34 protein-coding genes and 1 riboswitch (1 of these 35 running past the window's edge) are annotated in these 41,589 nt (G+C 64.5%); of the genes, 16 read left to right on the forward strand and 18 right to left on the reverse strand.

The genetic code is table 11. The features are described 5' to 3' along the window. Positions 1 to 1,011, reverse strand: the 5' portion of a protein-coding gene (locus tag U5760_RS28760) for an MFS transporter (RefSeq protein WP_322015709.1). It extends 222 nt beyond the left edge of the window; only the first 1,011 of its 1,233 coding nucleotides appear in the window; it begins with the start codon at positions 1,009 to 1,011; its stop codon lies off the left edge, out of view. Beyond that, positions 1,008 to 1,544, reverse strand: coding sequence for a MarR family winged helix-turn-helix transcriptional regulator (locus U5760_RS28765; protein WP_322015710.1), 537 nt, complete (start codon positions 1,542 to 1,544; stop codon positions 1,008 to 1,010). Before U5760_RS28765 ends, U5760_RS28760 begins: the two co-directional genes overlap by 4 nt. Before the next feature lie 240 nt (positions 1,545 to 1,784). Then, a riboswitch (cobalamin riboswitch) is annotated at positions 1,785 to 1,981 on the forward strand. 88 nt (positions 1,982 to 2,069) lie between these two features. On the opposite strand from U5760_RS28765, the gene U5760_RS28770 reads away from it, so the two are divergent. Further along, positions 2,070 to 3,122, forward strand: a complete 1,053-nt coding sequence (locus tag U5760_RS28770) for a HoxN/HupN/NixA family nickel/cobalt transporter (protein ID WP_322015711.1) — start codon at positions 2,070 to 2,072, stop codon at positions 3,120 to 3,122. A gap of 268 nt (positions 3,123 to 3,390) precedes the next feature. On the opposite strand, the gene U5760_RS28775 is transcribed toward U5760_RS28770, so the two are convergent. From U5760_RS28775 to U5760_RS28785, 3 genes are all read right to left on the reverse strand, one after another. Continuing rightward, a complete protein-coding gene (locus U5760_RS28775) occupies positions 3,391 to 3,546 on the reverse strand; it encodes a hypothetical protein (protein WP_169742675.1) in 156 nt (51 codons plus the stop codon). Positions 3,547 to 3,639: 93 nt separating this feature from the next. Next, complete coding sequence (locus tag U5760_RS28780) at positions 3,640 to 3,906, reverse strand: DUF4148 domain-containing protein (RefSeq protein WP_322015712.1); 267 nt, start codon at positions 3,904 to 3,906, stop codon at positions 3,640 to 3,642. A 290-nt stretch (positions 3,907 to 4,196) separates the two neighbouring features. Further along, positions 4,197 to 5,063, reverse strand: coding sequence for an AraC family transcriptional regulator (locus U5760_RS28785; RefSeq protein WP_322015713.1), 867 nt, complete (start codon positions 5,061 to 5,063; stop codon positions 4,197 to 4,199). A 202-nt stretch (positions 5,064 to 5,265) separates the two neighbouring features. Here U5760_RS28785 and U5760_RS28790 point away from each other — a divergent pair, with 202 nt between their 5' ends. Next, complete coding sequence (locus U5760_RS28790; protein WP_322015714.1) at positions 5,266 to 6,159, forward strand: NAD(P)H-binding protein; 894 nt, start codon at positions 5,266 to 5,268, stop codon at positions 6,157 to 6,159. Between the two features lie 242 nt (positions 6,160 to 6,401). Next, a complete protein-coding gene (locus U5760_RS28795; RefSeq protein ID WP_322015715.1) occupies positions 6,402 to 7,130 on the forward strand; it encodes a DeoR/GlpR family DNA-binding transcription regulator in 729 nt (242 codons plus the stop codon). A gap of 76 nt (positions 7,131 to 7,206) precedes the next feature. Here U5760_RS28795 and U5760_RS28800 read toward each other — a convergent pair whose 3' ends face one another. From U5760_RS28800 to deoC, 8 genes are all read right to left on the reverse strand, one after another. After that, positions 7,207 to 8,244 carry an ABC transporter permease gene (locus tag U5760_RS28800; RefSeq protein WP_415914196.1) on the reverse strand — a complete coding sequence of 346 codons (1,038 nt, stop codon included), beginning with the start codon at positions 8,242 to 8,244 and terminating at the stop codon, positions 7,207 to 7,209. 34 nt (positions 8,245 to 8,278) lie between these two features. Then, positions 8,279 to 9,799 carry a sugar ABC transporter ATP-binding protein gene (locus U5760_RS28805; protein ID WP_322015717.1) on the reverse strand — a complete coding sequence of 507 codons (1,521 nt, stop codon included), beginning with the start codon at positions 9,797 to 9,799 and terminating at the stop codon, positions 8,279 to 8,281. Between the two features lie 85 nt (positions 9,800 to 9,884). After that, positions 9,885 to 10,889, reverse strand: coding sequence for an autoinducer 2 ABC transporter substrate-binding protein (locus U5760_RS28810; RefSeq protein WP_322015718.1), 1,005 nt, complete (start codon positions 10,887 to 10,889; stop codon positions 9,885 to 9,887). Between the two features lie 94 nt (positions 10,890 to 10,983). Next, the gene (locus U5760_RS28815; RefSeq protein ID WP_322015719.1) at positions 10,984 to 12,021 is read right to left on the reverse strand and encodes an ABC transporter permease; all 1,038 of its coding nucleotides are present in this window, start codon (positions 12,019 to 12,021) and stop codon (positions 10,984 to 10,986) included. Between the two features lie 34 nt (positions 12,022 to 12,055). After that, on the reverse strand, positions 12,056 to 12,994 hold the full coding sequence (gene rbsK / locus U5760_RS28820) for a ribokinase (protein WP_322015720.1): 939 nt from the start codon (positions 12,992 to 12,994) through the stop codon (positions 12,056 to 12,058). Further along, positions 12,991 to 13,470: an RbsD/FucU family protein gene (locus U5760_RS28825; RefSeq protein WP_322015721.1), complete on the reverse strand. Its 480-nt coding sequence runs from the start codon at positions 13,468 to 13,470 to the stop codon at positions 12,991 to 12,993. The genes rbsK and U5760_RS28825 overlap by 4 nt, the downstream gene beginning before the upstream one ends. 99 nt (positions 13,471 to 13,569) lie before the next feature. Further along, the gene (locus U5760_RS28830) at positions 13,570 to 15,951 is read right to left on the reverse strand and encodes an aldehyde dehydrogenase family protein (RefSeq protein WP_322015722.1); all 2,382 of its coding nucleotides are present in this window, start codon (positions 15,949 to 15,951) and stop codon (positions 13,570 to 13,572) included. Positions 15,952 to 15,964: 13 nt separating this feature from the next. Beyond that, the gene (gene deoC, locus U5760_RS28835) at positions 15,965 to 16,984 is read right to left on the reverse strand and encodes a deoxyribose-phosphate aldolase (RefSeq protein WP_322015723.1); all 1,020 of its coding nucleotides are present in this window, start codon (positions 16,982 to 16,984) and stop codon (positions 15,965 to 15,967) included. 480 nt (positions 16,985 to 17,464) lie between these two features. Between deoC and U5760_RS28840 the strand changes: the two genes are divergently transcribed. From U5760_RS28840 to U5760_RS28880, 9 genes are all read left to right on the forward strand, one after another. Beyond that, the gene (locus U5760_RS28840) at positions 17,465 to 18,736 is read left to right on the forward strand and encodes a porin (protein WP_322015724.1); all 1,272 of its coding nucleotides are present in this window, start codon (positions 17,465 to 17,467) and stop codon (positions 18,734 to 18,736) included. Positions 18,737 to 18,983: 247 nt separating this feature from the next. Then, the gene (locus U5760_RS28845) at positions 18,984 to 20,150 is read left to right on the forward strand and encodes a porin (protein ID WP_322015725.1); all 1,167 of its coding nucleotides are present in this window, start codon (positions 18,984 to 18,986) and stop codon (positions 20,148 to 20,150) included. A 347-nt stretch (positions 20,151 to 20,497) separates the two neighbouring features. Continuing rightward, positions 20,498 to 20,875, forward strand: a complete 378-nt coding sequence (locus U5760_RS28850) for a hypothetical protein (protein WP_322015726.1) — start codon at positions 20,498 to 20,500, stop codon at positions 20,873 to 20,875. Between the two features lie 122 nt (positions 20,876 to 20,997). Then, positions 20,998 to 21,927, forward strand: a complete 930-nt coding sequence (locus U5760_RS28855; RefSeq protein ID WP_322015727.1) for a LysR family transcriptional regulator — start codon at positions 20,998 to 21,000, stop codon at positions 21,925 to 21,927. 45 nt (positions 21,928 to 21,972) lie between these two features. Beyond that, positions 21,973 to 22,647, forward strand: coding sequence for a response regulator transcription factor (locus U5760_RS28860; protein WP_322015728.1), 675 nt, complete (start codon positions 21,973 to 21,975; stop codon positions 22,645 to 22,647). Positions 22,648 to 22,843: 196 nt separating this feature from the next. Then, positions 22,844 to 26,146 carry an efflux RND transporter permease subunit gene (locus tag U5760_RS28865; RefSeq protein WP_322015729.1) on the forward strand — a complete coding sequence of 1,101 codons (3,303 nt, stop codon included), beginning with the start codon at positions 22,844 to 22,846 and terminating at the stop codon, positions 26,144 to 26,146. After that, positions 26,139 to 27,341 (forward strand): efflux RND transporter periplasmic adaptor subunit, encoded by a 1,203-nt coding sequence (locus U5760_RS28870; RefSeq protein WP_322015730.1) that lies wholly within the window; start codon positions 26,139 to 26,141, stop codon positions 27,339 to 27,341. Before U5760_RS28865 ends, U5760_RS28870 begins: the two co-directional genes overlap by 8 nt. Further along, entirely contained in the window at positions 27,334 to 28,788 is a 1,455-nt protein-coding gene (locus U5760_RS28875; RefSeq protein WP_322015731.1) for an efflux transporter outer membrane subunit, read from the forward strand. Before U5760_RS28870 ends, U5760_RS28875 begins: the two co-directional genes overlap by 8 nt. Positions 28,789 to 29,001: 213 nt before the next feature. Next, positions 29,002 to 29,277, forward strand: a complete 276-nt coding sequence (locus U5760_RS28880) for a DUF4148 domain-containing protein (protein ID WP_322015732.1) — start codon at positions 29,002 to 29,004, stop codon at positions 29,275 to 29,277. 176 nt (positions 29,278 to 29,453) lie between these two features. Here U5760_RS28880 and U5760_RS28885 read toward each other — a convergent pair whose 3' ends face one another. The 5 genes from U5760_RS28885 to U5760_RS28905 form a co-directional block, all read right to left on the reverse strand. Next, positions 29,454 to 30,155 (reverse strand): response regulator transcription factor, encoded by a 702-nt coding sequence (locus tag U5760_RS28885; protein WP_322015734.1) that lies wholly within the window; start codon positions 30,153 to 30,155, stop codon positions 29,454 to 29,456. 21 nt (positions 30,156 to 30,176) lie between these two features. Beyond that, positions 30,177 to 31,610 (reverse strand): HAMP domain-containing sensor histidine kinase, encoded by a 1,434-nt coding sequence (locus U5760_RS28890; protein WP_322015735.1) that lies wholly within the window; start codon positions 31,608 to 31,610, stop codon positions 30,177 to 30,179. A 6-nt stretch (positions 31,611 to 31,616) separates the two neighbouring features. Beyond that, a complete protein-coding gene (locus tag U5760_RS28895) occupies positions 31,617 to 32,291 on the reverse strand; it encodes a response regulator transcription factor (protein WP_322015746.1) in 675 nt (224 codons plus the stop codon). 165 nt (positions 32,292 to 32,456) lie between these two features. Then, on the reverse strand, positions 32,457 to 33,161 hold the full coding sequence (locus U5760_RS28900; protein ID WP_322015736.1) for a response regulator transcription factor: 705 nt from the start codon (positions 33,159 to 33,161) through the stop codon (positions 32,457 to 32,459). Positions 33,162 to 33,174: 13 nt separating this feature from the next. Continuing rightward, complete coding sequence (locus U5760_RS28905; RefSeq protein WP_322015737.1) at positions 33,175 to 34,683, reverse strand: HAMP domain-containing sensor histidine kinase; 1,509 nt, start codon at positions 34,681 to 34,683, stop codon at positions 33,175 to 33,177. 448 nt (positions 34,684 to 35,131) lie between these two features. Between U5760_RS28905 and U5760_RS28910 the strand changes: the two genes are divergently transcribed. The 4 genes from U5760_RS28910 (at position 35,132) to U5760_RS28925 (ending at position 40,978) form a co-directional block, all read left to right on the forward strand. After that, entirely contained in the window at positions 35,132 to 35,404 is a 273-nt protein-coding gene (locus U5760_RS28910; protein WP_322015738.1) for a DUF4148 domain-containing protein, read from the forward strand. A 1,562-nt stretch (positions 35,405 to 36,966) separates the two neighbouring features. Beyond that, a complete protein-coding gene (locus tag U5760_RS28915; RefSeq protein WP_322015739.1) occupies positions 36,967 to 38,343 on the forward strand; it encodes a replication initiation protein in 1,377 nt (458 codons plus the stop codon). 918 nt (positions 38,344 to 39,261) lie between these two features. Then, complete coding sequence (gene parA / locus U5760_RS28920; RefSeq protein ID WP_322015740.1) at positions 39,262 to 39,948, forward strand: ParA family partition ATPase; 687 nt, start codon at positions 39,262 to 39,264, stop codon at positions 39,946 to 39,948. Then, the gene (locus U5760_RS28925) at positions 39,938 to 40,978 is read left to right on the forward strand and encodes a ParB/RepB/Spo0J family partition protein (protein WP_322015741.1); all 1,041 of its coding nucleotides are present in this window, start codon (positions 39,938 to 39,940) and stop codon (positions 40,976 to 40,978) included. Before parA ends, U5760_RS28925 begins: the two co-directional genes overlap by 11 nt. The last annotated feature ends 611 nt before the right edge of the window (positions 40,979 to 41,589 follow it).

Below are 41,589 nucleotides of genomic sequence, written 5' to 3' on the forward strand. Positions count from 1 at the left end.
CATACGGCGGTCGATCTGGGCGCGCGGCGCCGCGGCAACGGTGATGCAGGCGAGCGTGAGAAACGCGTTGCTGGCGACGCCCAGCACGAGCATGGCCGGCACGGCAAACGCGAAGCGGCCGCCCGCCAGGGCGAGCGCCACGGCCGCCGCCGCACCCGCCACGCCACACGCGGTGGTGGCCGCGAGCACGCCGCAGCGGTCGGCGGCCCAGCCGACCGGATACTGGCCGAGCGCGCCACCCAGGCCCAGACACACGAGCAGCAGCGCGCATTGGGCCGAGCCGAAACCGTTGCCTTCGCAGAACTTGGCCATGAGGCCATATAAAGCGCCATCGCCGAGGCCCGCCACCGCTGCGGCAAGGAGTCCGAGCCGCAATGCGATATCGGCAGCGCCAGGCAACGCGGACGAAGCCGATTCGGCATCCCGCAGCGGCAGCGGTGCGACGGCTAGCGGCGCGCGCAGCGAGGCCACGAAAAGCGGCAGCCCGGCCAGCGCGGTCACAAACGCGCCGATCCAGAGCGCGGCTGCACCGCGTGCTCCGTCGAGCAGGGCCACGGCCGGCCCGAGCAAGCCCGCAATCGCAATGAGCGTCTCGTGCGCGCCGACGAAGCGGCCGCTCATCTCCTCGGGCACGAGGCGAAACAGCCAGGTCTCGTTCGCGATCCATCGCACGCCCACACCAAAGCCCAGCAGAAAACCCGGCGCGAGCACAAGCGGCCAGCGCCATGCCGCGAGCGCGGCGAAGGCGGCCACGCTTGCGGCCAGACCGCCGAACACCGCGAGGCGCGCGCCGAGCCCGCGCGCGAGTACCGGCGCGGCCAGAATGCCCGCGAGCATGCCGGCCCACTGCACCGAAGCGAAGCTGCCGAGCTGCGTGATACCGAGGCCGCGCTGCGCAAGCCATTGCGGCACCACGGCAAACCCCACGCCGAACTGACCAAGCTGCGCCAGGAGCGACACGGCATTGAGCGCGACGATGGAGCGCCAGGGCAGGCGCGCGGGCGCGTTCATTTCGCGCGTCCCGCCGGCATGGGCAAACCTTCCGAGCGGCATTCGACCGGGCAACCGGCAGCCAGGCACGGCGCTTCGTCGCAGAGCCGGCACAACTGCATGGCGTGCGCGGGGTCCCGCGTTTCGCTCCAGAGCATCTTGAGCAGCAGCGCATCCAGCTGCTGGCGCTCGCGCGCGTTCAGATGGCGCGTTAGCCGTTCGAGAATGGCATTGCGGTTCGCCAGCGTGCGGTCCACGACGCGCCGCCCGGCGGCAGTGAGCGTGAGCGACACGGCGCGCCGGTCGGCACCGGGCACTTTCTTCACGAGATCCGCCTCGACGAGTCCCGCGACGGCGCGCACCGTCGCGGGATGCGAGAGACCGACGGCCGTGCGCAGCTCTTCGATCGTGCAGCCCGGGTACATGTGAACGGCGTTGAGAATCGAGCGGGCCGTGAGGCCGGCGGCATCGGTTTCTTCCTCGCCGGCGGCCTGCAGATCGTCCACGATCAGGAGCGCGAGCACGCCCAGCAGGTTTTCCAGACGCTCCGTCATGTCGAGTCCTATATGTGCACGATGCACATATGCAGATTGCACATATTTACGTACGATGTCAAGCGGCCGTTCTTTGCCGCCGCCTCGCAATGCAAGCCCATGCGGACGTCGCCATCTCCCTGCCTTCGATTACCCTCCAGATTCTTTCATTTTCCTTCGAATCCCATCCTTCGAAGCCCGTTGCGTCGACAGTTTGATGCGCTAACGGACGAAACAGTTGACGTCGCAAAGCACGGCCCCTTACGCTTGCGCGCTGATGGTTCCCGGCGACGGGATCAAAAGGGAACGCAGTACAGGCGCCAGCGCCTCGAGTCTGCGGCTGCCCCCGCAACTGTGAGCGGCGAGTCCATGCCAGAAGGGCCACTGGGAAACCGGGAAGGCCGGCAATGGGCGTCGACCCGCGAGCCAGGAGACCTGCCATCGAACGGCGTCGACGCATACGCATCGGGCGGGGTGTCCCGGTGAAGGTTCAGGTTCTGCTGCCTGAGCCGGTTTGCTGAGACGAACGCCACTGGAGGCAGAACCATGCTCAGCGCTTTAAAACACGTTTTCAACGACAGTTCCTCCGATGTCCGCGGCAAGGTCATCGGCATTTACGTTTTTCTCATCGCCATCAACCTGGGCGCCTGGGCCTGGGCGCTCGTTGCCTTCCACAATCGTCCGGTTCTGCTCGGCACCGCGTTGCTGGCCTACGGCTTCGGTCTGCGCCATGCGGTGGATGCCGACCATATCGCCGCGATCGACAACGTCACGCGCAAGCTGATGCAAGAGGGCAAGCACCCCGTGGGGGTCGGCTTCTTCTTTTCCATCGGCCATTCGCTGGTGCTGCTCATCGGTACCGTCGTCATCGCCGCTACGGTGATGAGCCTGCAAAGCGGCTTCGACTCGTTCAACAATGTCGCGGGCATCATCGGCACGCTGGTGTCGGGCGCCTTCCTGCTGGTGATGGCGATTCTGAACCTGGTGGTGGCGCGGGATGTGTACCGGACCTATCGCCACGTGCGTCGCGGCGGCGACTACGATGACGACAGCCTCAACATCCTGCTCAACAACCGCGGCCTGATTGCCCGTTTGCTGAGGCCGCTCTTCCGGCTCGTCAGCCAGAGCTGGCACATGCTGCCGGTGGGGTTCCTGTTCGGACTGGGATTCGACACGGTGACCGAGGTCAGCCTGCTCACCGTCGCCGCGACGGAAGCCAGCAAGGGATTGCCGATCTGGTCGATTCTCGCGTTTCCGGCACTGTTCTCCGCGGGCATGTCGCTGATCGACACGACCGACGGCATTCTCATGCTCGGCGCCTATGGCTGGGCCTTCGTGAAGCCGATCCGCAAGCTCTATTACAACCTCACCATCACGATCGTCTCGGCCGCCGTGGCGATCCTGATCGGCGGGATCGAAACGCTGGGACTGATCGCAGGAGAACTGAACCTGCAAGGCTGGTTCTGGGACCGCATGAACGATCTCAACAACAATTTCGGTCTGCTTGGCTACGGCATCATCGGGATTTTTGCGGCGGCCTGGATCGTCTCGTTCATCATCTACCGCGTCAAGAAGCTCGACGAGGTGGAGCTCGGCTAGGCAGGCATCGTCACGCGTTGCCCGGCTCGCGCAACGCGCGCAAAACGAGGCCGCTCGCCTCGATGAATCAGCCCGTCCACACTGTCCTTTCCGATCAGGGAGAAGTTGCAGACCGCCATGTCGGCGCGGCAGTCCAGCTTGCCGCGTGCGACATCCTCACAGGCGGGCAGACGGCAGTCGTCGAGCCCGGCTCTGCGCGTCGACACCCGTCACCGCGATGCCGTACCGCGCGAGCGCCAGAGAACCAGGGGCACACCCGGGACAACGCTCAGGAGCCGAAGAACGGCACGCAGAAGTCAGGCGGGCCGACACAGTCGCCGGGGCCATTGGGCTGCGGATGCAGGCTCGCGCAGCCGGACACCGCGGCCACCGCGACGGCGCATACGGCCGCGCGCAAGATATAGGAAACGATACGTGATTTCATGAGATTGAAACTCGGGTAAATCGGCCGCCTGGCGGATTCCGTCGCGGCTCGCGGCCGCATTTTTCCGCAACGGATGCAAAAAAACTTGGCCGCTCAGTGGTGGGCGTACACGGTCTGGTTGAGCGTCTGCAACTGGCCGTCGCGTTCGGCCTGCACGAGCTGGTGGTAGACCTGCGCGCGCGTGAGCGAGCCATTGGTGGAATCTGCCTGCGCGGAGGACGTATCCGCCGCCTGCTGTGCCACGTAGGCCTGCGCGTTCGTCTGCGCATTGACGGGCGGATTGGCGACGCCCTGCGCGTGAGCCAGTGCCGATACCGACAACAAGAGCGCGACACCCGCGCCATTCCAGAGTGATTTCATGTGCCTCTCCTTTGCGGCCAGCCGGCCGAGCCTTGGTCCATCCGGCCGCCTCGCGGCACCGGTTCGAATTGCGTTGCAACTCGTGAGGCAAGGATAGAGGGGCGTGTTTCGCGTGAAATCCGCAGGAAAATGAAGAAACGTTTAAGGTGCGCTCGTCCGATGAGGGGAAACGAGCCGCGGCGTAGCCGGCGGGGAGAGATCAGGTGGGATGCGGCGCGCAAATGGCGCCGCCGGAGTGGCAAAAAATGACGACAGCGGATGGCGGCGTAATGATGCTCGCCCGATACGCACTACTTCGCAGCCCTCACGATATCGCGAGGCGCCACACCGAGCACGCGGTTCATCCAGTGCGCCATGTGGCTTTGATGCGCGAATCCGGCTTCGAGCGCAATCTGGCTCATGCTCAACCGCCCTTCGATCAGCAGATCCCGCGCACGCTCCACCCGTCGGCGCACGACGTACTGATGCACGGGCAGACCCAGTGTTTCGCGAAAAAGCACCTTGAAATGCGGCACGCTCAAATCGACGAGCGCGGCCAGCTCGCCTAACGAGAGCCGTTCGTCGAGGCGCGCTTCGATGTAATCGGTCACCCGCGCCGCCGCGCGCGGCGCGAGCGTGACACGTCGCCGGCCGGCAGGCGGCACGCCGTCGAGCAATCGCACCACGATGGCCGTGCCGATGCTTTCGGCGAAGAGCGGATCCGACGCTTCGCCGGCTTCGAGTTCGGCCTGAAGCGTAGCGGCGAGATATTGCAGGCGGGCATCGCGTACCTGCAAACGCGGCGCGATGTCTGCGCGCGCCTGCCGGTTCTCCAGCCGTTCGGCAACCGCGCGGACGAAGGGGTCTTCGAACCATACGCGCAGGATCGTGCAATCGGCATCGTCGGTCCACTCGCCGTCGAGTCCGGCCGGCACGACATCGGCATCGCCGGGCGCCTGCAGGCGCGCTACGCGCCGGCCATCGCACGTGCAGTTGGCCCGCACCGGCGCGCCGATGTGCACGCCGATCCGGTGATGATCCGCCGCAGGAATACGATGCCGCCCCGCTGAAATCGCCAGCAGTTCCGCGCCGAAGCCTTGCCAGCCCAGGCCGGCACTCGACTGGAGGCTCGTGCGCGCTCCGGCTTGCCGGTTCGAATTCCCGCTCGCTGCGTTCATTGCCGTTCCTCTGCTACGTCGCGCCACGCCTGCGGCCAGTCTAGTGAGCCGCCGTGCCGGTCGCAACGGCGTTCGGGGCCGAAGATCCAGGTAGAACCCTCCACCCGCCCCATCCTTTCCCGCGCATTTTCATCCTTTTCTGCGCGCCCTGCCGATCCCGCGTTTTTATGATGATCCTCACTCCACTCACGAGGATCGACTCATGTTTGTCATATTCGGAGCAGCAGGCAACGCCGGGTGCGCCAGCGCCACGGCGCTACGCAAGGCAGGACACCCCGTGCGCGCCGTCGTGCGCCGCGCCGAGCAGGGCACCGACCTCGCGAAACTGGGATGCGAGATCGCACTCGCCGACTTGACCGACCCCGCGTCGGTGGCCGCGGCAATCGAAGGCGCCCATGCGGTGCAGATGCTATGCCCCGTGCCCGTGGGCGACGCCCGTCCCAGCGTCACGATGCGCAGGATGATCGACGTGGCCGCCGCCGCACTGCGCGCCAATCCCCCTTCGATCCTGCTCGCCATCTCGGACTATGGCGCCGAACTGCCGATCAACACCGGCATCACGAGCCTCTTTCACTACCTCGAACGACGGCTCGCCGACGTCGCCCGGCACGTGATATTCCTTCGTTCGGCCGAGCACATGCACAACTGGGCGCGCGTCCTGCCGGTCGCGCTGGCAAGCGGCGTGCTGCCGAGTTTCCACGACCCGCTCACCCGCCGCATTCCTGCCGTGGCGGCGCAGGACGTGGGCGAAGCGGCCGCCGCACTGCTGCTCGATGCCCCGGGCGCCGAAGCGGTGCGGGTGGTCAGCATCGAAGGTCCGCGGCGCATCAGCGTGAACGACATCGCCGCCACGCTGCGCGAGGTCAGCGGGACTGAAGTCGCCGCACGTGTCCTGCCGCGCGAATCCTGGACGCCCACGCTGCTGCGCGCGGGACTCGGCGAAAATCACGCGCATCTCATCACCGATCTTTACGACGTGTACAACACCGGCAAGATCGATGTCGAAAGCGGCCGCAGCGAACGACGCTTCGGCAAGACGGAGTTAAGCGAAGTGTTCGCCGCGCTGCTCTCGAAGTTCGAACGCGCACCCCGATAAACTCAATGGCCCCTTTTTCAAGGGGCCGCAACATCACCGCCTGGCCCCGCAGTTATCTTCCCGATCCCTCTCCCCTCCCGATCCCGCCCCACGTTTTTGCCGCTATTTGCACGCGATAGACGTTGCACGCGACTATCGGCAAGCTCGCACGCTTGTTATAATTCGTTCAATCGTACGAAACAAATCTAACTTTCGCGGTGCCATGCCAGTTGCATCGGCGAGGCACGGCGCTCCACATCGACATGGCCAAATCCGACCGGCTGCAGGCGCTTGCCGACGCGCTCGCCAAACACAACGTCATGCATCTGCGGGATGCGGCCACGCTGCTTGGCGTTTCCGAAATGACCGTGCGGCGCGATATCGGCGCCAATCCCGAGCGCTTCACCTATCTCGGCGGCTATATCGTCAGCGCGTCGGATGTCCCCAATGCCGTGGGCTACTCGCTGGAGTCCGAAAAGGACCATTTCGCCCAGGCGAAGGCGCAGGCGTCCGCCCATGCGGCACGGCACGTTGCGGAAAACGACACCATCTTCATCGATTGCGGCACAACGCTTGCCGCGCTCGCGCGCCTCATCCCCTCGCATCTGCAGATCACGGCCGTGTGCTATTCGCTGAACGTGGCGGAAGTGCTGCGGCGTATGCCCAACGTGCGCATGATCCTGCTGGGTGGGGTCTATGTGCCCTCGTCGGATTCGTTCTCGGGCGAAGAAAGCCTCGAGATGCTGCGGCGCATGGGCATCAACAAGGCCTTCATTTCGGCGGGCGGCATCGACGCCGCGCGCGGCGTGACCTGCTGGAATTTTCACGAGGTGGCGATCAAGCAGGCGGCCATGGCGAGCGCCGTGGAGCGCCACCTGGTCGTGGATGCAAGCAAGTTCGGCGTGGTGAAGGCGTGGCGCTTCTCGCAGACGAACGACTTCGATTCGATCATCACCGAGAAAGGCGAAGAGCCGCGCAAGCGCAGCGCCTGAGCGGTCTCCCTAACACCCTTCGTTCAGGACGAACGGCCGGCGTTCCTCCCCGCCGGCCGCGCGAACCGCCGCATGTTCAACCGCCGCGGCGGCGCAGCGCGAACAGCGTCCCGGCCACGAGAATGAACGCGCCGATGATCACCTTCTGCCAGGTGCTCGGCACGCCCACGAGAATCAGCACGTTGTTGATGAGCGTGACGAGCGCAACGCCCAGCAGCGTACCGACCACAGTGCCGCTGCCGCCCGTGATGCGCGCGCCGCCCAGGATGACGGCTGCGATCACGTCGAGTTCGGAGCCGACCAGGTCGAACGGATTGGCGAGCCGGCTGTTCGACACGTGCAGGATGCCCGCCACGCCCGCAAGAAAGCCCGTATAACCGAACACGAAGAGCCGGATCGCGCGCAGGTTGAAGCCCAGCCGCTCCGCAATCGCCGTGCTGCCGCCCATGGCGTAGACGCCGCGCCCCATCATCGTGCGATTCAATAGCCACCAGGTCAGCACGGCGCCCGCCACGAGCGCGAGCACCGACATCGGCAGCACCGCGTCGAGTCCGTCCGCCGTGCGATAGGCCAGAAGCGAAATGCGGCCGAAATGATCCATGCTGTGCGGGATGTTCATGAAGAACGTGGTGCCCACGAAGGTCAGCAGGATGCCGCGAAACAGGTACTGCGTGCCGATCGTCACGATGAGCGACGGCGCCTGCAGCCGGTGCACGAGCAAGCCGTTGACCATGCCGAGCAGAATGCCGCCCACGGCACCGGTAAGCAGGATCAGCGCGAACGGCGCATCGGGCCACCACGCGAACACGGCTTTGGTGATCGCGTACATGGTAAGCGCGCCGATGGCCGTGAACGACACGTCGATGCCGCCCGAGGCCAGCACGACGAGCGTGCCGAGCGCGAAGAGCGACGTGGTCGTGGCCGAGTGCAACAGGTCGAACAGCGTGGCCCACTGCAAGAAGCGCGGGTTGATCGAAGCGACGATCACACACGTGATCACGATCAGCGCGGCGGTGAACCACTCGGGGTTGCGCGCGAGCTTCGCGCGCCAGTTGAGCAGCGGTGCCTCGCGTGCCACTTCGGCGGTGTTGGAAGAGCTCATGGTCTGATTCATGCTCATGCTGGTTCCTGCCTGGATAACGCGGATTTCAGGCGGCTTCGGCGAGAAGCGCGCGATAGAGCTCGGCTTCGGTCAAGCCTTCGGCGCGGTGTTCTTCCGCCACGCGCCCCTTGCGCATCATCAGTACGCGGTCGCAGTTCTGCAGCAGCTCGGGCAGGTCGTCGCTCACGAGCAGGATGCCGATGCCGCGCTGCGAGAGACTCTGCATGATGCGATAGATGATGTCCTTCGACCCCACGTCCACACCCACGGTCGGCCCGTGGAGAATCAGCACGTGCGGGTCGATGGCGAGCCAGCGGCCGATCAGCACGCGCTGCTGGTTGCCGCCCGAAAGCGACTGCACGGCCTTGTCCACGTTCGGCGTGGCGATCTGCAGCTCTTTCACCGTGTCTTCGGCCATCGCGCGGGCGCGCGAGCGGTCGATCTGGCCGAAGCGGTCGCGCAGGCTCGCGATCATCGCCGTAATCACGTTGTCGCGTATCGACTTGTCGAGAAAAAGCCCTTCGTTCAGGCGGTCTTCGGGTACATAGCCGATGCGCTCGCGCTTTGCGTCGCCGGGCGTGGCAAGCGTGACCGGCCGGCCTTCCAGCACGACGCTGCCGGTATCCGCCGGCGCGACGCCGGCCAGCGCCCGCGCGAGTTCGTTGCGGCCCGAGTCGAGCAGGCCCGTGATGCCGAGGATCTCGCCGCGGCGCAGCGAGAACGATACGTCGCGAAACTGGCCCGTACGCCCGAGGCCGCGCACGTCGAGCAGCACGTCGCCCGAGGGCGCGTCCACGCGATAGCGTTCGACCGACAAATGGCGCCCCGTCATCAATTCGCTCAACTGCGCCTTGGTGTAGTCGGTGATCGGCCCTTGCGTGACCTTCTGGCCATCGCGCAGCACGATCACTTCGCCGCCGATGGCGTAACACTCGTCGAGCTTGTGGCTCACGAACAGCACCGTCACGCCGTGCGAGCGCAGTTGCCCGAGCACCGCAATCAGGTTCGTCACTTCCTTTTGCGTGAGCGACGTGGTGGGTTCGTCCATGATCACGAACTTCGCCTCGCTCGCAATGGCGCGCGCAATGGCCACGAGCTGACGCGTGGCGAGCGGCAGCTGCTCGATCAGCGTGGCCTGAAAGTCCGCGTCGCCGGGCAGCCCCACGGCCCCCAGCGCGCGTGCCGCCGTGCGCGCCAGTTCCTGCCGGTCGAACGTGCGCGCGAGGCGTCCGCCGTGCTCGGCAAGCTCCGTGGTAAGACCCACGTTCTCGGCCACGCTCAGGTTGGGCAACAGCGAAAGGTCCTGATACACGGTCTCGATGCCGGCCGCGAGCGATTCGAGCGGCGAGAGCCGCGCATGCCGCACGCCGTCGATCACGAGTTCGCCTTCGTCCGGCGGTTGCGCACCGGAGATGATCTTGATGAGCGTGCTCTTGCCGCAGCCATTCTCGCCGAGCAGGTGATAGATCTGCCCGCGCTCGAACGTGAGCGTCACGCCGCGCAGCGCGTGCACGCCGGTAAAGCGCTTGTGCACGCCGAGCACCTGCAATAGCGGTTCCGAAGCCATATTCCGACTCACTATCCTGACTTGCTACTGTGAGATGACCGCAGGGCGCGCGCGGGCGTTGCCGCGCGCGCCCTGCCCTCTCCGATCAGAAGTTGTACTGCTTGTAGTTCGACTTGTCGACGCTCACCCAGCCCTGGCCGCGCACGATGATGCCCTTGCCCGGACCCTTCGTGACCGTGACCTTCTCGTAGCCCGGCAAGCCGAGATTCGCGCCGTTCTCGACGGTCTTGCCCTGGATCAGCATGAGCGCGATCTTGTTCATCGCCATGCCCGCGAGCTTGGGATCCCAGAACGCAATGCCGTTGATCGCGCCGCTTTCGAGGTACTTGCCCGCTTCCGTCGGCAGGCCCGTGCCATAGACGCAGATCTTGCCCTGCAGGCCGGCTTCTTCGACGGCGCGGCCAATGCCGATCACGTCGAGCGACGAAGAGCCCTGGAAGCCCTTGAGGTCCGGATGCTTGCGCAGCACTTCCTTGGCGACTTCGTAGGCGCGCTCGCCGTCGTTGTTGGTTTCCAGATTGGTCTCGACCAGCTGCATCTTCGGATACTTCGCTTTCGCGTTGTCGATGCCGCCGTCGGCCCACTGCACCTGCGAGCGGCTGCCGAGCGAGCCCACCAGCGTCGCCCACTTGCCCTCGTTGTGCATGCAACCGGCCAGACGGTCGTTGAGCGCCGCGCCATAGGCGCTGTTGTCGAACGCCTCGACGTCGACCATCGTGTTCTTCTCGTTGTCGGCCTCGTGCGTGACCACCTTGATGCCGCGATCCATCGCCTTCTTCAGCGCCGGCTCCAGCGTGGGCGGGTCATAGGGCACGACGGCAATCGCGTTCACCTTCTTCGCGATCAGGTCGTCGATGATCTTCAGTTGCTGCGCGGCGTCCGCGCGGCCCGGACCGGTCTGGTAGACCGTCACGCCGGGGTTGTCCTTGCCGAATTCCTTGACGCCTTCTTCCATCCGGTTGAACCAGCTGATGCCGGTCACTTTCACCACGGTGACGATGGTGACGTTGTCCGCCGCGTGCGCCGCCACGGCGAGGCCTGCTGCAAGCGCGCAGGCGGTGAGCGCTACGCTGAGTCGTTTGAACTTCATTTCGCATGTCTCCTTTGTTGTTCGCTGTCGCCCCGGAAATAAAGGCGGCGGACCTCCGAGGCTCGAGGCCCACCGGCTGACTGGCCCCGCCCGCTCAGCCGGGCGGGCGCGGATTGCCGGCAGGCTGCGCCGCCGCAAGACCGAAGATCGAACGCACCCGCTCGCCGCCCGCGAAGGCGAGCGACAGCAGAAGCAGGAAGCCCCAGGCGCAGTCGCCGAAGAACTGCGAAACGCCCATCAGATTGAAGAGGCTCGACAGGAACTGCAGCACCGTGGCCGCGAAAAACACGCAGATGATGCGCCCATAACCGCCCGCCGGATTCACGCCGCCCATCACCGCGATGAGAATCGCGATCAACAGGTACGAGTTGCCGTAGTCCCACTTCGCGGAAAGCGTGTGCGACACGCTCACGAGCCCCGCGAGCGAGGCGAGCACGCCGCACATCGCATAGGTGACGATCAGCATGCGCGCGCGCGGAATGCCCGCATAGAACGCCGCGCGCTGATTGGTGCCCATCAGATAAAGACGCAGACCGAACGGCGTGCGCCGGAGCAGCCAGCCCAGCAGCACGACTACGACCACGAAGAGGATGAACGAGATGGGCACCTGGAAGAACGTGCCGTTGCTGATATCGGCCAGCGGCTCGACGTAATCCACGTGCACCGAGGCACCGTTGGAAAGCGCCACGGCAAAACCCGTGAACAGGAGCTGCGTGCCGAGCGTGCACAGAATCGGCGTGAGCCGCAGCCGCGCGATCACGATGCCGTTGAAGAGCCCGCCGATCAGGCCCATGCCCACCACGATCGCGCAGAAGAGCGTGGTGTAGAGCACCGGCGAATCGTCGCCGCTCACGAACTTCGGCACCACGAGCGCTGCGATCATGCCCGAGAGATTCGCGAGCCCGACGCCCGAAAGGTCGATGCCGCCATTGCCCGAAAGCATGGAGAGCATGATGCCGAGCGCGAGCAGCGCGACTTCGGGCAGTTGCGAGCCCATCGACTGCAGATTGTCGATGCCGACGAACAGGCCATGCGAGAGCCAGATCGCCACCAGCACGACAAGCAGGTTCACGGCCAGCAGGAAGTTCAGTTGCCGGTCGCCAAACCATCGTGCGAGAACAGAAGCCTTCATGATGCGTCGTCCTTTGCAGTGACCATGGCGCGCCTCAGTGCGCCGGAGCCGGCGCGCGCGAGAGCACCGCTTCGACTTCCTCGCGCGTGGGCATGGACGGCGCCGTGCCTGGCCGCGTCACGGAAATGCCCGCCAGCGCGCAGCCGAAGCGCGTGGCCGCGAGCGCGTCGTCGCCGCGTGCGAGGGCCGCAGCGAAGCCGCCCGTGAAGCCATCGCCGGCCCCGGCCGTTTCCACCACCGCGCCGCACTGGAAGGCCGGCAGCAGGACCGAGGTCTCGCGCGTATGCAGCAGCGCGCCCGCTTCGCCGAGCGTCACGATCACGGCGCCCGCCCCCTTGGCGAGCAACACGTCCGCGGCGCGGCGCGCGTCGTCGGCGTTGCGGATCTCCACGCCGGTCAGCGCGGTCGCTTCGGTCTCGTTCGGCGTCACGTAGTCGCACAGCGGATAGATGTCGTCGGGCAGCGGCATGGCGGGCGCGGGATTGAACACCGTCTTTACGCCGTGGCGGCGCGCGAGTTCCAGACCGCGCCGCGCCGCTTCGAGCGGCTGCTCGAGTTGCGTGACGAACACCTGCGAGGCGGCGATATCGGTTTCGATGGCGTCCGCGTCGGCGCTCGCCATCGTGCCGGCCGCCCCCGAGGCGACGATGATCGCGTTCATGCCGGTGGTGTCGTCGACGAAGATGTGCGCCGCGCCGGTGGCGAGGCCGTCCACGGCCTGGGTGCGTGCCGTGATGCCTTCCGCCGCCCACGTGGCCCGCGCGATCTCGCCGAAGGCGTCGTTGCCTACACGGGTGCAGAACACCACTTGCGCGCCCGCGCGCGCCGCGGCGACCGCCTGATTCGAGCCCTTGCCGCCCGGCCCCATCGCAAACGCCGTCCCCGCGATCGTTTCGCCGATCAGCGGCATACGGCTCGCGCGAAAGGCGAGATCGGTCACATAAATGCCGAGAATGACGACGCGCCCGCTCATTGGCCCGGCTCCTGCAAGCGCGGCGCGTCGGGGGCGAGCAGCACGCCTTTGGTGAAGATGAAACAGCCGTAGCCGCGAGCCTCGCCGGAAGCAATCACGCAGTAGGCCTTGTGCGCGCGGGCATAAAACGCGTGGCGCTCGATGGGCGCGAACGGCACGGGACGGCCTTCTGCGGTATTCACTTCGGTCTGGGCCTCGCGTTGCACGGCGGGGATCGTGGCGGGCTCGCCGACCACCTCCATGCGCATGGCGGGCGCTTCGACGAAGGTGTCGAGCGGCAGCACCGAGAGAATGGCGCGCACGGCTCGCGGGGCATCGGCGCCGTCGATGCGCAGCAGCTTGCCGAGCACCGTGGCGCGCGCAACGGAGTCGGCGGGAAAATTCGCGTCGCAAACGACGAGTTCGTCGCCATGGCCCATTGCCCGCAGGGCGTGGAGCACGTCGGCGTTCAGAAGCGGGTCCAGATTTTTCAGCATGTTGTTTGTCTCCTGTCGATCCGGAGTTGGCACTTCAGCGCTCACCCCGGTCCCATGCAAATCCTCTTTAAACGTGGCGGCTTTTCTTTCCGAAGCCGCTCAATCGCCGTACGGTATCCAGATGTTCTTCACCTGCACCGCCTGCCGCAGAAACGGCAACCCCGTGCTCGCGCGGTCGTGCCAGTCGATCTGCCGGCCGTAATCCACGAAGGTCCGTTTCAGGTTGCCCACCGACTCGCGTTCCACGAGCGTCGAATCGGCGGCCTGCCCGAAGCACCAGAGCGCATCCACGTCGTCGTGCTTCGCGAGCGCCGGCAGCAGGGCCGCGCGTTCGCCCGTCAGGATATTGAGCGCGCCGGCCGGCACGTCCGACGTTTCGACTACCTGATAAAAATCGGTCGCCGTAAGCGGCGCAGCCTCGCTCGCAAGCACGACCACGCGATTGCCCATCGCGAGCGCCGGTGCGACCAGCGAAACGAACGCGAGCAGCGGCGCCTCGTCGGGGCAGGCAATGCCCATCACGCCGAGCGCTTCGTGCATCGCGAGCGCCACGCCGCGCAGCGGGGGCGTATGCACGGCGCCGTCGAACTTGTCGGCCCAGGCCGCGTAGTAGAAGAGCCGCTCGATGGACGCCTCCACTTCGCGCGCGGCCGAACGGACGTCGTAGCCCGCGCGACGCGTGAGCTGGTGCGCGAACTCACCGGCACGCGCGCTCAGGTTTTCCGCGAGGTAATAGAGCACCTGGGCGCGTGCGTGCGTGCTCATCTGCGTCCACTTGCCGGCGCCGCGTGCAGCGGCTACGGCGTCGCGCACGTCCTTGCGGCTGCCGGCGCCCACCTCCCCCACCCAGTCGCCGTTCGGCGCATGGACGGCCAGCGAGTAGCCGCTATCGGGACGAACCTGCTTGCCGCCGATAAAGAGCTTGGCCGTGCGGTCGAGCCGCTCGGCTGCGGCGAAGCCCTCGCGCCCGCCTTGCGACAGCGAGCGCGGCGCGCGCTGCGGCAGCTTGCTCCAGCCCGCGGGCTTCAGATATTCGAATGCTCCTTCGCGCCCGCCCTCGCGTCCGAAACCCGATTCGCGATAGCCGCCAAAACCGACGCTCGCGTCGAAGAGGTTCGTCGCATTGATCCATACCACGCCGCAAGCCAGACGCGGCGCGATATCCAGCGCGCGGCCGATGGTCTCGCTCCACACGCTTGCGGCAAGCCCATAACGCGAATTGTTGGCGAGCGCGACGGCCTCCTCGGGCGTGCGAAAACTCATGGCGGCGAGCACGGGCCCGAAAATCTCCTCCTGCGCGAGCGTCGAAGCCGGTCCGACACCGGTCACGAGCGTGGGCGGATAGAAGCAGCCGTGCGCGGGCAGCGCGACTCCTTCGGGCTGCCAAACGTCGCAGCCTTCGCGCCGTCCCGCCTCGACGAGCGATTCGATGCGCTCGAGCTGCACCGGATCGACGATCGCGCCCATGTCGATGCCCTTGTCGAGCGACGTACCCACGCGCAGCGTTGCCATTCTGCGCTTGAGCTTCGCGAGAAAGCGCGCTTCCACGCCCTCCTGCACGAGCAGGCGCGAGCCGGCGCAGCAGACCTGCCCCTGGTTGAACCAGATCGCGTCCACGACGCCCTCCACGGCGCCGTCCAGGTCCGCATCGTCGAACACGATGAAGGGCGACTTGCCGCCCAGTTCGAGCGTGAGCGACTTGCCCGATCCCGCAGTGGCGGTGCGGATATGGCGGCCCACCTCGGTCGATCCGGTGAAGGCGATCTTGTCCACGTCCGGTTGCTCGACGAGCGCGGCGCCCGTGCGGCCATCGCCCGTCACCACGTTGAGCACGCCCTTGGGCAGACCGGCGCGGTGCGCCAGTTCGGCGAAGAGCAATGCCGTGAGCGGCGTGTATTCGGCAGGCTTGAGCACCACGCAGTTGCCGAGCGCGATCGCCGGCGCCACCTTCCACGCAAGCATCAGCAGCGGGAAATTCCATGGCACGATCTGGCCGATCACGCCCAGCGGCGACCAGCCGCTCAATTCGGTGTCCTGAAGTTGCGCCCAGCCGGCATGGTGCAGGAAGTGGCGTGCCACGAGCGGCACGTCGATGTCGCGCGTCTCGCGGATCGGCTTGCCGTTGTCGAGCGCTTCGAGCACTGCAAAAAGGCGGCTATGGCGCTGGACCATGCGCGAGAGCGCATACAGATGCCGCGCGCGGCCCGCGCCGCCCAGCGCCTGCCATTCGGGCTGCGCCGCACGTGCCGCGGCCACGGCCGCCGTCACGTCGGCGGCGTCGCCCTGCGCCACGAAGGCCAGCGGCTCGCCGGTTGCCGGTGCGCGCACTTCGAAGCGCTCGCCGGCAGCCGGCTCGCGCCACGCGCCGTCCATGAAGTGCCCAAACGCGCCGTCGTGCTGCGCCAGCCAGGCGCGCACAGGCTGATCGTCCTCGGGGGCGGGACCGTAATCCATCGATCGAAAATACTCGGCTACGCTCATCGGTGTTGTCTGTTCAGGCTACGGGGTGGCGGTTAAAGGCGGAGTAGCGTCCGCTCACGTGGTGTTCGAGCTGGCGCTCGATATCGGCAAGCAGGCTCGATGCGCCGAAGCGGAAAAGATCCGGTTCGAGCCACGGCCGCCCAAGCTCTTCCTTCATGAGGATCTGATACGCAAGCGCCGTCTTCGCGTTCGACACGCCGCCGGCAGGCTTGAAGCCCACCAGCGCGCCGGTGCGCTCGCGGTAGTCGCGGATCATGCGCACCATCACCAGCGAAACGTCGAGCGTGGCGTTGGTGCCTTCCTTGCCGGTGGACGTCTTGATGAAGTCGGCGCCGGCCATCATGCACACCATCGAAGCCTTCGCGACGTTCGACAGCACGCGAATGTCGCCCGTGGCGAGAATCGCCTTCAGGTGAGCTTCGCCGCAGGCCGCGCGGAAATCGCGCACTTCGTCGTAAAGCGCGCGCCAGTTGCCGGTGAGCACATGCTCGCGCGTGACCACGATGTCGATCTCCTTCGCGCCGTCCGCCACCGATGCCTCGATCTCCCGCAGCTTCAGCTCGTGCGGGTTGAGGCCCGCGGGAAAACCCGTGGAAACGGCGGCGACGGGAATGCCGCTGCCCGCGAGCGCGTCCACGGCAGCGGCCACGAAACGGTGGTAGACGCAGACGGCACCCGTGGTGATCGCCGGGGTGTTCGCACCGGGCGCCATGCCGAGTGCCTCGAGCAGGTCGGCGCGCACGGGGTGGCGCGCCTTCATGCACAGGCGCCGCACACGGCCTTCGGTGTCGTCGCCGTTGAGCGTCGTGAGGTCGATGCAGGTGACGGCCTTCAGGAGCCACGCGGCCTGCGCGTCCTTCTTGACCGCGCGGCGCGTGCCGAGCGTGGCGGTGCGCCGCTCCACAGCGGAATGGTTGACGCGCAAGGCGTCGATCCAGGCAGCGTCGAACGGCACGCCGGCATTGCGCGCCGGGTGAGCAGCGTGCGTCGGACTGCGCAGCACGACGAGCGGGTTGGTTGAAGCTTCTGACATAGGCGGGAAGGCGAATTTGTGCAATGCACATCAAACCGTGCTGGTTTATTCGCAACCATCCTATACCGATGAAATGATCGTGACAACTATCGTTACAATCATATCGTTACCGAGGCGATCCCTCTCCCTCCAGCCTCCGTCGATCCCCGCCCATCGCGCGACAGCCCCATCCCGCCGCACTCATTGATCCGTTCATCGACTGGCTGACCCGGTTTCATGCGCCGCCGCTCTCGGGAATTGCAGAAGCCGATATCGACTTGATGTCGCTGTCGATGACACACAACGCAAATTCTGAAAAACAGAATTCCAGTCAGTTTGTGCAGTGCACCGTTCGAACCCCTGGCTATATTTCACGTCGCCGACGATTTGCCTACGGCATAGATGAACGAATCGCGCCATTCGGGCACCGGTGCAATTAATCAATAATCCTCATTAATTTTCAAAAAACACCACACACTCTAAAGGAGGAGCACCCGTCTCATGAAAAAATATCTAATCGCCGCTCTGGCTCTCGGTCCGATCGCAGGTATCGCTCATGCCGACGATGGCGACAGCGTCACGCTGTACGGCATCCTGGACGTTGCGGTCGGCGTGGTCGAGCACAGCGCCAACGCAAGCCCCCTTTTCCCTGCAACGGTCAATCCCGTCAGCAAGGTGAGCACGAAATTCCAGAGTCCCGTCTGGGGCATGTTCAACGGCGGCATTTCGGATTCGCGCTGGGGCATTCGCGGCAACGAGAATCTGGGCGGCGGCATGAGCGCGTTCTTCGATCTCGAATCCGGCATCAACGTGCCTTCGGGCAATCTCAACAACGCGGCAGGCTCGATTGCGGGCTCGAACAATACGGTGGGCGCCGCCTCGGCGCTCAACGGGCAGTTGTTCAACCGCGGCGCTTACGTCGGCATCAAGCAGGACGAGTACGGCGCGCTCTCGTTCGGCCGCAGCACTACACTCGGCTTCGACACCATCGTCAACTACGACCCCATATTCGCGGCCCAGCTGTTCTCGCCGCTCGGCTTTTCGGGCTCGTATTCGGCAGGCGGCATTACCGAAGGCTCGCGCACGGACAACAACGTCAAGTACACGAACCATATCGGGCCCGTGAACTTCGGCATTTCGTACAGCTTCGGCGGCGTGGCCGGCAAGTTCGGCGACGGCTCGACCTTCGGCGCGAACCTCGGTTACGAGGCCAACGGCTTCGGCATCCAGGCGACGTATTACGAAGCACGCGACGCCGTTCACTCGGGCGCACTCACGGGAGCAAACGCGGTGGGCGGCGCGGGCATCGGCGCGAACGTGGGCACGCTCACGCTCAACGACGACGAAGACTTCATGATTGCCGCGAAGTACGCGTACGGCCCGTTCACGGTCAAGGGCGGCTACGAGCACTATGAACTCAAGGCCCCGAGCGACCCGGTGGCCGCGGGCGCGACGGTGAACTATTTCGGCTTCACGGGCAGCCTGACCAACACGGTCTTTACCTCGAAGAACAACCTGTACTTCTTCGGCGGCGACTACAAGATCACGCCGGTATTCGACGTGGCGCTCGGCTTCTACGACACGCAGACGATGCAATCGACGGGCGTGGCGGGCGGCAACCAGCTCCAGTACTCGGTGCTCGCCGACTACCACCTGAGCAAGCGCACCGACGTCTACGCCGGCTATATGTTCTCGAAGTTCAACGGCGCGGCGTTCAACGGCTTCCAGTCGACGAACTATATCGCGGCGGGCGGCATGCGCACGCTGTTCTAAAAGGCGTCACGGCAACGTGATAAGGGCGGCAAAAAAACAACGGCCTGCGCGGCGGATCGCTTGCAGGCCCCTCCAGCCGGGACCTGGACGGTGCTTCGTTTTCTGAAAGTCTATCTTTCCGTTTTTCGAAATTGTCTGGACGGGCCCTTACGCATAATCGCCGCTGAATTCGGCTCGCCCACGTGGCAGACCGCAATTTCATGAAAGCTCTCACTGACAACCGCAACCTGACTATAAAGATCCGTCAATGAAAAAAATTGCTCTCGCCGCCGCTGCGCTGGCGTCTCTCGCAGCCTCCGCCGCCCATGCACAAAGCAGCGTCACGCTCTACGGCTCGCTCGATACGGCAGTCGCCTACTTCAGCAACGTCGCGAGCAAAAACGGCTCGGGCCACACCTGGGGCCTCTCGTCGGGCAACGTGTCGCCGAACCTCTGGGGCCTGAAGGGCACGGAAGACCTCGGCAGCGGCCTCTCGGCGATCTTCAAGATCGAAAGCGGCTTCAACATCGATAACGGCACGCTGGGCCAGGGCGGCCGCATCTTCGGCCGTCAGGCTTATGTGGGCCTGAACTCGAACACGGGCGGCACGGTCACGCTGGGCCGCCAGTACGATCCGCTGATCGACCTGATCCAGCCGCTCACGAACGACGACACGTTCGGCTCCGTGTTCGCCACGCCGGGCGACATGGACAACTACGACAACAGCTACCGCACCAACAACTCGATCAAGTACATGAGCCCGAACTTCGCGGGCCTGCAGATCGGTGCGATGTACGCGTTCGGCGGCCAGGCAGGCAGCACGGGCGCCGGCCAGACGATCGCCGTCGCGGCTGCGTACAACCACGGCCCGCTCGGCCTCGGCGCCGGCTACTTCCGCGCCAACAGCGACAACGGCACGGTGGCTTCGTTCGACGGCCTCGACCCGAACAACGTGAACGTGGATTCGGCCGCGATCACGGGCGGTTTCGTGAACGCCAACTCGCTGCAGATCATCCGCGCAGCGGGCGACTACGTGTTCGGCCCGGTCACGGTCGGTCTCTCGTACAGCAATGTCGAATACGCGAACTACCAGAGCTTCTCGGGTAGCAACAGCGACACGAAGTTCAACAACGGCCAGGTGTACCTGAACTACCAGATCACGCCGGCCGCGGTCGTGGGCGTGGGCTACAACTACACCAAGGGCCACGGCAACAACGTGGACGCGAGCTACAACCAGGTCAGCCTGGGCGGCGATTACTTCCTGTCCAAGCGTACCGACATCTATGGGATCGCGGGCTACCAGAAGGCTTCGGGCAACACGATCGGCGTGAACGGCGCCCTCGTGCAGGCCAACGCTTCGATGGCCGACTTCGGCAACGATTCGACCAGCGACCGCCAGACCATGGTCATGCTCGGTATCCGTCACCGCTTCTGATCGCCGCCTTCGATCCCTTGATCGACTGAGCGCCGCACACGGCGAATGTCCTGCTTCACGGCGCGGACATTCGCCGTTTTTTCATTCTGGCAAGACATGTTCCGCACTTTATGAAACGCGGTTCATCCAGAATAGACTCTCCACGCTGCATTCGCCGCCCGTTTTCGCCTTCCGCCCGCTTTTTCCCCGCCCTGCAGGCCATTGCGCCGAAATCCATCTGCAAGTCATGGCAGGCAGATCGTCGGTTACTAAATTAGTTTTCATCTTGAGTCGGCGGGAACTTAAAACACTGACATCGACCCGGCACCGATAATTCTTTCCAGTTTAAGGACTGCGAGGAATGACAGATGCACAAGCCGATGTCGGTCGAACTGATCAACCAATACGGTGAGCACGCGGTCTGCGTGAATGTGGACGGCAACGCTGCGCTGCTCGAGGCGGCGGACGTGGACGGGCTGATCGAAGAACTCTCGAAGCTGCGCGCGCAGATGCGCCCGGCCGTGCCGGACCAGCTCTCGCGCTCGCATCAGTACGTGATCGAAGTCGATCCGAGCTGGTACACCGAACGCAACCCCATGTTCGACGGCGCCGTCGTATTCCTGCGCCATACGGGGCTCGGCTGGGCCGGATTCGCGATTCCCACCGAAAGCATGCAGCGGCTCAAGGCCGCGATCGCGGCGCACGAAGTCGCCGCTGAGCGCGAAGCACACGCCTTGCCGAACTAACCCGCAACCCAAACCGAGGCACCACGCCGCGAGCGTGACCGAAGCGACGCATAGACGTTGCGGGTAGCGCTCATCCTGGCCATCCAGGCAACAAGGCATCAACCACCACGACGGACTCGCCCATGAACCAGCTCCAAGCCATGCGCGTCTTTACGCGCGTTGTCGACCTGAGCAGCTTTAGCCTTGCCGGCAAGCAACTCGGCATGTCCGCGGCGGCAGTCACGCGCAGCGTCGGCATGCTCGAAGCGCATCTGAACATGCGCCTTCTGAACCGCTCCACACGCAGTCTTTCGCTGACCGAAGCGGGGCGCCTCTATCTGGACGGCTGCCGCGCCGTGATCGAAAAGCTCGATCAGGTCGAGTCGGAACTCGTGCGCGCCACGCGCGACCCGAGCGGCGTATTGCGCGTCGCCGCCCCCGCCGTGTTCGCGAACTCGGGGCTCGCGGGACTGCTCGGCGCGTATCGCGCCTCGAATCCGCGCGTGGACTTCGACATCACCGCCTACGACACGCATATCGACATGATCGAAGGCGGCTACGACGTGTGCTTCGCCACCGACCGCCACACGGTCAACGCTTCGCTCGTGAGCCGCAAGCTCACTTCGGTGAAGGAGATCACGGTCGCTTCGCCCTCCTATCTGTCTCGCCGCGGCGCACCGCGCACGCCGGCCGACCTCGCGCAGCACGATCTGCTCGCCGTTTCCGATTCGCCGCGCACGTGGGAATTCTCGAACGCGGAAGGCGTGCAGCGCGTGAACGTGAACGGCCCGCTCACGGCGAACGGCTATGCCATGGTGCGCACGGCCGCGCTCGCCGACATGGGCATCGCATTGCTGCCGCTGCCCATCGTCGCCGACGACATCGCCCGCGGCACCCTCCTGCCCGTGCTCAACCCGTTCGACGTGAACGGCGGCGTGCAGCACATCTCCATCGTCTACTCGGGCCGCAATTATCTGACCATGAAAGTACGCAGCTTCATCGACTTCGCCGTGGAGCAGTTTCGTGCGAGCGTCACGCATAGCGCCCCGGTGACGCTGCGTGCGGTCGCCTGATGTCCCCGTTTTACCCTGTTCTCCCGTCACGAAACCTGGATGGCCATGCCCAGAATACTGACCATTGAAGACGACGCCGCGACCGAGCAAAGCGTCGTCCCCACGCTCGCCTCCACCGGTTTCACTGTCGATGTCGCCCGCTCCGGGCGCGAAGGCATTGCCATGGTGATGGCCGGCGACTACGACGTGGTCGCGCTCGAACGCCGCCTGCCCGATCTCGACGGGCTCACCATCGTCACCACCATGCGCGGCGTGGGGATCGAAACGCCCGTGCTCGTGATGAGCTCCACGACCGGCGTGGAAGAACGCATCCAGGGCCTGCGTGCCGGATGCGACGACTATCTCACGCGGCCGTTCTCCATCGACGAAATGTCCGCGCGGCTCGAAGCGCTCGTGCGCCGCCGCACGCGGCCCGCTTCGACGGAAACCGTGCTGCGCGTCGGGCCGCTCGAACTCGACCTCGTCAAGCGCAGGCTCACCTGCCGCGACAAGGTCCTGCGGCTACGCCCCACCGAATTGCGCGTGCTCGAATTCATGATGCGCCACGCGGGCCAGGTCCTCACGCGCACGATGATCTTCGAAGGCGTCTGGGGCGGCCGCTTCGATCCCGGCACCAATCTCGTGGACGTCCATGTCGGGCGCCTGCGCAACCGCGTGGATACGCCGGGCGAACCCTCGCTCATCCGCACCATACGCGGCTCCGGCTACCTGCTCGGCTAAAAGCGCCGCGGCTTCCGCTCGACAATTTTCCCCACAGAGATCAGTAGTCCTTTTTAAACGAAACGATACGCCAACTAAAACTTGTTTCATTAAATTGGCTGCCGGACGTTACACCGCGCCGCACAAAATACCGGCGTCGGTCCTCCCAAAAGCTTGAAGGGAAGACCGGCGCCGATGTTCTGAACGGAGCCCCTTGATGTTGAAAATCGTCCGGCTTGCGTTGAACCGTCCGTACACGTTCATCGTACTGGCCTTGCTGATCCTGCTAGCCGGCCCGCTCGCCGCGTTACGCACACCTACCGACATCTTTCCCGATATCCGCATTCCGGTCATCAGCGTGGTCTGGAACTACGCGGGCCTGCAGCCCGACGACATGGCGGGACGGATCGTCAGCTACTACGAGCGCACGCTCGGCACCACCGTCAACGACGTGGCGCATATCGAGTCGCAATCGTTCCGCGGTTATGGCGTGGTGAAGATCTTCTTCCAGCCCAACGTCGATATCCGCACCGCGACGGCCCAGGTGACCTCGGTTTCGCAGACCGTGCTCAAGCAGATGCCGCCCGGCACGACGCCGCCGCAGATCCTGAACTACAACGCCTCCACGGTGCCGGTCCTGCAGCTCGCGCTCACGAGCAGCACGCTCGACGAGCAGAAGCTGGCCGACTACGCCACCAACTTCATCCGGCCACAGCTGCTTTCGGTGCCCGGCGTCGCCATCCCCACGCCGTATGGCGGCAAGGTGCGCGAGGTGCAGATCGATCTGGATCCGCAGGCGCTGCAGGCGAAAAAGCTCTCCGCCCAGGACGTGGCGAATGCACTCGCGCAGCAGAACCAGATCATTCCGGCCGGCACGCAGAAGATCGGGAGCATCGAGTACAACATCCGCCTGAACAACAGCCCGCTCACCATCGCGCAGCTCAACGCGCTGCCGATCAAGACCGTGGACGGCGCCGTGATCTACATGCGCGACGTCGCACACGTGCGCGACGGCTATCCGCCGCAAACGAATATCGTGCGCGTGGACGGCCACCGCGCCGTGCTCATGAGCATCATGAAGAACGGTTCGGCATCCACGCTCGACATCATCGCGGGCGTGAAGAGCAAGCTGCCGCGCATCGAAGCGTCCCTGCCGCCGGGCCTCAAGCTCGTCGCGCTCTCCGATCAGTCGGTGTTCGTGAAGGGCGCCGTGAGCGGCGTGGCGCGCGAAGGCATCATCGCGGCCGCGCTCACCTCGGCCATGATCCTGCTGTTCCTCGGCAGCTGGCGCTCCACGCTCATCATCGCCGCCTCCATTCCGCTTGCCGTGCTCGCCGCGATCGCGGGCCTCGCCGCCTGCGGCGAAACGCTCAACGTGATGACGCTGGGCGGCCTCGCGCTCGCCGTGGGCATACTCGTGGACGACGCAACGGTCACCATCGAGAACATCAACTGGCACCTGGAACAGGGCAAGGACGTCCGCAGCGCGATCATGGACGGCGCGGCGCAGATCGTCATGCCCGCGCTCGTCTCGCTGCTCTGTATCTGCATTGTGTTCGTGCCGATGCTGCTGCTCAACGGCATCGCCCGCTTCCTGTTCGTGCCGATGGCCGAAGCCGTGATCTTCGCGATGGTCGCGTCCTTCGTGCTCTCGCGCACCTTCGTGCCGATGATGGCGAGCTACCTGCTCAAGCCGCACGCGTCGCAAGGCCATGCGTCGGGCGAACTGGCCGCCGTCATGGCGCCGCACGGCGCACATGCGCGCCTCCCTGTCTCGCGCAATCCGCTCGTACGCTTTCAGCGTGCGTTCGAGCGGCGCTTCGAGCGCATCCGGGCCGGCTACCGCGTGATCCTCGGTGCGGCACTCACGAACCGCAAGCGCTTCATCACCGGCTTTCTGCTGATCGTCGCGCTCTCGTTCGGCCTCACGCCGTTCCTCGGCCGCAACTTCTTCCCAAGCGTGGATTCGGGCGAGATCGAAATTCACGTGCGCGCGCCGCTCGGCACGCGCGTGGAAGATACCGCCGACCTGTTCGATCACATCGAGGCCACGGTGCGCCAGGCAATTCCGCCCGACCAGCTCGCCAATGTGATCGACAACATCGGCCTGCCCAATAGCGGTATCAATCTCACGTACAACAACAGCGGCACGATCGGGCCGCAGGACGGCGACATCCTGATCTCGCTCGCCAAATCGCACGCGCCCACGGCCCAGTACGTGCGCGAGTTGCGCACGCAACTACCGCGTCTCTTTCCGGGCACGACGTTCTCGTTCCTGCCCGCGGATATCGTGAGCCAGATCCTGAACTTCGGTGCGCCCGCACCGATCGACGTGCAGGTGAGCGGTCCGAACCAGCAGGCCAATGAACAGTACGCGAACGAACTGCTGCGCCGCATGCGCACGATTCCCGGCATTGCCGATACGCGCATCCAGCAGGCCTCCACCTATCCGCAGTTCACGGTGGCGGTGGACCGCTCGCGCGCCGACGAACTCGGCATCACCGAACAGGACGTGACCAATTCGGTGGTCGCGAGCCTCTCCGGCACGAGTCAGGTCTCGCCCACGTTCTGGCTGAATCCGAAGAATGGTGTGTCCTATCCGATCGTCGCGCAAACGCCGCAGTACCGCATGACTTCGCTCTCCGATCTGGAGAACCTGCCGGTAACGGGCAAGGACGGCGACTCGCAGATCCTCGGCGGTCTTGCAACCATCCAGCGCGGCGTGAGCGCGGCCGTGGTTTCGCACTACAACATCGAGCCGCTCTTCGACATCTACGCCACCACACAAGGCGCCGATCTCGGCGCGGTGTCCTCGCAGATCGACAAGGTGATCAAAGCCACGGCGAAAGATGTGCCCAAGGGCTCGGTCGTGACGATGCGCGGCCAGGTGCAGACCATGAACAGCGCGTTCACGGGCCTGCTCCTCGGCCTCGCGGGCGCCGTGCTGCTGATCTATCTGCTCATCGTCGTGAACTTCCACTCGTGGAGCGACGCATTCGTGATCGTCACCGCGCTGCCGGCCGCGCTAGCAGGCATCGTGTGGATGCTGTTCGCCACGCACACGCCGCTCTCGGTGCCTGCGCTCACCGGGGCGATTCTCTGCATGGGCGTGGCGACGGCGAACTCCATTCTGGTGGTCTCGTTTGCACGCGAACGGCTCGCCGCCACCGGCGACGCCCTGCGCGCCGCGCTCGAAGCGGGCTTCACGCGCTTTCGCCCGGTGCTGATGACAGCGCTCGCCATGATCATCGGCATGGCGCCGATGGCGCTCGGCATGGGCGACGGCGGCGAACAGAACGCGCCGCTCGGCCGCGCCGTGATCGGCGGCCTCATCTGCGCGACCTGCGCCACGCTGCTGTTCGTGCCCGTGGTGTTCAGCCTCGTCCATCGCAGCCAACGCGGCAACCCCAGCGACGACCCGCGCGGCGACCGCCCGCATCGCGATCCGCACGACGATCCGGCCACCGCCACCGCCCAACTCGAACAACCTGTCCTCGAAACGGGAGAAGCCCATGTCTAACGAAGTCGAGATCGCCTCGCCGCAGCCGCTGCGCCACCTGAAATCCGTCGCAGCAGCGGCGCTCCTGATCGCCGCGGGCGTCGTGTCGGGCGGCATTTTCAGCCGCGTGCATGCGCACCAGGAACTGACCACCTGGACCGAAGCCACCGCCATTCCGACCGTCGCGACAGTACAGCCGCAGCCGAGTCCCGCGTCGCAGCCGCTCGTGCTGCCGGGGCGCCTCGCCGCCTATATCAACGCACCGATCTATGCGCGCGTCTCGGGCTACCTGCACGCCTGGTACGCCGATATCGGCACGCAGGTGAAGGCCGGGCAACTGCTCGCCGTGATCGACACGCCGGACCTCGACCAGCAATTGCAGCAGGCAAAGGCCGATCTGCAAAACTCCATCGCCACCGAAAAACTCGCTGCCGTCACGGCGAAGCGCTGGACCGAGATGCTCAAGCAGGAATCGGTTTCGCAGCAGGACGCCGACGAAAAAACCTCCGACCTGCTCGCGAAACAGGCCACGGTCGACGCAAACGAGGCCAACGTGCGCCGGCTCGAAGCGCTCGAATCGTTCAAGCGCATCACTGCGCCGTTCGACGGTGTCGTCACCGCGCGCAAGACCGACGTGGGACAGTTGATCGACGCAGGCAGCGGCAGCGGGCCGGAGCTCTTCACGGTCTCGGATGCGAAGCAACTGCGCGTGTACGTGAGCGTGCCGCAAAGCGACGCCGCGGCCATCCAGCCCGGCATGAAGGCCACGCTCTCGGTGCCGGAGCGGCCCGGCGAGAAGTTCGACGCCACGCTCGTGGATACCGACCATTCGATCACGCCGGCCTCGGGCACGCTGCTCGTGCAGCTCGCCGTGGACAACAAGCAAGGCCAGCTTTTCCCCGGCGAATACACCGAGGTGCATCTCTCGATGCCGGGCAACCCGGCCGCGCTGTCCGTGCCGGCCAGCACGCTGATCTTCCGCGCGCACGGCACACAGGTCGCCGTGGTGGACAGGAACGATCGCGTGCAGCTGCGCGACGTGACCATCGGCACCGACTACGGCACGCGCGTGGAGATCGCCTCGGGGCTGCACGCGGGCGAACGCGTGATCGACAATCCGCCCGATTCGCTCGCGAACGACGATGTCGTGCGGCTCGCGCAAGTCTCGGTGGACGGCACGCCGCTCGCCCGCAACGCGGAGCCCACTCATGGCTAAGGTAGTACGCATTCCCGGCAGCCTGCGCGCCCTTGCGCTCGCGATGGCAGCGCTGCTTTCGGCGTGCTCGTTCGCGCCGGTCTATCACGTGCCCGCCACCGCCATCCCCACGCAGTTCAAGGAAGCCGGCAACTGGCAGACGGCAGAACCCGCCGATCACCTGCCGCGCAACGGCTGGTGGCGCGTGTTCGGCGATGCCCAGCTCGACCAGCTCGAACCGCAGGTGGCGAAGGCGAATCCCAACATCGCCGCCGCGCTCGCGCGTCACGACGAAGCCGATGCGCTCGTGGCACAGGCGCGTTCCGCGCTGCTGCCCACGGTGGGCGCAGGCGTGGACGTGGAGCGCGACCGGCAGTCGGCGCTGCGTCCGCTGCGCGGCTCGGATCAACCGAACGTGTACGGTTCGAACACGCTCGACGTGGGCATCGGCTACGACCTCGACCTGTGGGGCAAGGTGCGCAACGAAGTGCGCGCGGGCCAGGCGTCGAGCGAGGCAAGCGAAGCGGACCTTGCCTCGCTGCAACTGAGCCTGCAGGCGAAGCTCGCCACCACCTGGTTCGATCTGATCGGACTCGACCAGCAGTCGAAGCTGCTCGACGACACCATCGCCGCCTATCAGCGCGCACTGCAATTGACCGAGAGTCGCTATCACGGCGGCATCGCTTCGCCGCTCGATGTCTCGCGCGCGCAAACGCAGCTCGCCTCCGCGCAGGCGAAGGCCGACGACGTGCAGGCGCGCCGCGCGCTCTACGAGCACGCGATCGCCACGCTCGTCGGCGTGCCGGCGTCCGAGTTCAGCGTGCCGCCGGATACGGCCAGCCCGCATCTGCCGAACCTGCCCGCGGGCCTGCCCTCTGCGCTGCTCGAGCGGCGTCCCGACATCGCGGCCGCCGAGCGGCGCGTGGCCGCCGCGAACGCCGAGATCGGCGTGGCAAAAGCCGCATTCTTCCCCGATCTCTCGCTGGGCCTCGACGCGGGCTTCCAGAGCGACACGTTCTCGCCCTGGATCGCCGCGCCCAACGAAATGTGGTCGATCGGCCCGAGCCTGATGGCAACGCTCTTTGACGGCGGCAAACGCGCGGCGCTCGTGCGCGGCGCGCGCGCCAAACTCGACGAGAACGGCGCAGAGTACAAGGCGACCGTGCTGAACGCGTTCCAGCAGGTAGAGGACAATCTCGCGCTCCTGCATCACCTGGGCGACGAAGCCCAGCGCGAAGACGAAGCGCTCACGGCGGCGCAGCGCACGCTCACGCTTTCGATGTCGCGCTACCGTGACGGCGTGGTGAGCTATCTCGACGTCGTGACCGCGCAGACCACGGAGCTGACCACGCAGATCGATTCGCTCGAACTCGATACGCGCCGGCTCGATGCCACCGTGGGCCTCATCCAAGCGATTGGCGGCGGCTGGAGCACGAAGGCGCTGGAGGTGCCCAGGGCGACTTCGTAGGCCCGCCTCGCACCCGGCAACGCCACCTTCCGCACCCCCGAGCCCCGCCTGCAAGCGGGGCTTTTTTTAACCGACTTCTCGCTGTCACATAAACATTTCTTCACGCGCCTGCTTCCGGTTCGATAGGGCTACCAAATTATTCTTTCAATACCGGGATGCGCCAGACCGCATTCGCTTACCGGCCCACTCATATCGTTACTGGAGAAAAGTCACATGAAGGCTCTCATGATCATCGCAGCATTCGCCGGTGTCGTCACGACCACGTCCGCATTCGCTCAAAGCACCAGCACCGACAGCGCATCGCAAGCAGCTCAGTCGACGGCCACCACGCAGGTCGCGTCGAACGACACGGCAGCGCCGGGCGGCTGGGTGCCGCCGTATGGTCAGCCGGTTGCGCAGAAGACCCGCGCGCAGGTGTACCAGGAACTCATCCAGTCGGAGAAGAGCGGTCAGCTCGCGTACCTGAACTCGACGCTGTACTCGCACTGAGCAGCCGGCACCGGGACCTGCGGGATGCAGGGCAACGGCACGCGTGAAGCGTGCCGTTTTCTTTTGGTGATCGGGCATGGCATGCACACCGTGGCAAGGACGCGGCGCGAAAGGTAACCGGTTCCCACAAATGGTTACCATCGGCACGCGTCCCTCCGTACGCGTTTAGCGAGTGCTCAGACAGCGCCCGAAAGTGTGAGCTGATAGCCGTAGCGGCTGATGGTTTCGATGCGCGCCAGGATGGCCTCGCGTTCGAGCTTGCGGCGCAGTCGCGAGACCACGAGATTGACGGTGGACGGATCGATTTCGTCCTTGTCGGGCCACGCGTAGCGAATCATCTGGTCGCGCGGCACCGGCATGTTGGGCTGGCGCAGCAGGCATTCCACGAGCAGATATTCGCGGCGCGTGAGTTCGGCGCGACGGTCGCCTTCCACGATCTCGCGCGTGCCGGCGTCGAGCTGCGGGGTCGCCGCGTTCTCCTTGCCGGTTTGCGCGGGAGCGGGCGCAACGGCCACCGTGCGCAGCAGCGCGAGCATGCGCTCATGCATTTCGATGAACGAGAACGGATAGCGAAAGCAGGCATCGGCGCCTGCGCGCAACACCTGCGAGCGTGCATGCGCCCCGGCTTCGATGCCGAGCACCGTAAGGATGGTCGCGCCGCCTGTGGCCGCCGCGAGGTCCGGGAGCAGATCGAGGAGCGGCGTGAGCCATGCACCCTCCAGCGCGACGACGATCACTGCGTCGAACGGCTCTTCACCCGCGAGAAAAACGCCATCGCGCAGGTCATCGGCGCGTTGCAGGCTATGGGCGCTTTCCTGCAGCGCCTTCTGCAGCCAGGCGCCTTCCGCGTGGCAGGGAGAGATGAGGAGTATGCGCATGGCCTCGCGTCCGTTGGGTGATCAGGCGAGCGCGCGCGGCCAGCATTCCACGCGCATGCGCGCGCCCGGGCCGCCGGCACCGTCGGCGCCGCCCATGTCGGGGGCGTCCTCGATGGTGAGCGCGAAGTCGTGCACGCGCAGCACTGCCGCGACGACCGAGAGGCCGAGGCCCGAGCCTGCGAGATGGCGCACGGCATCGCCGCGATAGAAGCGCTGCAACACCGCGGCGCGTTCGCCCGGGGCGATGCCCAAACCGTTGTCGGCCACCTCGACGACGGGCCCCTCCACAACGGCGCGCAAGCTCACGCTCACGGCGCCGCCGGGCGGCGCGAACTTGATCGCGTTGTCGATGAGGTTGCTGAATGCTTCGAAGAGCAGCGCACGGTCGCCGTGGATTTCGGTCACCGGCTCGATGCTCACGGCAAAGCGCACGTCGCGGCTTTCCGCGAGCGGCTCGTAGAGCTCCGCGAGGTCCTGGATCAGCGGTTGAAGCTCGACGGCCCCAAAACCGCCGCGCCGCTGCAGCGTGCCGATTTCGGAAATGCGCAGCATGGCCCGAAAACGTTCGAGCAGCTGATCGGTTTCGGTGCGGGCGCGCTCGAGCATCGCGGCGCCTTCCACGTCGGCGCTCACGCTCTCGCGTTCGGCAATGCGCGCGAGCATGGTGTGCAGATGCACGAGCGGCGTGCGCAGGTCGTGCGCGATGCCGTCGCAGGCGCCCTTTACTTCGGCCATCAGGCGCTCGACTTCGTCGAGCATGTGATTGACGAGATGCGCGAGCATGTCGATTTCATCGTGGCCGGCCACCGGCAGGCGCCGGTCCAGGTCGCCGCGCGCGATGCACTGCGTGACGCGGCGAATCTCGCGTACGCGCCGGATCTGCCGCATGCCGAGGACGAGCCCGCCCGCCACCGCAGCCAGCATCGCCACCACGCCGCCCATCACGAGCGTGCGGATCACGACTTCGCGTATGCGCAGCACCGTGGTCATGTCGCGCGCCACCACGAGGTGCATGCCATTGGGCCGCACCTCGCCCATCGCGCGCACGATCGGCGAAGGGCCGCCGTCCAGCAGGCGCAGATTGTGGTCGATCGTGCGGCCCTGACGGGTGAACGCGAGGCTCGGCGGCTGCTCGAACATGTCGCCGGCCAGGTACTGGCCGCTGGCCGTGAAGAGGCCATAGTAGTTCGTGTGCATGTGCTCGTGCTCGAGGCGCTGATAGATCGCGCCGGGCAGGTTGTCGTCGGAAATCGAGTCGAAGTAGATGAGCTGCCACTTGAGGATCGAATCGGTGTCGTATTCGATCGAGGCGTTCGCCGTCCAGGCGATGAAGCCCACGAGCGTGGTGAGCAGAACGCCAAAGAGCGCCGTATAGCCCACCAGCCAGCGAAAAGTCGTGGTGTACCAGCGCCGTCCGGGACGAACGGGCGCGAGGGAAGAAGAACGGCTCTGCACGCGAAATTACCCGAGAATGTAGCCGGAGCCGCGCACGGTCTGGATGAGCGGCGGCACGCCCGGCGGATCGATTTTCTTGCGCAGGCGCCCCATGTGCACGTCGATCAGATTGGTGCCCGGATCGAAGTGATAACCCCACACGGCTTCGAACAGCATCGTGCGCGTGATGGTCTTGCCCGCATGGCGCATCATGAATTCGAGCACGCGGTATTCGGTGGGCAGCAGGTTCACTTCCTCGCCGTCGCGGCGCACCTTGCGGGAGATCAGGTCGAGTTCGAGCGGGCCCACGCGCAGCGCGGTTTCGCGCGCAACGGTGGCGGCCTGGCGGCGGCGCAGCAGCACCTCGAGGCGCGCCGTGAGCTCTTCGGGGTCGAAGGGCTTGGTGAGATAGTCGTCGCCGCCCGCGCGCAGGCCGCGCACGCGCTCGTCCACGTCGCCGAGCGCGCTCAGCATCAGCACCGGCGTCTGGATGCCCACCGTGCGCATGGCCGTGAGGATGGAGAGGCCGTCGACGCCAGGCAGCATGCGATCGAGCGTGATCGCGTCGTACTCGTCGCTCATCGCGCGCGCCATGCCGTCGCGGCCGTTGTCGACCCAGTCGACCTCGAAGCCGCGCTGCTTCAGCTCGCTGACAATTTCACTGGCTGTGACGGCATCGTCTTCCACCGTCAATACGCGCACCTGGCTCATCTGTCTCACACTCCGTCACGCTGCCCCGCGCGACCTTTCAGGAGGCTCAAGTTTACCGTCGCAGCCCCGGGTTTCCGTGGCTTCCTTTCATGAAATTAAATTTAACTTTACAGACTATGCAAGCTTTTTCTGGCGCCACCTGCGTAACCGGGCACGTCACGATTCCGGAGATTGTGCACCCGATTGCTCCGCTTCTGGCCGGATGTCGAGCTGATAGCCGTAGCGGTTCACGGTTTCGATGGACGTCCTCGCGCCGTGCGCCTCGAACTTGCGGCGCAGCCGCGAGACTACGAGGTTCACGCTGGAGGGTTCGACGTCGCCCTTCTCCGGCCACGCATAACGGATCAGTTGCTCGCGCGCGACCGGCGCGCTCGCCTGGCGCAACAGGCATTCGACGAGCAGGTACTCGCGCGTGGTGAGCGACACGCGCCGCGTGCCCTCGACGAGATCGCGCGTGAGCGGATCGAGACGCACGGACGGCGTGGCCGCCGTGGCCTGCGTGCCGCGCTGCAGGGCCAGCATGCGCTCCTGGATCTCGAGAATGGACCAGGGCTGGACGAAGCAGGCGTCGGCCCCCGCGCGCAGGAGCCGTGCGCAGTCGGCAGGCGTCGCCCGCGCGAGGGCGAGGATGATGGCCGGCGCATCGGTCAGCCGCACGAACGAGGCCAGCGCGTCGCCGAGGCCATCGTTCACGTCCGCACCCGGCGCGCAGAGGATGACGGTGTCGAACGGCTCGTGCGAGGCGAGATAGACCGCGTAGTAAAGGTTGTCCGCAACCTCGACGCTATTCAGGCTCTCGCTCAATGCCTTGTACAGGTAGGCCCGCTCCGTGTCGGAGGAGGAGCACAGCAAGACTCTCATCGGATCGGTGGGGCTAGGTGTGATGCGGCCAGCAGTCGATCGTCACGGCCGTGCCCGTGTGCGTCCCCTCGTGCGCGGCGCCGATGGACAGATCGAAGTCGTGCAGCCGCACGATCGCCGAGACGATGCCGAGACCGAGGCCCGTGCCCGGCAGATGGCGCGTGCGCTCGCTGCGGTAGTAGCGGCCGAGCACCGCGCTGCGTTCGTCGGGCGCGATGCCGGGGCCGTTGTCGGCGACCGCGAACTGCGGTCCGCCCGTGCCCGCGCGCAACGCCACCTCCACGCGGCCGCCTTCGGGCGCGAACTTGATCGCGTTGTCGAGCAGGTTGCTGAACGCTTCGAAGAGGAGCGCGCGGTCGGCGTGAATCAGCGCGGCAGGCGCAATCGAGGCAACCAGCGTGATGGACTTTTCTTCGGCGAGCGGCCCATAGAGGTCGCAGAGTTCGTTCACGAGGTCCGGCAAGGACAGCGACGCGAAACCGCTGCGCCGCTGCATCGCGCCGATCTCCGAGATGCGCAGGAGCGCCGCGAAGCGGTCGAGCACCGAATCGGCCTCGTCGCGCGCGCCGACCAGCACCTGCGCGACGCCGGATTCGCCGCGGCGCTCCATGGCGTCGGCGGCGGTCGACAGACGCAGCCGCAGCCGCGTGAGCGGCGTGCGCAGGTCGTGCGCGATGCCGTCACAGGCGCTCTTGACCTCGCCCATCAGGCGCTCGACTTCGTCGAGCATACGGTTCACGAGATGCGAAAGCATGTCGAGTTCGTCGCGCCCTGTCACGGGCAGACGCTGGTCGAGATCGCCGCTCGCGATGCGCGCGGTCACGCGGCGGATCTCGGCCACCCGGCGGATCTGCCGCATGCTCAGCACGAGCCCCGCGCACAGGCTCGCAGCGAGGCACAGGAGGCCACCGCCAAAGATCGCCTTCATGAGTTCGTCGTGCACGCGGCGCACGTCCGAAAGCAGACGCGCCACCACGAGTACCGAGCCGTTCGCGCGAACCTCGCCCATCACGCGCAGCGTGGGCCGCGTGTCGACGACATCGCCGACGTCGACGACGTCCACGACCAGGGACTGCCCGCTCTTGTGCTCGTACGTGCGACCGTGGCCGCCCAGTTCCAGCCCTTCGGGCAGCGAATGAATGTTTCCGGCGAGCCAATGGCCGGCGCCGTCGAAGAGACCATAGGCGTTCTGCCCGCGGTCCTCGCGCTTGAGGCGCGCATCGATTGCGCCCGCAACGGCATTGTCGGAGCGCGAATCGAAATAACGCAGCTGCCAGCGCAAGCCGCTATCCGTTTCGCGCTCCATCGCATGCGTGACCGAAAACTCGATCACGCCGAGTAGCGCCATGAACGAGATCGAGAAAATCGCCGCGTAGGCCGCGAACCAGCGAAACGTGGTGGTCTGCCAGCGGTCGTGCGCAATGTCGCGCGTGGCGCTGGTTGGGTCAGGAGCAGTGGCAGCGCGCGGCGAAGGCAGGACGAACTCTCCCGTCTTGCCGACTGCCCAGCCGGGCAGGCTCATGTCGCGCCCCGCCGTGGCGTGCGCCTGGCAGTCATGCCGCGTCGCAGGGTCTGGGGTCTCGTGGACACGCTCATGCCGGAGTCCATGCGGCGGCCACCAGGACAAGACGGCGGCGCCCCGAAGGTGCTGACTGACATGGCGATCCCCGATGGCTGTAAATGAACCGCCCAGGAAACAGCGACCTGGAGCGGCCTGGCGGACGCGAAGCCGCGTCTATCGGGCAATCATAGTGGTGGCAAGGCCCGGTAACGGCATCACGACCATGAAGACCAGGTCATCTTCTTACCACTCGTTGACTTCAACCTGTCGATTCGAAAGCGCAACGACGCACGAGGCCATCGTGCAACGGCAGGCCATGAAGAATGTTTCATTCCGTTGAGCCGGCCACGATGCCGGTGCCCTCCTAAGCTGGGACGCGAATGCTTTGGTCAACCCACAGGAGGTCACCATGATCCGAAGACTGCGCTACGTCCTCGTGCCCATGCTCTGCGCAATTAGCGTGAGCGCTTTCGCCGACCCTCATCTCACGCAGGCGCAATGCCATGCGTATCCCTTCGTGCCGCTGCATCACAAGGTCACGCATGCCGAACTGATGCAGGAGTTGGGCGAGCTGACGGCGCTCGGCTATCAGCCCTATGCCGACGAAGCCGAATATCCCTCGGATATCCAGACCGCTGAGCAAAAGCTCAACGCGGAATACCAGCGTGATTGCCTGCCGTAGCAGGCGGCGGCTGCGCCTCACGGGTAACCTTGCCGATGACGTGGCGGGACCCGTGGTTCCAGGTCGTACGGTGGGGGTGGCGCAAGGTCACCGCATCGATCGTTGCAATGCACCAATTGGATGGGCCCCGCAAGGGGGATCTGTCATTCCTTGGCTCCCATGTTTGGTGACCTGAGCCAGGTAACCGGATATGGGAAGCGGGGACCTTCGGTTGGATGGTTCAACCACTTGGGTTGAAATCAACCTCTGTGAACACTCGCGGCCTCGCCGGTCGATTTCGCCGCTAAGGCAGTGCGGCAAAGGTTTAGCCGGTCGATCCGGATGCCAATCGCTCCCATAAAGCGGTACCTTTGGCCGGTTTTCTCTCCCATAGCTGGCATCCATTCCAGTAATTTTTCCTATTCTTCATAGAGTTATGGAAGGAATTCCATGTGACTTCTCAGGAAATCTCAAGCCAACCCCTCCGCCCGGAGGACGGCTCATAGCGGCTCTGGGCCTAAGGTAGCTGGCAGTGGGAGGTTCTGCGGTTGGTGATCGCTCACTTGTCTATAGGGTCCCGGTTTTGGGAAACGTCTTTCTCTCCGGACACTGGTTTCAGTGTTTACCTTCAACGCTTTAACAACTTTAGTAAACCTTTAGCCGACTCAAAGCCTTGCCAGATAAGGCTTTGCGGGCGATTTGGTGGCGCGTTATGGGATTACGGGTACCTTGTATGGGAGTTCGGGATTGTGGATATGGGAACTCGGTAGCCAGCGATGGGGTTTCGGGGCTGTGGATATGGGGGAAAGGTGCCGGGCTATGGTGGAAATACCCCGGAGGCTCCAAGGTAGCGTGTTATGGGAAGCCCTTTGGGTCACCGGATATGGGGCCTTTGAGGGGCGTCGGCTCCTGGATCGAGGGCGCAACAGGGGTGGTTCGGTATCCGGTTATGGGAAATCGTTGAGGTAGCTGTTTATGGTGCTTTGTACCCGCACCGTTGTTGAGGTCACTTGGGTCGTACAGACAGGTGTCCTTGTTGCTCCGGGCTCGGAGAGATGCCTGCATCAAATGGGTATCCGGTTATGGGATCGATTGAAGGTTACTGGTTATGGGAGATCTGGCCGGATAATGAGCCGCTTTTCCCCGGCTTGGTCCCTTCGTCAGGTAGCCGCTTATGGGATATCTACAAGGTAACCTGTAGTGGGAAATAACGCTCACGCACAGCGGATTGGCCTGTGGACAACTCGGCAAGGCCTTTTTATCCCATAGGCAGATACCTTTGGTGAAAGCGTGCCCCAGTGAGTACTCACTTTCATCGATAAGGTCACTAGATATGGGACCTTCTGACGATGCGAGGCCCTCAAAGGTCTCACGTTATGGGATGTGGAAAGGCAGGCTGCCGGAGCTTCGAAATAGCCATGAATGGCCGCCGTTGGCCGGTGAGGGGCCGCTGCCCTGCTCGGCTGTCATGGGTTCATGCTCCGGGTGTCGTGCCGGAACACGGACCCGAATGCGGCCTTGAGTCACCAGGTCGCTTGGTATACAGTTACCAACCGATCAGGTTCCCTTATACCGTGGGTCATATGGCAAGAAAGAAGGCCGATGCCGGCGATGCCGACAAACAAGGCGCACTCGTATTTCAACAAGGCCAGCCGCCCGATCTCTTCCGCAAGGCCGTCCCGGCGATTCACATCGCGCCGAAGTCCGGGTCGATCAGCCTTCAGCAGCGCAAGATGTTCAGTTCGCTGATCAAGAACGCCATCCGCCAGGATTCGCTCGAGCCGGGCCGCTCGTCGTTCGAGATCACCATCTCCGCCCTCTCGCAGGACGTCGATCTGAACAGCAACAACACCGAGTACGTCAAAGAGACGATCAACTCGCTGATCAGTACGGTCGTCAACTGGGACTACCTCACGCAGGACAAGCGCAGTATCTGGAAGGCGTCCGGTCTGCTTGCAGGCGCGGAGCTCGAGCGTTCGGTGTTGCGCTACACCTTTTCCGAACAGATTCGCGGCGAGCTGCTGAATCCCGAAATCTACGCCATGATCGATATGCGGATCACGCGACAGTTCAGGAAAGCGCACTCGCTCGCGCTGTGGGAGAACGTCGTGCGGTACGAGGCGGTGGGCATGACTGCGCGTTTTCCGCTCGCGACGCTGCGCGACCTGATTCTCGGCCAGGACACCTCGGCCCAGTCGTACAAGCTCTACAAGCAGTTCAAGAGCCGCGTGCTCGTGCCTTGCATCAAGGAAGTGAACGAGATCTCGGACCACCTCTTCGAACTCATCGAGCACAAGGTGGGCCGCTCCGTCGTTTCGCTGCAGTTTCGCGTTACGCGCAAACCGGAGACCGATCCCTCGCAGGAACTGCGCGCGAACGAAACCGTGCTGATCGGCGAGATGGCGAAGTTCAGCATTCCGGTTTCCGAGGCGCGCCGTCTGCTCAAGCAATACGGCGAAGAGAAGATCCGCACGGCCGTGGCGTATACGGCCGCGCGCGTCGCGCAGAAGAATGCCGCGCCGCTCGCGAACGTGGCGGCGTACTTCCGCAAGGCGCTGATGCAGGGTTACCAGTTGCCCGGGGCCAATGCGACAACGGGCACGGCGGCGGAATCGGCCAAGGCGCGCGAAAGTCAGGATCAGGTCAAGGATCGCTATATCGCCGCGAAGATCACCGAGGCCCGCTCCTACTTCAACGAACTCGAGTACGACGACCAGACGGCACTCATCAAGCGTTACAACGAAACCGTCGGCATGGACAAGCTGAAGGTATCGACGACGAAGGTCCCGTCGAAGATGGCGTCGACGAACTTCTTCCGCTGGGTGGTGCTGGATACCTGGGGGCAGCCGACTGCAGCGGACCTGCTCGAGTTTCTGCTCAATGGTCAGCAGGGCGAAGGCGCGGTGGATGCTTCGGCGTTTGCCGATATCGAGTTGGCCTTGAAGACGCGTTCCGAATGAATCATGGCGGGGCTTGTGCCCTGCTGGAAAGCTTGAGGTGGTTCGGATTCGGGCGATTTTGGATTTTGTGTTATTTGCCGATTATTCCGATCTAGGTTTATTTACCTAGCTGGTCTTCACAGGAGGCTGGTGATTGGAATCGGCCTCTACCCTCCCTCTCCCCTGATGGGTCTTTTCCCGACTATTTGATCTCTTCTGAGCGTACTTATCGATGCGCTTCGGCCTGGATCTCTCTGGCAGTCTCCACGTGGAGATTCTGAGCCAGTAATCGGATTCCGGTAAAGACCGCTGATTACGGCTTCGGAAAGCGCAGTTGAATTGCCTTGGGACGCTTGATTCAGAGCACGTGCCCACCATAGCTGCCCTGACTAGATCGAGCGAAAACTGCGAGCACTCTCCGCGTGAAGAATGCATGTGAACTGAGGGTGTTGATCGGCATATTCCGTCTCGATCTCCACGTGGAGAGTTTCTGATTAACCTGCGGGCCGACTTTCCAGGTATCGCCAGCACTTCGCATGCTCAATCTCGTTTTCGTGAAAATAAGATGGGGCGCCCGGTTCTTTTCTAAGAGCACACTCTGTGTCAGTACCACAATAACCTCACTCCTTGTATCTGCCAGCGAGAAGTGAATCCTCGGTAAGCACACATCTCAGATCAAATCCTCGCGTGCAGACACACAATCTCCACGTGGAGAGCGCACGATGCCAACTCGATTGCCTTCCGATCCCTCGGCTCAGCCCGCGAAGTTTCTCAAAACCTTATCCAAACGGCCAAAAGGTTGTGAGTCGACAACGAATCCGGGAAGAAATCTAGAATTTACTTTAAGTTCCCGTTAGACTTCGATTAGCTTCGCTGGAGTCTCCACGTGGAGAGTTCACAGAGACACCCCAGCGCCTGGAACATTTGATGGAGAGCCGAATGGGACTGGTAATCGCCGTAGCGAACCAAAAGGGCGGCGTGGGTAAAACCACGACTACGATGAATCTGGCTGGGGCGTTTCAGTCCGAGGGATACAAAGTCTATGTCGCCGATGCTGACGGCCAGCAATCCTGCATGAGCTGGTGTGCCGCGGCCGGTCCCGAAACGCCGTTGCCGTTCCGCGTCGGCAGCATACACAAGCTCGAAAAGATGATCGGCCCAGAAATCGCTGCGCTCGCCGATGACTACGATGTCGTGATCGTCGATTGCCCGCCGAACATCAACGATCTGACCACCGCCCGCGTCCTCGCTGTTGCCGACGCGACGGTCATTCCCACCGATGCTTCCCCGATCGATATCTGGAGTAGCGAGGGCATGATGGAACTGGTCGAGCGGACCCGCGTGGCCAATCCCGCCGGAAAATTCGCGATTTTGCTAAATAAGTCGAATTCAAAGACGCTCCTGCACACCCAGATGAGCGCCATCCTGGCCGAGAGCAACGTCCGCGTGTTCTCCGCAACAGTCAAGCAGCGAGAGCTCTATCGGCAGACTGCCGCGCTGGGCCGTACGGTGTTCGACGTTCGCGGCGTGCGGGGTACCAAGGTGGCCAAGGACGAGATCAACGCCGTGTACAACGAAATCATCGCGCTCGTGCAGGAAGAGGAGGAGGTTGCAGATGGCCGCTAAGCTCAATTTCACCAGCAAGGTCCGTGCGGGTATGGCGGCGGAGCGCGTCTCCGCTGGCGAGCGTCTCGCTGAAGCCGATGTCGTCAATATCGCCCAGCGCGACGCCGGTGCGGTCGCGGGTGCGGTGACCGCCGACGTCGAGGTCGATGCAGCCAATCAGCCGACCGTGGACGGTACGCCGACGCTCTCGCATACGCTCAGGCAGATTTCCGTCGAGGACGTCGTTTCGAATCCCTATAACCCGCGGGCTTTCTATAGCGCGGAAACGATCGACGAGCTGGCCGAGAGCTTCGAAAAGCAAGGGCAGATTACGCCGATTCTGGTCACACGCCTCGCGGAATTCCGCGGCAAGTACGTGATTGTCGACGGCGAGCGGCGTATCCGCGCGGCTCGCTCGCGCGGCGACAAGACGATCGAAGCCGACATCCGCGAGGGACTCGACAACCAGAATCTCTATCTGCGCGCCTATCACGCGAACAAGGAGCGCGAAGAGCAGACGGTGTTCGACGACGCGCTTGCCTGGAAGAAGTTGCTGGACGATCGGGTCTACGTCGATCAGGTGGAACTGGGCGTGGCGGTAGGCGAGGATCCCAAGCACATTAGCAAGGTGATCTCGCTGACTTCGCTGCCGCCGTTTCTGCTTCAGCGCATGGCGCAGAATCGCGATGACGTGGGCCTCGGTCACGCCTACAACATCAAACTGATTTTCGACCGTGCCGGTGCCACGGTCGCCGAGCATTGGCTGCAGCAAGTGGTCGAGGGCAAGGCCAGCGTCCGCAAGCTGGAGGCGGCCGCATCCGCAGAGGCCGGCGCGCGTCGCATCGGGCCGCGCCGTACGCACTATCAGTCGCGCGTGCAGTTCAATCGTCGTGATGGTGTCGCACTCGGTGAGTTGAAGCTGTTTGGCGACGGCCGTGCGGAACTGAGCCTCAAAGGCATTGCACCCGCTGACCAGCAGCGGCTTGCGGAGCGGATGAAAGCCGTAGTCGAGCAGTGGGCGGCGGAAATCGATCCCTCCGGCGCCGCGTGATTTTGGGATGCCGCGGCAGGGTAGGGCTGCGGCATCCCAGTACCAATATGAGGCACCAATAAGCCGGCGCGGTAGCGAGGGTCGAAACCGTGAAACATGGCGCCGCGCTCGATAAACCAAAGTTAGTTTATAAAAATCAATGCATTACGTAGCATTTCCTAGAATGTTTCACGAATGGACGACTGCCGCATCATGGTGAGACGTCTTTTAAGTGAAGAATCAGACGTGATGCTCCTCAATCGGGTACCTCCGGCGAGGAATGTGTTTTTTGATACGTAAATAATCGTATTCAATACGATCCGGCCCGCTCGATGAGGATTGACAACCTCCCGCAGTCCAGGCGATGCTGTCACACATGAACTGCCGCCACCTCCCGATTGCACTGATTATTAGCACCATTCATCGAATGGTGGGTTAGTGCACGTCTGACAGCAGCGACAATAACCCGCCCCACGAGGCGGGTTTTTTGTGTCCGCCTCCTGGCCAAAAAGAAAGTGAGCACAGGAGCCTTCATGTCCGCCCAACCCAGCCTCGCCGTCGTCGAAGCCGAGACCGGAACCCGTACCACCGGCCGCTACGACTACCTCAAAAAGATCCTCACCGCCCGCGTG

Origin of the sequence: Paraburkholderia sp. J12, from assembly GCF_905220215.1 — a bacterium.
GTDB lineage: Bacteria > Pseudomonadota > Gammaproteobacteria > Burkholderiales > Burkholderiaceae > Paraburkholderia.

Excerpts from the sequence above, each read along its gene's own strand:
- U5760_RS28925 (WP_322015741.1), top strand. The coding sequence starts at position 39,938 with ATGGCCGCTAAGCTCAATTTCACCAGCAAGGTCCGTGCGGGTATGGCG.
- U5760_RS28765 (WP_322015710.1), bottom strand. The coding sequence starts at position 1,544 with ATGACGGAGCGTCTGGAAAACCTGCTGGGCGTGCTCGCGCTCCTGATC.
- U5760_RS28775 (WP_169742675.1), bottom strand. The coding sequence starts at position 3,546 with ATGAAATCACGTATCGTTTCCTATATCTTGCGCGCGGCCGTATGCGCC.
- U5760_RS28840 (WP_322015724.1), top strand. The coding sequence starts at position 17,465 with ATGAAAAAATATCTAATCGCCGCTCTGGCTCTCGGTCCGATCGCAGGT.
- U5760_RS28790 (WP_322015714.1), top strand. The coding sequence starts at position 5,266 with ATGTTTGTCATATTCGGAGCAGCAGGCAACGCCGGGTGCGCCAGCGCC.
- U5760_RS28885 (WP_322015734.1), bottom strand. The coding sequence starts at position 30,155 with ATGCGCATACTCCTCATCTCTCCCTGCCACGCGGAAGGCGCCTGGCTG.
- U5760_RS28780 (WP_322015712.1), bottom strand. The coding sequence starts at position 3,906 with ATGAAATCACTCTGGAATGGCGCGGGTGTCGCGCTCTTGTTGTCGGTA.
- U5760_RS28810 (WP_322015718.1), bottom strand. The coding sequence starts at position 10,889 with ATGAAGTTCAAACGACTCAGCGTAGCGCTCACCGCCTGCGCGCTTGCA.
- U5760_RS28850 (WP_322015726.1), top strand. The coding sequence starts at position 20,498 with ATGCACAAGCCGATGTCGGTCGAACTGATCAACCAATACGGTGAGCAC.
- U5760_RS28855 (WP_322015727.1), top strand. The coding sequence starts at position 20,998 with ATGAACCAGCTCCAAGCCATGCGCGTCTTTACGCGCGTTGTCGACCTG.
- U5760_RS28800 (WP_415914196.1), bottom strand. The coding sequence starts at position 8,244 with ATGAATCAGACCATGAGCTCTTCCAACACCGCCGAAGTGGCACGCGAG.
- U5760_RS28875 (WP_322015731.1), top strand. The coding sequence starts at position 27,334 with ATGGCTAAGGTAGTACGCATTCCCGGCAGCCTGCGCGCCCTTGCGCTC.
- U5760_RS28785 (WP_322015713.1), bottom strand. The coding sequence starts at position 5,063 with ATGAACGCAGCGAGCGGGAATTCGAACCGGCAAGCCGGAGCGCGCACG.
- U5760_RS28805 (WP_322015717.1), bottom strand. The coding sequence starts at position 9,799 with ATGGCTTCGGAACCGCTATTGCAGGTGCTCGGCGTGCACAAGCGCTTT.
- rbsK (WP_322015720.1), bottom strand. The coding sequence starts at position 12,994 with ATGAGCGGGCGCGTCGTCATTCTCGGCATTTATGTGACCGATCTCGCC.
- U5760_RS28815 (WP_322015719.1), bottom strand. The coding sequence starts at position 12,021 with ATGAAGGCTTCTGTTCTCGCACGATGGTTTGGCGACCGGCAACTGAAC.
- U5760_RS28860 (WP_322015728.1), top strand. The coding sequence starts at position 21,973 with ATGCCCAGAATACTGACCATTGAAGACGACGCCGCGACCGAGCAAAGC.
- deoC (WP_322015723.1), bottom strand. The coding sequence starts at position 16,984 with ATGTCAGAAGCTTCAACCAACCCGCTCGTCGTGCTGCGCAGTCCGACG.
- U5760_RS28770 (WP_322015711.1), top strand. The coding sequence starts at position 2,070 with ATGCTCAGCGCTTTAAAACACGTTTTCAACGACAGTTCCTCCGATGTC.
- U5760_RS28830 (WP_322015722.1), bottom strand. The coding sequence starts at position 15,951 with ATGAGCGTAGCCGAGTATTTTCGATCGATGGATTACGGTCCCGCCCCC.
- U5760_RS28870 (WP_322015730.1), top strand. The coding sequence starts at position 26,139 with ATGTCTAACGAAGTCGAGATCGCCTCGCCGCAGCCGCTGCGCCACCTG.
- U5760_RS28865 (WP_322015729.1), top strand. The coding sequence starts at position 22,844 with ATGTTGAAAATCGTCCGGCTTGCGTTGAACCGTCCGTACACGTTCATC.
- U5760_RS28880 (WP_322015732.1), top strand. The coding sequence starts at position 29,002 with ATGAAGGCTCTCATGATCATCGCAGCATTCGCCGGTGTCGTCACGACC.
- U5760_RS28910 (WP_322015738.1), top strand. The coding sequence starts at position 35,132 with ATGATCCGAAGACTGCGCTACGTCCTCGTGCCCATGCTCTGCGCAATT.
- U5760_RS28905 (WP_322015737.1), bottom strand. The coding sequence starts at position 34,683 with ATGAGCCTGCCCGGCTGGGCAGTCGGCAAGACGGGAGAGTTCGTCCTG.
- U5760_RS28795 (WP_322015715.1), top strand. The coding sequence starts at position 6,402 with ATGGCCAAATCCGACCGGCTGCAGGCGCTTGCCGACGCGCTCGCCAAA.
- U5760_RS28845 (WP_322015725.1), top strand. The coding sequence starts at position 18,984 with ATGAAAAAAATTGCTCTCGCCGCCGCTGCGCTGGCGTCTCTCGCAGCC.
- U5760_RS28915 (WP_322015739.1), top strand. The coding sequence starts at position 36,967 with ATGGCAAGAAAGAAGGCCGATGCCGGCGATGCCGACAAACAAGGCGCA.
- U5760_RS28900 (WP_322015736.1), bottom strand. The coding sequence starts at position 33,161 with ATGAGAGTCTTGCTGTGCTCCTCCTCCGACACGGAGCGGGCCTACCTG.
- parA (WP_322015740.1), top strand. The coding sequence starts at position 39,262 with ATGGGACTGGTAATCGCCGTAGCGAACCAAAAGGGCGGCGTGGGTAAA.
- U5760_RS28825 (WP_322015721.1), bottom strand. The coding sequence starts at position 13,470 with ATGCTGAAAAATCTGGACCCGCTTCTGAACGCCGACGTGCTCCACGCC.